The sequence below is a fragment of the Helicobacter canis genome (genome assembly GCF_900451095.1).
In the GTDB taxonomy this organism is placed as follows: domain Bacteria; phylum Campylobacterota; class Campylobacteria; order Campylobacterales; family Helicobacteraceae; genus Helicobacter_B; species Helicobacter_B zhangjianzhongii.
In genome coordinates this window covers 1,783,327-1,840,002 of record NZ_UGHV01000001.1, presented here as the reverse complement: position 1 = coordinate 1,840,002, position 56,676 = coordinate 1,783,327, and the positions used below count along the sequence as shown (strand labels likewise).

Below are 56,676 nucleotides of genomic sequence, written 5' to 3'. Positions count from 1 at the left end.
CTTTTTTAGCTCTTCTTGCACGATTGAGCCATAGTAGCCTTGGTATTCCAGCACGCTTTTTAGCACTTCTTTGGCACGCGCGATTTTTTGATCATCAAAAGTCTCGCCCTTTTTGATCCCCATTTGCGTGGTGAGTGTTTGCTTCTCTTGCTCGCTACCATAGCCCTTGATCTCAATGCTTGCCACACGCGGCTTTTCTACAAAGTGAAAGGTCAGCACACCCTTATCAAAGCTCGCATACACATCTTTGAAATACCCTTGATTGTAGAATGCTAGCACCGCAGAATCTATGACTTTGGATTCTAGCTCATCGCCTACTTTGACTTTGGCGATTTCAGTGGCAAGCATAGTGGAGAGCGATTGCAAGCCTTGGTATTGTATAGCTGTAATTTTGGCACTAAATGCACTTGTAATGATAAAAGCGCAGACAAAAACGCTCGCTAATAGTCGTTTCAATAAAAACCCTTAAAAAAATAAATAAACGCGTATTATAGCTAAATAAAAAAGGTAATTGTGTTTAAAATCCTTGCTAAAAGCCCAAGCTAGATGTAGCAAAATGGGGGCTTATTGGCTGGGATTTTGCGGTGGCAAAAGCTCAAAGAGTGTGATCTCACTATCACTTAGTGCGCGCATAGGCGGTCCCCAGAATCCTGTCCCTTGGCTTACATAGACATAGCCGCCGGTTTTTGTTTGGTGGAGTCCTTTGAGGTAGGGCTGCTGCAAAAGCACTGCTAGTGAGATGGGGAAAATCTGCCCGCCGTGTGTGTGCCCTGTAAGTAGCAAATCCGCCTTGGCAAGCAGGGATTCTGGCAGGATATTGATGACTTTGGGCTGGTGGGTTAGGAGGATTGTGGGGAGAGCAGGGTTGAGATTGGCGAAGGTTTTTTCAAAATCTGGGCGCAAAAATCCCAATCGATCGCCCATAAGATCCGCGCTTCCAGCGAGATTGATGAGTGGTGGTGTGCCGATAGGGAGATTTTCATTCAGCAAGACGCGGATACCAAGAGATGGCAAATACTCTAGCATATCTTGCACATCGTGAATATACTCGTGATTGCCCAAGACATAATACACACCATACTTCGCACGAAGTGCCTTTAGTAGCGCGAGACTAGATTCTGCATTGGCTAGGCTTGTATCGACTAGATCGCCTGTTATGGCGATGAGATCAGGCTCTGTTTGATTGACTAGAAACACGATTTTTGCCACGCGCTCTTCGTCCATAAGCCCACCGATATGCACATCACTTAGCTGCACGATCTTTAGCGGTGCAGAGAGCTTGTCTAGCTCCATAGAGAGCTTTTCTACTTTGGGATCTTCTAGTCCGTGATACACCGCATAGAGACTATACACACAGCAAAGTGCTAGAATGTAGCGTTTGATTCTCGGGGCTAGGTGGTGATGGCGGATAAGTATAAGTGCGCCATTGATCGCCCCTGCGATAAGGGCTGCTATCAAAAATGAAAACGCCACGCCCACCGAGATAGAAGCGAGCATAAAAAGCCATTTAGGCGTATCGGTATAGCGCATAAACATATATGCTATGCTCCAGCCAAGATTGATCCACAAAATCGCGCTATACAATCTGCGCACATAAGCGCGGCTAGAGATATGGCGCACGAGCAAAAAGTAGATGACAATATGGATCGCCACAAAGAGCAGCGAGCCAAGAAATGGAAACAAAAAGCCATTCATCTGCGCAAATTCTGGGGTATCTTCCATAATAATCCTTAAAAATATAAACTGCACTTACTTGCTATCAGTAAAGCACAGCATAAGTTTTCCTAGGTCCATGCACGCCAAAAACCGTTTGCAGCTCAATATCTGCTGTGCGGCTTGGTCCTGCGACAAAGATGATATTACTTGGCAGGACACTAGAGCCACTGCGATCTTTTTCATATTTTTTGATAGCTTCTATACCATTGAAAATATTACGCACGATAGCAGCCTTTGGCAAAAGATAAATGCAAATATTTGTAATAAGTGAAGAGAGTCTAGGGGCATTTTCATTAGAGCTTAGCCCCAAAATCCCAAGATCCGCCACCCCGCAACGCGCTTGCACGATAGAAACAGGGATATGAAAAAGCTCTGCACGCATACTATCGACACTTTGCGTGTAGGGGATAGGCGTGATATTTTGCAAGCTCTGTGCATCAAGTGCGATGTCTGGATTATAGAGAAGCTTTTCTCCTTGGGCGATCCCGCCTTGGGCTATTTCTTGCTGCAAGATGTCTTGCACTGCACTTATAAGCGTGTCTTGTGTGGCTTGCACGACAATGGCTTTGTTATTAGTATGATTGGTGATGAAATTTTCTACAAGATTGCTACTAGAATCCACTTTTTTGGATTCTGGGGTGCTTGGCTCTTCAAGCTTTAGCGCATTGCCAAAACGCACGCTAAAGGCTGGGATAGTGTGATTATGCGCGATAGATTCTCTCACACGCGCTAGAATCGCTTCTTTTGCACTACTCATAGATCACTCCTTGCAAGTTTGCGACTTTTTTATGGAAGTCTGCGTTGATTGTGGGGAAGCTGCGGTATTTGGTCCAATGCTTTAGCAAAGGCAAAAATCTCGCAAAAGGCGCGAGCAGTGGGGCAAACTTCGCCATAGCCATAGCCAATCGCCATTTACTAGGATTGGTAGCAAGGCTAGCAAATGTGCGCATTTGAGACTGCTCTACACTGCTTTGGGTGCTGCCATCATTGCCGATGATATTTTTACGCCCTTGCCCCACGCGCTCGCTACGCAAATCTCGTATAAGCTCGGCTAACGGGATTTTCACAGGGCACACTTCTGTGCAACGCCCACAAAGTGAGCATAGATCAAGCATAGGAGAGCAGGTGTTTAGCCCAAAGAGCTGAGGTGTGATGACTTCACCAATAGGTCCGGGATAGGTGCTTAGATACGCGTGTCCGCCGATTTTATCATACACTGGGCAGTGATTTAGGCAGCTGCCGCAGCGGATACAGCTCATCGCGCGGTAGTAGTGAGAGTCTTTTAGCATATTAGAGCGATTGTTATCAAGCAGGATAATATGCACTTCTTTTGGTCCATCTTTCTCGCCATTTTTGCGCGGAGAGGTGATGATGTTGTTGTAGCAAGTGATCACGCTTCCCACCGCAGAAGGAGCTAGCATAGTATCAAGGATCGCCGCTTCTTCAAAGCTTTTGACCACCTTTTCAATCCCGCAAATTGCGATATGTATATCTGGTGCGGTGGTGCTCATTCTACCATTGCCTTCATTTTCTATAAGCCAGATCGCGCCTTCTTCCGCGATAGCAAAATTCACCCCACTAAGCCCCATTGTAAAAGTCTCAAACTCATTGCGCATATAGCTTCTAGCAATGCCATTTAGCTTTTCCGGCTCGCTCTCTAGCGGGGCGTTTAGCTTTTTGTGAAATAGCTCGCCGATTTCATAGCGGTTTTTGTGGATAGCAGGGACTACGATATGCACAGGGCTCTCACCAAGCAGTTGCAAAATCACTTCGCCTAAATCCGTCTCAATCGCTTGCAAGCCTTTGGACTCTAGGAAGTGATTGAGATGTATCTCCTCGCTTGCCATAGACTTGCCTTTAAGGATCTTTTTCACACCCTTTTCTTGCATAAGATTATAGATGATCTCATTTGCCTCTTGCCCATCTCGCGCCCAATGCACTTTCATACCATTTTTTGTGGCATTGCTTTCAAACTCTTCTAGCACAGAGTCTAGCTGGGATAGGGCGTTTTGCTTTAGCTCCTTGCCTTTTTCTCTTAAACTTTCCCAATGGATAAAGCGTGTGGTAAGCAGCTTTTTGCGATTAGCTCGCAAGGTGTCCATAGCAGAGAGCAGGTTTGTGCGTAGCTGCTTATTCTCTAGTCCTTCATTGATGGCGGTGTGGAATTGTGCCTTAATGGTGTTGTTGTGGCTCATTTTCTCCCCTTTTTCACGCTATGCCGATACGGCGTGCTAAAAAATCATACAAATGCATATAGTCAATATTGACGCCTTGCTTTTGCATAGCCCCTGTGATATTAAGCGCACAGCCAGCATCGCCGGCGATGAGATAATCCACTTGGCGCGCTTGTATATCAGCGATCTTTTGGCTTACCATAGCTGCAGAGACTTCCGGCTCTTTTACACTAAATGTCCCGCCAAAGCCACAGCATTCTTCTTCTCTCTCTAGCTCCACTAGCTCGACATTTTTTAGGCTTTTTAGCAGGGATTTTGCCGCTGGGATACACTTAGCCGCACGCAAGGCGTGGCAGTTGCTATGCCAAGTGATACGCACAGGCGAGCCTTTGTCTTCATAGCGCACTTGCAGCACTTCGCTAAGATATTCACTAAGCTCATATACGCGCGCGCTAAATGCTTTGGCTTCTTCATAATGCTCTGTATCTTTAAAAAGCTCTTCATAATCAATGCGAAACATTCCCGTGCAAGAGCCACTGATTAGCACGATAGGATAGTCTTGACTAAAAAGCCGCATATTGTGTAGTGCCACCTGCCTTGTCTCATCATAGTAGCCAGAGTTGTAGCTAGGCTGTCCGCAGCAGGTTTGATCCTTTTTGACGATGACTTCTAGCCCTTCTTTTTGCAGAAGCTTAATGGCGTTGATACAAGTATCTGCGCACGCTGCTGCACCAATACAGGTAGAGAAAAAATAAACCTTTGATGGTGTGCTTTGCATAATTCTTCCTTTAACTTTAGAGTTTGCAGTCTTTAGAGTTTGTCCTTTGTGTTGCGGGTATATATTAACGCATTTCTTGCAGTTTGTAGGGAAAACTTCGTATATTTGCTTATGTGTTAGGAAAAATCTTAACACCCACAGCACGCAAGCTTAAAGCTATTTGCATATCTTGTAGGATACAGCCTAGCGCATTGTGTTTGCAAGATACTTATGCTACAATCCGCGCTTCTATACTACATAAATTACAAATTATGTCGCAGTCGTAAGTCGCATCTCTTAAGGATTTTAGTATGCCAAGGATTCTAGTATGCATAGTAGCACACAGCCTGTGATAGAGCTTTGCAATATCACCAAAACTTACCCCAATGGATTCCAAGCGATTTATCCGCTATCTTTATCAGTCAATCGCGGTGATATTATGGGGATCATCGGCTACTCTGGTGCTGGTAAATCCACGCTTATCCGTCTAATCAATCGCCTAGAAGAGCCCACAAGCGGAGAGGTGCGTATCAATGGCGAAAATATCTTAGAGCTAGCAGAATCCACCTTGCAAAAACGCCGACAAAAAATTGGAATGATCTTCCAGCATTTCAATCTTCTCTCTTCACGCGATGTTTTTGGCAATGTCTCCTTTGCCCTTGAGATCGCCGGCTGGAAAAAAGAGCAGATAAAAACGCGCGTATATGAGCTTTTATCCATTGTGGGCTTGCGTGAAAAAGCGCATTTCTACCCCAGCCAGCTAAGCGGCGGACAGAAGCAGCGCGTAGCGATCGCGCGCGCTCTAAGCAATCACCCAGATATTTTGCTCTGTGATGAAGCCACAAGCGCACTTGATACCAAAAGCACAAAATCTATCCTAGAGCTGCTTAGATCCATACAAGCCCAGCTTGGGCTAACTATCGTGCTTATCACACATCAAATCGAGGTCGTGCGTGAGATCTGCAATAAAATGTGCGTGATGAGCGGTGGGGAGATTGTAGAAATGGGGAGTGTGGAGACAATCTTTAGCACACCAAAGCACACTATCACTAAAGAGCTTTTATCCTATCTCCCAGCAGTAAGCGAGCAAGAAGTCCTAGCCCAGAGCAAAAATGCTTATAAAATCTCCTTTGTAGGGGAGCATATCAATGAGCCTTTAATCAGCGATGTCATCAAGCGATTTGGCGTAGAAGTCAATATCCTAGCCGGAAATATCGAGCCTCTTAGCACGATGAAAGTGGGGCATTTGTTTGTCGAATTTGGCGCAGATGAAGCCAAAAATCAGCAAGCTATCGCCTATCTCAAAGGCAAGCAGCTGCTTGTAGAGCATTTTGATGATTGGTCGTAGTGTAGGATAAGACAAGAATACAAAGGGGAGAGATGAGAACAATACAAGCTTTTTTAGCGCGTTTTGGCATAGTGCTTGCGTTTGTGTTGCTGGCATTGCTCTGTGTCGCACCGCTTTTGCGCGATCTTGCTACGATGTGCGTAGAAATCGCGCAGTGGCTAAAAGTGGATTCTAGTGCTATGGTAGATAGAATCTGGAGTGCCCTAGAATCTAGTGCTAAAGCCTTTGATGAGCTGTGTAGGCAAGGCTTGCAAGCAGGCATTATGGCTATATATGGGGCAGTGGTTGAGCTAGACTCTAGCACGGCTATGGCTTTAAGCGATCGTATCGCTTATAATTACGACCAAATCTCGCAAGCCACTTACGACACGCTCTATATGGTCGCTCTCTCTACGATTGTTGCCACGCTTTTTGGACTGCCTCTTGGCATAGCCCTTAGCGTTACAAGACAAGGCAGGATCTGCCCCCACCCCACGCTTAATGCGATTTTAGGCTCTATTGTCAATATCGTGCGCTCCTTTCCTTTTATCATTCTTATCATCTTGCTATTACCACTCTCACGCGCCCTTGTAGGCACGAGCATTGGCGCGACTGCTGCGGTGATCCCGCTAAGTATCGCGGCTATCCCATTTATCGCTAGGCTTTTTGAAGGTGCATTTGAAGAAATCGATAAAGGCTTGATAGAAGCGACACTCAGTATGGGGGCTAGCAAATGGCGCACAATGACAATGATGGTAGCAGAGGCAAAGCCCGGGCTTATCAATGCTACGACTATCACGATCATCGGGCTTATAGGGTATTCTGCTATGGGCGGGGCTGTGGGGGCTGGAGGGCTTGGCGATGTGGCGATACGGCTTGGCTTCCAAGCCTATCAAGAAGATATTTTGCTTGTTACCTCTCTTGTGATTATTGTGCTTGTGCAATTTGTGCAAGGGCTAGGCGATACTCTGGTCGCAAAAGCGCGAAAAATGCGCTAGAATACTCGCTCAATCTTACATATTTCAAGGAGTTTGTGATGAAAATCGCCCTATCAAAAATGCTAGTAGCTACAAGCATAGCCTTATCTCTTAGTGCCTTAGCGTATGCGGAAAAGCTCAAAGTCGGCGCGACCCCTGTGCCTCAAGCAGAGATGCTGCGCTTTATCGCCCCAGATTTGCAAAAGGCTGGGATCGAGCTTGAAGTGGTGGAATTTACCGATTATATTCTGCCCAACATCGCCCTTAATGAAAAAAGCATTGATGCTAACTTTATGCAGCATAAGCCATTTTTAGACAAGATTAGCGCGGATAGGAAGCTTGATCTAGTGAGCATAGCGCAAATCCACATCGAGCCTATCGGCGGATATTCTAAGCGTATAAAAGACATAAAAGAGCTCAAAAATGGCGCGACTATCCTTATCCCCAATGACCCCACAAATGGCGGACGCGCACTGATTTTGCTCCACAACAACGGACTCATCAAGCTAAAAGATCCAAGCAATCTAAGCGCGAAAGAAACAGACATTATCGACAATCCCAAAAAGCTTAAAATCAAAGCCCTTGAAGCAGCCTTGCTGCCAAAGACCTTGCAAGATGCAGACCTAGCTATTGTTAATGGCAACTACGCCTTGCAAGCAAATCTTAGTGCCAAAGATGCGTTGATTTTAGAAGATTCTCGCTCGCCCTATGCCAATATCCTTGTCGTGCGCACTGGCGATGAAAACAACAAAGCAATCTTAGAGCTAAAAAAGGCAATGCAAAGCGACAAAATGAAAGACTTCATAGAAAAAACCTACAAAGGTGAGATTGTCCCAGCATTTTAATCCACGCCTATTGATCTTGCTCTAGAATCTATTTTTCAAACTAGATTCTAGGCTTGCCCTTGGGATACGCTTTTCAAGAGGGATAGAGAGCTTAGCAGGCTCGCTTCTCTCTTTCTCTCTCCATTTCCCACCTTTGCTCCAAATTTCGCTTTTTAAGGTTGTGCGCTTGTTGCGCTACTTAGATGATTGTAGCTAGCGCAGAATTTGCAGCCTTAGTGTGGCTAGAATCTGCTTAAAGCAAAACCCAATCCCAGCTAAAGCAAATCCGCAAACACCACGCCATCAACGCCCTGCAAAGCGCACTCTTCTATCTGGCTAGCTTCAGTGATGATGTATAGGACTTTAGGATCTAGGAGATAGTCATCAGCTAGGGTTTGATAGAGCTTAGGTGTAGAATCCACTAGGAGATATTTGGGCAAGAAGTGCGCACCGCTAAGAAACTCTGCCACACTATGTGTGCGCAAGGCAAACTCTAGGGCATTATCCCTAGCATATAAGCAAAGGGCAAAGTCCCTATCATCGTGGAGGTCAAACCACGCGACAAGCTTTTGAGCAATGGGGTGGGGTGGTGTGGCGAAAGTGGATTCTAGGGGACTTGGCGCGTTTTGAGCAGTGGAGCATTCACTATGAAAGGCACGCAGAGAGTCTAGGTCGCTGATATGGACAAAGCGCGTGGGGTAGATGGCATTATGCAAGCCTATGATGATCATTGCTACTCCTTGTAGTCTTGCTACTCTGGCAAGCAGGATTTAGAGCAGTAATACTGCCCTTGGTATCTAATACCCTCTTCTATGGGCAAAAAGATTCTGCAATGTGCGCAGGCGACTAGATCGTGGCTGGCTTCTTGGCTGTCTTGTGCGGTGTGGATTCTAGGGTTTGGCTGGGATTTTTCTTGGGATTGTTGTTTTTCTTGGGGTGTGCTTGTGGAGCTTATAGAGCTAGAAAGGAGGCGTTTGATCTTGGCTAGGAGTGATAGGGCAAGCCAAATAATGGCAAGCAGTAGCAAAAGTGCGGCGATTAGTCTAAGCATTGCGCGAGTTCCTTATATACATAGATTCTGGCATTATAGCGGTAAAGGGTTATTTTTGGTGTTGGCTTTTTGCTAAAGAAATCTGCTTGCGTGCCCCCGCCTTGCACCGCTGTCGCTTGTTTTCTAAAGAAACATCGCCTAACGGCGAGCGGTATCCCTTGTTTTCTAAAGAAGCTTCGCTTTGCGGTGGGGCTGTGGGAGTTTTGCTGAAAAGTGGATTCTAGGGGTTGGACTGATTTTGTAAAGCCGCTTTGGGATTCTAGCCCAAAAGCCCAATCCCGATCGACTAAACCGATGTGATAGCTCCGCTCCCCCTTGTATAGCAAATACGCCCCATTTGGCTGCAAAAGTGGCTTTGTAGTAGCAAAGATTATGTCATTTGGCAGGCTTGCGCGAGAGGTGATAAGATCGGCTTGATATGACAGAGCTAAATGCTCTATGCGCGTGGCTTGCACTTGGAGATTTCTAAGCCCTAATTTATGCCCCACAATGCGCAAAAACGCCGCCCGCTTTTTTCTAGGCTCACATAAAATAAAGTGCGACTCAGGGCGCAAAATACCTAGCACAAGTGCCGGTAGCCCAGCCCCAGAGCCTATATCAAGGCAGCGAGAAAAGGGCTTTATCACGCGCAGTGGCAAAGCAGAATCCACAATCTGCCTAAACATATCTTCCATCGTGTGCGCGCCGCTAAGATTATGTGAGGTGTTCCACTCAAGCAGCGTTTTGGCATAAAGCTCTAGCTGCGCGGCTTTCGCGGTGGCATTGGGTGTGGCTAGGGTGGATTCTAGCCAATGGGCTAGGGCGCGTGTGTCAAAGCTCCTAGGATCCAGCGCATAGGGGGTAAGATCAATGGCGTTTTCCAGCATAGCGCACCTAAAGGATTAGCATAGCATCGCCATAGGAGTAGAAGCGATACTCTCTAGCAATAGCTTGCTCATAAATCTCGCGCCACTGCTCATAGCCCACCATAGAAGCTACAAGCATTGTGAGCGTGGATTTGGGGAGATGAAAATTAGTCAAGAGATATTCCACATAGCAAGGCTTATTGCCCGGGTGCAAGAAAATATCGCATTGGGCGTGTAGGTCTGTGTAGGGCTTGGGGTGGTGTGCGTAAAGTCTAGCGGCGTATTCTACGCTTCTTAGTGTGCTTGTGCCTACACATAGGCGCGATGGGGCATTTAGGAGCTTCTCAAGGCTCTTGGCTGTGATATGCAGGGCTTCTGTGTGCATTATATGCTCGCGAATGTCCTTAGCCTCCACGCTAGCAAATGTCCCAGCCCCGATATGCAAGGTCAAATAGGCAATGCGCTCTTGCAAGGACTCTAGCATAGAAGCCGATAGATGCAGTGAGGCTGTGGGAGCGGCGATCGCGCCTGCTTGCGTGGCAAAAAGGCTTTGATAGTCGCTTGTATCATCGCTGGTGGCTTGTCTTTTGATATAGGGTGGCAGGGGGATATGCCCGATTTCTTCAAGCATTGTGAGCGCGGCTGCTTGGTCTAGAGGGGCTAGGGTAGTGGGCGTTGGCTTTTGCTTGGAAGATTGGGCTAGAATTTTGGCGTTGCTAGAATCCACTTTTTCACTCATCGTGTTTTTGCTCTCATTGCGAGACTTTGACTTGTCAAAGCAATCCATAGGATCTACTTTTCTCCTAGAATCCGCTTTTGCAAAAGTGGATTCTAGGAGAAAAAAGCGCGTAATGCGATAGCCATTATCTAGCACGCCCACCACTTGCGCGTAGAATCTCCCGCAGGCAAAGATGTCGCCAAGCTTGACTCTACCGCGGATCTGGCAGAGTGCTAGCACACTAGGATCTAAGCAGCTAGAATCTAGGGAGATGGAGTGTGCTAGGGGGTCTTGTAGATGTGTGGAGATGGATTCTAGGGCTTGCTTATAGGTGGATTCTAGGAGGGGTGGCTCTAGGCTTTTGGCTTCATCTGCGCGGATAAAGCGGTGGAAAAAGATTTCGCGCGTGGTTTGTGTGCCAAGCTTTTTGCCATAGATTCTAGCTTTTAGCACGCGGGTGTTGTTTAGGGCGATTATGCAGTCTTTGGGGATAAACTCTAGCAAATGCGCGAAAGTGGTGTGCGTGATATGCCCCGTGGCACGCTCATAGACAAGCAGTTTGGCAGCTTCTCTGGGGTAGATAGGGGCATTGGCGATTAGGTGCTTTGGCAAGGCGTAGTCATAGCTTGATAGGGCAAACATCACGACTGCGTAAGATCCTGATCGCTCTTATCGCTGGATTCTAGGGGCTTTGGGGCTGGATTGATAACTCTAGCGATAAGGATTGAAAGCCCATAGAGAAGCACAAGTGGGATAGCCATAAGTAGCTGTGAGAAAGGATCAGGGGGCGTGATGATAGCTGCTACTACAAAGATAATCACCACCGCGTATTTGAAAAAGCCTTTCAAGCTCTCATCAGTGATCATCCCCACCTTAGCCAAGAAATACGCTAGCACAGGCAGCTCAAACGCTAGCCCAAAGCCCAGCACCACGCGGATAAAAAACCCCACATAGCTCTCCACAGAAATATTGGCTTCAAACATATCATTTCCAAAGAGCAAGATATATTTAAGCATAAAGGGAAACACAATATAGTAGGCAAAGAGCGCACCGATGATAAACATCAATGTGCCAAAGCCCACAAATGGCAAGATGATTTTCTTTTCATTTTTATATAAGCCCGGAGCGACAAAGAGCCACAATTGCCAAAAGATAATAGGCGTAGAGAGCATAAACGCCACTAAAAATGACAAGCTCATCGCGGAAAATATCCCCTCTAGCGGGGTTAGCTGCATTAGCGTGCCTTGCACATTGTTGGCAAATGCACTTTCAATGGGGAGCTTCACAATGGCAAAAATCTGCTTCCAAAAGGCAAAGCACGCGATAAATGCGGCAATCACGCTAGCAAGCGCGATGATAAGCCGCTTGCGCAAGTCTTGTATATGGGGCTTTAGCTCTTCAAACATTGATGGGGCTCACTTTTTGGCGTTGGCTTTTGTTTGGGTGTGGGCGTTGGGCTTTTTGCGATAAATCGTGGATTCTGCGGCGCGTGCTTGCTCATTATCGCCTAGTAAAATCCCTTCGCCCGCGCCTTGAAAACAAGGGACACCGCTTAGGCTGCGCCGATGTTTCTTTAGAAAGCCCCGATTTTTCATCAAAAATCCTGCCGACTGCGAGTCGCTATCAAGCACGATTTCAGCTTTTTTGTTTTGCGGCTTTTTTATACTTTGTGTAGTTTCTTTAGAATCCACTTTTTCACTAACGGCGTTGTTTTCTGTCATTGCAAGCACCGCTTGCACCGCGTGGCAATCCATAGTGTTTGTGGGAGTAAAAATATCGGTGTTATGAAAAATCCTAGAATCCACTTTTTGTGCTTTTTGATGAAAGGATGTTATGGATTCTGGGAGATTGGGGTGGCTTTTGGTAGGCTTGGTGGATTTTCTAGTAGAAGGCTTAGGCTTGGCGGATTTGGTGGCTTGAGATTTGATGGGCGTTTTTTGGGCTTTTTGCGTGGCTAGATTCTTGGCTTTGGGAGAATCAGCTCTTTTGGCTTGCTTTGTTTTGGCTAGATTCTGGGCTGGGCTTGGTAGGAGAGATGATGAGCTAGGCTCTAGGGCTTTTGGCTCACTTTGTTGGGATTGGCTTTGGGGGAGAGCTTTGTAATCTTGAAAAATATCGTTGATTTCTTGTAGCTGAATATCTTTGGTGATGTTATCGATTTGCGAGGTGAAATGCTGGTGGTAGCTTGATGCTTCTTGCTGCAAGGTGGAGAGATGTAGCTCGCTATCGATTGTTTGCTTGGCATCGTGGATAGTTTTTTTGACCACTTTGAAGAATTTCACCATATCGATGATGGCTTGCGGGAGCTTATCTGGACCTAGGAAGATTATCGCCACGATGGCAATCACCACTATCTCAAAAAATCCCATACCAAACATACGCAAACCTTAATGCCACTCTAAAATCTATATAGATTTTTTTAGCAGGATACTCAAAGACTTCGCCACAAGAGAAAAAAACACAAACACACAGCCCACAAGCAGCCCAGCTAGTGCGCTTAAAAACATCAAGCCTGTCAAAGCATACACGAGATAAAACACAAGCACCGCCCCGCCAATCCCCACGCCGACAAAAAGCCCGCTAAAAAAGTCAAGGATCGTAGGGAGCTTGGGCAATTTAGTGTCCTTCTTCTTCGACTAGCACCGCACCAGCAAGATACACATAAGTAAGGATCATAAAGACAAATGCTTGCAGCAACGCCATAAATGCCAAAATCGCAAAAGGCACAACAGGCACAAGCCAAGGCACAAGCATAAGCATAACGAGCAAGAACATATCATCGCCCTTGATATTTCCAAACAAACGGAAAGAAAGCGAGATAATGCGAGAGAGATGAGAGATGATCTCAATGGGGAACATAAGCGGAGCTAGCCACTTCACAGGACCCATAAAATGCGCGAAATAGTGGATCACGCCTTGTGTGCGGATACCCTCAAAATGGTAGTAGAAAAACACCACTAGTGCTAGCACAAGGGTAAAATCCCACGCAGCCGTAGGGGCTTCAAAGCCCGGAATCATACCGATGATGTTACAGAAAAACACATAGAATCCAATCGTCCCAGCAAGCGGGAAGTATTTGCGTGCTTTTTCTTCACCGATGACATCTTTTGCCATATAGAGCATACCGCTAATGGTCGCTTCATAGAGATTTTGCAAGCCACCAGGGATCACGCGCATATTGCGAGTGGCAAGCTTTGCCATAAATACGCACACAATCGCGCATAAAATCGTATAAAACGCTGTGATGAAGTGGTGGTCAGAATTGATCATCCCCGCAAATGTAAAGAGCCTATCTTCCATAGCAAAGTCCTTTTTTGTTTGTGTGAAGTTGGGCTAGATTGTGCCGAAATTTTTCTCAAGAGTTTATTAAAATTTATAATTTTCTAGTATATGCCCAAATATAGTATAGATATAGATTTATGGTAGTGGCTAGGTGTGGCTGCTACTTCTATGCGTGTTAGAGCGTGAAATACACTCTTAGGCATTGTTTTTCATCACGCAACAAGCTATATTGCAAAGTTTATATCTACAAGGAGTTTGTATGCAAACATTCATTAAGCACATCATAGTCCCTACACTACTACTATCATTGTCATTTTGCTTAAATTTTGCTAGCCCTGCCAAGCAGCAGCTCGCCCACACGCCCAAAGACACAAAAATCCAAATCACCACCCACGATAATCAAACCTACTGCTATACGCCAAGCTTTGGCAAGGCGGAGGGGTATATCTATCTAGATCATTGCTCAAGGGCAAAGCCTGCACGCTATGATGTTTTCCACCGAGTGGCGTGGAATGTCAATAATATCTGGCTTTGTATGACTGCGCCAGAGAGTGTGATTAAAAGCAAAAAAGGGAGTGGCAATCTCCTGCTTCGCCCTTGCGTGCTAAATGACAAAAATCAGCAATGGCTCATTAAAGATGGTGCTTTCTATACAATGGATTTGGCATTTAGGGTGCAAGATTATCAATGGTATGTCCATATCAATGCAAAGCAAAAAGCCTATAACCACACGCTAAAAGATATGCAACAATGGATTGATACGATCGCCGCGCCACCGACACTTAGTATAAAAACTTTTATCGGGTGGAGCTTCATCTCACCTACGCAATTTTTACTCTACTATTTACAAAACAATCAAAGCTTCCAAGATAGCCTAGTAGAGCTTATCTACAATCCAGAAAACGGACATATCGCGCAATATAACCCAAACACAGGTGGGCTTGCCTGTATGGCTTCAAGACAGGGTAAGCACCAAGATTGGAATTGGATAGTGTGGGCATCTTGCAATGACAAGGTGTTTGCAAAAAAGGAGAGTATTTACTGGGAGTTTTTCCGCCTATCTGGCTCGCAAGGTGCGCTGCGCGATAGAGATGGCAATTTCTTGCGCCTTACGCAGTATGGTCCAAATTGGGGTGTGCCTTACACGGCAAAGCCTAGCTTCATCGAGCGAGATCACACCAATGCGCCAAAATCGTTGTTTCTCTTCAATGCTGATATAGAGCGGTGGAGTCGCTATGTCGATAGCAATTTAGGCGATATGCTCTCCTTTTGCCCAGCTCCCGGGGCTAAACATCTTGCGCAAACACAGCATAAAAGAGCTACTCGATCTCTGCCGCCAAGCTTTAGGCTCAATGAAGAGTGGATAAAGAGATTTTACCAAATAGGAGCTACAAGCGATGGGCGTGTGGAGAGGATTGGAGTGTGTGGTGTCTGCTTGCTACAAAGCTTCCAAATCATCGCAGAGCTAGAGAGCTTTCACAGCACGCACGCTCTATCAAGCGGGGGATATTTCTTTGACACTGCGCCACACACAAGCCCCTTTACTTCATTTCGCGCGCGCTACCCAGCTCTTGCTGCGCGTTTAGGCGAGCTTGTGGTAACCCGACCTGCTTTAGAAGATAGAGAGAGCTACCACCTAAGCATAATGCGCAATTTTGAAGCAATGGCACAAACAATGCTACCGGGCTTTGTGTGGAGGGCTTCTACTCTTAATGAGGCGCCTGAAGCAAGGGAGCAAATGCTACAAACAATGCTTAATGCCCCCTTAGGCTCACTATGGATTGTAAGCACCTATACGCGCGATGCAGGCGGCAATCGCTATGGACACGCCTTGCCTGCGCTAAGGATGGAAGATGGATTGATGTTTATCCCCACAAATTTACCTAATATGACTTTCACCCAATATGTAAGCTATATCCGTCAAAACTCTATCGCACGCAATGTCCAAGAAGCCATTAGAGTGCTAACGCCAAGAGGTAGAGTGCTTGAAGCTGTGGCACATTTGCAGATCACCCAGCCTGACCCAAACCCGCTAAATATCTCTATCTCAAACAGCAACTGCACAGGAGAAGGGGATAATAGGCACGGCAGTGCTGCTGTGCCACTTAGCTCAAGTGTCAATCAATGCTCTAGTGGGCGATGCGTGCTACAATGAAGCTTTAATATTAAGTAGAAAGATTAACGATCTAGGATTGTGGAGATCACTCAAACAACAACCCATTGTCAAGCGGATTTGCAGTCTGCTTGTAATAACTAAAAGCGCGTATTATTAGAATCCACTTTTACTAGCCTAATGCTAGCTTGCACAATACCAAAGAGACAAGGCAAGCTGCGTGGGTGCTAGATTCTAGTAGAATCTAGGTTAAGGTAGTTGTGTTATAATCCCTAGTGCGAGCGATCGCTACACAACAACTATAACAAGGAGATACGATGTTTGAATTACGCAAATTACCTTATGAAAAAGATGCATTTGGAGACTTCCTAAGCCCACTAACTTTTGACTTCCACTATGGCAAGCATCATCAAACTTATGTCAATAACCTTAACAACCTAACCAAAGGCACAGAGTTTGAAAATGCCGAGCTTTATGACATTATCAAAAAGTCTAGTGGCGGTGTGTTTAACAACGCAGCCCAAGTGTATAACCACGACTTCTATTGGGACTGCATCGCGCCAAAGTCAAGCGAGATGAGCGCGGAGCTAAAAGCCGCGATAGAAAAGGAGTTTGGCAGTGTGGAAGGCTTTAAAGAAAAGTTTCTCCAATCTGCTACTACACTCTTTGGCTCTGGCTGGTGCTGGCTGGTGCTTGACCCAAAATCTAGCAAGCTAGAAATTGTCCAAACAAGCAATGCCGCCACGCCTATCACTGATGATAAAGTGCCTTTGCTTGTGAGCGATGTGTGGGAGCACGCCTACTATATCGATCACAAAAACGCGCGTCCTGCATATTTAGAGAAGTTTTTTAGCCATATCAATTGGGCGTTTGTCTCTAGTGCGTTTGAATGGGCACAGAAAGAAGCCACAGAATCTATCCGCTTTTATATCAATGGCTTGCATAAAAAATAGCCCCTAGGCATTGGGCTACGCCCAATGCGCTTGGTCTTGATTTTTTCGTGATTTTCGCTACAATCTCACTCTACTTTTTATTTATCTCCAAATAGATTTTAGAATTTGTGTCTCCGTGCTTATCTCGCGCCTACACACTCAATCTCTATGTTTAAGGACTTTTAATGGCAGAGCATTCCAATAAACGACAGCAGCATATCCCCGTAGAAGCCTACAAGCTAGAAGAGCTAAGTATCAAGCCAATAGCTGAGCTTATCGCCATCGCCCAAAGCCTCTCAATCGACAACCCCCAAGAATTTAAGCGACAGGATTTGATGTTTGAAATCCTAAAGACCCAAGTCTCCCAAGGTGGCTACATACTCTTTACTGGGATTTTAGAGATTACCCAAGATGGCTACGGCTTTTTACGCGCTATTGATGAGACATTTACTGATAGTAAAAACAACACCTATGTAAGCCAGACGCAAATCTATCGCTTTGCCTTGCGTAATGGCGATATTGTAACAGGGCAGGTGCGCTTGCCAAGAGAGCAGGAGCGTTACTACGCGCTGCTAAAGATTGAAGCGGTGAATTATATGTCTTTAGAAGAGATGAGAAACCGCCCTCTTTTTGATAATCTCACCCCACTTTTCCCCACCCAGCAGCTCCGTTTAGAATACCAGCCCACAAAGGTTACAGGCAGGATGCTTGATCTCTTTAGCCCCATTGGCAAGGGGCAGAGAGCCTTGATCGTAGCTCCTCCTCGCACGGGTAAAACAGAGCTTATGAAAGAGCTAGCGCACGGCATTAGTGCTAATCACCCAGAAGTAGAGCTTATGGTGCTGCTAGTTGATGAGCGACCAGAAGAGGTTACTGATATGCAGCGCAGCGTGAAAGGCAGCGTATATAGCTCGACTTTTGATTTGCCATCAAGCAGCCATATCCGTGTAGCAGAGCTTGTGCTAGAGCGGGCAAAAAGAGAGGTAGAAAATGGCAAAGATGTGGTGATTTTGCTTGATTCTATCACGCGGCTTGCTCGCGCGTATAATGCCGTAACGCCAGCTAGCGGCAAGGTGCTAAGTGGGGGTGTGGATGCAAACGCACTGCATAAGCCTAAGCGATTTTTCGGCGCAGCGAGAAATATCGAGCAAGGCGGCAGCCTTACTATCATCGCCACAGCACTCATTGACACAGGCTCGAGAATGGATGAGGTGATCTTTGAAGAGTTTAAAGGCACAGGAAATGCCGAGATAGTCTTAGCGCGCAATATCGCAGACCGCAGAATCTACCCAGCCTTTGATATTCTAAAATCTGGCACGCGCAAAGATGACTTGCTACTTGGCAGAGACAAGCTCACAAAAGTGTGGATGCTGCGCAATGTAATGCAGCAAATGGACGATATAGAAGCCCTATCTTTCATCTATGCCAAAATGCAGCAAACAAAAGATAATGAAGAGTTTTTAAACAAAATGAATGAAAAAGAGTAGGCACGCTGTGGGATCGCTTAAACGAGTGGGGATATTTGATAGTGGGGTGGGGGGGCTTAGTGTCGCAAAGAGTGTCCTAGAATCCACTTTGTTTGAGAGTGCGGTGTATTTTGGCGATACGGCGCGCGTGCCTTATGGTGTCAAAGATGAGAAGACCATTGTAACCTTTGCCCTAGAGTGCTTGGAGTTTTTCCGTGCGCAAAAGGTAGATATGCTGCTTGTGGCGTGCAATACCGTGAGTGCCTATGCCTTGGAGGCTATGCGATCTTGCGCGAGCTTTCCCATTATCGGTGTGATAGAGCCAGGCGTGCAAGCTAGGATTAACGCCAATCCAGCCCTAGATTCTAGCACGCTAATCCTAGGCACACAAGCGACCATCACTTCTGCACGCTATCAAACGCTACTGCAAAAAGCCGGATTCTCGCGTCTTTGCGCGGTAGCCACGGGGCTGTTTGTCCCAATCGTAGAGGAGGGCAGCTACCGCACGCCAAGTGGTGCGGCTATCTTGCAAGCCTGCTTAGATCATTACTTGCGCCCATTTTTACAAGCAAGCGAGCTAGGTGGCAAAGCCCCTGATACGATTATCCTAGGCTGCACGCATTTCCCCCTTATCGCTAAGGAAATCAGCGCGTATTTTCATCATCAAAGCACGCTTATCCACTCTGGCGATGCGATCGTGGAGTATTTGGTGGAGCATTTTTCGCTTACACCAAATGCGTATGAAAAAACGGCAATAGAGTTTTTCGCTTCAAGCGATGTGGGCGGGCTAAAGCAGCGCGCACAAAAGTGGCTATATCATAAGGAGTAGTATGAGCAATCATAAAGTCGTGCGATTTTCTATCTCTTTAGAGCCAAGCTTGCTAGAGGCTATGGATACGCGATTTATCAAGCAGGGCTATACCTCGCGATCTGAGCTTGTGCGTGATCTTGTGCGCCAGAAGCTCGCCCAAGAGCAATGGCAAGATGACACAAGCACCCAAACCGCAGTGCTAGTCATCGTCTATGACCACCACCAAAGAGAGCTAAACCAAAAAATCATTGATTTAGGACATAATGCCAGCCACAATGGGCTAGAGATCCTTTGCACCACGCATATTCATATCGATACACATAACTGCCTTGAGACGATTATCTTGCGTGGAATGGGCAGGCAGATACAGCAATTTTCTCTTGATATGGCGGGGCTTAGGGGGGTGAAGTTTAGTAAGCTCACGCGCGCTAGCACTTTTGATACAGAGCAGTAGAGTGGATTCTAGGGTGAGGGATTCGGTCTTGGGTGGTAGGGATTCGGCTTTGCGCGATAAATCGGGGATTTCTTCGCCGCGCTTCGTCGATAGACACTCGAGTCTTATCTCCTTGCGCGGCTCGAAAACAAGCGAAGCGGTGCAAGGCGAAGCCGAAGCAGGTTTCTTTAGTAAAACCCCCGATTTCTCATCGCAAAACAAGCGAAGCGCAGTTTCTTTAGAAATCCTAGAATCCCAAAGTGGCTTTGTAGGGGATTCGGTCTTGGGTAGGCAATTTGACAAGATTGAAAATTTTACTAAAGAAACATCGCCTACGGCGAGCGGTGTCCCTTGTTTTGTGAAAGGCACGGACAGAAAGTCCGCTAACCTTCCCCAAAGTTTGCAAAGCTCCCACAGCCCCACCGCAATTCCTAGAATCCTTGAAGATAATCGGGGCGGTTTTGAAAAATCGGCTTCATTGTCATTGCGAGCCGACTTGTCGGCGTGGCAATCCACACAAGCAAAGACACAACCCCTAGAATCCACTTTTGATAAAAACGCCGAAATTCTAAAAGTGGATTCTAGGAATAACGCCAAAAATGTAAAAACACCGCAAAACAAACAGGCTGAAAGTGTGTTTGATAATCGCGCCGCAGAATCTACAATGTATCGCAAAAAGCCAACGCCTAAAAGAGAAAAAGCCGCCAGCCAAAAAACACACCCTATGGTGGTGCTTTTTGGCGGCAGCTTCGACCCGCCACATTTGGGGCATTTAGAGATTATTAAAAAACTAGATTCTAGCTATAAGCGCGTGATTATAATCCCTGCTTTTTGCAATCCTTTCAAGCATAAGCCAACAGCACCGATACATACGCGCATAGCGTGGCTAAGAGAGCTTTGCGCAGGGTTGAAACGCGTGGAGATAAGCGACTTTGAGGCGCGAGCTAATCGCGTGGTATATGCCATTGAGTATGTGCGGCATTATGCTGGTAAATATGGGGGGATTGGGCTGGCATTAGGCAGCGATGCGCTAGAGTCTTTGCCTAGCTGGAGAGAGGCTAGTGAGATCGTGCGGCTTGCTAGGATTGTGCCGATTGTGCGGGATTTGGCTTGTAGGCTAGAATCCCAAAGCGGTTTTACAGAACAAGCTGAAACTAAAAAAGTGGATTCTAGTGATGAAGCTTTTTTATCGTCATTGCGAGCCGACTTGTCGGCGCGGCAATCCACACAAACAAGGACACACGCCCTAGAATCCACTTTTGACAACAACGCACAAAAAATACAAACATTACAAAAAGTGGATTCTAGTGATGCTCCCATTTTTGCTACCGCAAACACTATGGATCGCCACGCCGCTGCTACCACAGCGACTTACAATGACAGAAAAAACAGCCCTTGTAAAAAAGTGGATTCTAGTGATAAAAATACCGATACGCCAAAAGTGGATTCTAGCCTTTGGCGATTTGATACTCCCTTGTGCTTGAAGGGCTTCCCCATCTCTTCCACGCAAATCCGCGCCGCCCTAGCGTGCGGAGATTTCACGCAAGTAGCGCACTGGATCCCGCCAAGCATCGCCTCTAGCGTGCAGAAAATATACTACAATACCCACTAAATTTGCTAAAAGGAGCAAGATGAATCAAGCATTAGCTAAACGCACGCAAGCCATAGCGGCAGCCCTTGATGAGAAAAAAGCCCAAGATATTGAGATCTTTGATGTAGAAGAGAGTGAGTATATCACCGATAGTGTGGTGATTGCTACGGCACTAGCTGGCAAGCATTCTTATGCTTTGCTTGATCACTTAAAAACTGCGTGTAAAGATGAGAAGTTTTACCACACAGATGAGGAGAGTGAAGACTGGATTATCGCGGATTTGGGGGAGATTATGGTGCATATTTTCACAGACAATACGCGCAAACGATTTAATCTTGAAGAGTTCTTGCGCGATCACTTTGTGCGTGGGTAGGCTATGCGCGTAGATTTGCATAATCACACGCCGCGCTGCAAGCACGCAAGCGGCAGCCCGAGTGAGTTTATCAAGCGAGCAAAGGAGCTTGGGGTTGGCGTGTATGGATTCTCCTGCCACGCGCCGATGAAGTTTGATGAAGCCTATCGTATGGGGGCAAATGAGCTAGAATCCTATTTTGCAGAGATTGGGGAGATAGCCCAAGCGGAGCAAGGCGCGATTGAAGTGCTATGCGGGCTTGAAGTGGATTTTATCAAAGGGAGGGAATATCTGCTAGAAAAAAGCGTGCTAGAAGCGAGAGTGGATTATCTCATAGGCTCGGTGCATTTTTTAGATACTTGGGGCTTTGATAATCCAGCCTTTATAGCAGAGTATGCCAAGCGCGATATGGTGCAATGCTGGCAAGAGTATTTGAAGGCGATAAAGGCTATGGCTGATAGCGGGCTGTTTCACATCGTGGGGCATTTGGACTTGCTAAAGGTCTTTGGATACACAATGCCAGAGTGCGTGAGTGATGAGCTAGAATCTGCCCTAGAATCTATCGCTAAAGCACAAATGAGTATAGAGATAAATAGCGCAGGACTGCGCAAGACAATCGCCCAAGCTTATCCTAGTAGGGAGATTTTATCGCGTGCTTTTGCGTATGGGATACCTATCACCTTTTCTTCTGATGCCCATAGCTTGGAGCAGGTAGGGGCTGGCTATGAGCAGTGCTTAGAGCTGGCTAGATCGGTGGGCTATACAGAGTGTATGATCTATCGCAAAAGGCGTGCCATAGCGTGTGCGCTGTGAAGTTGGTGCGAGGATCGCGCGTGGGAATGGTGTGGGATAAGGTGGATTCTAGCTTGTGCTAGGAGCAGGGCTAGCAAGCACGGAGCTTTTTATATAATATTACCAATGCAAGGGGCTATTAGCGCAAGATTCTAGGCAGTGTGATGTCTCTTTGCCCTTGATATTTGCCATTTTTGTCTTTGTAGCTTACTTCGCAAGGCTCATCGCCTTGGAGAAATAGCACTTGAGCTATGCCCTCATTGGCATAAATTTTGGCAGGTAGGGGCGTGGTGTTGCTGATCTCAATGGTAATATGCCCTTCAAACTCTGGCTCAAATGGCGTTACATTGACGATAATCCCACATCTTGCATAAGTGCTTTTGCCTAGGCAGATCGCCAGCACATCGCGGGGCATTTTGAAATACTCAATCGTATGTGCTAGGGCAAAAGAGTTAGGCGGGACTATGCAGAAGCCGTCTTTAGCGGTTTTGGTGATGACATTGTTTTCATCAAAATTTTTGGGATCTACGACCATAGAATCCACATTGCTAAAAATCATAAACTTATCGCTCACGCGAATATCATACCCATAGCTTGAAAGCCCATAAGATATGACATTTTTGCCGATTTGCTTCTCGCAAAATGGATCGATCATTTTATGCTCTAGGCTCATTTGCCGTATCCACGCATCTGATTTGAGTCCCATATTTCTTCCTTGCCTTAAATTTTAGTTGTGAGAATGTCTTGCAGTGCCATCAATATAAAACGCAATTTTTAAGCAATTTTGGGCTTAAAAGTGTGCTATTATACAAAATTTACTTCATTTTTAAAGGATTTTTGATGAATTTGGCTGAAATCAAGAAGCTTATTGAAATTTTCAATAGTAGCTCGCAAATTGCAAGGCTTAGTCTAAAGCAAGAAAATTTTGAACTAAAGCTTGATAAAAATGCAGTGTCAGCTCCTGTTGCTCTAGAGACGCAAGCAATTATGCCTGCCCCACAAGCTAGCGTGCCTAAAGTAGTAGAATCCACTTCTGCCCCTATGCCAGCAGAATCTAGCGCGAGTGCTAGCAAGGGTGGGGATTTTATCACTTCTCCTATGGTTGGGACATTTTATCATCGCCCAAGCCCTGATGCAGACCCCTATGTCAAAGTCGGCGATGTCATCAAAAAGGGGCAGACAATAGGGATCATTGAAGCGATGAAAATTATGAATGAAATTGAAGCGGAATTTGACTGCAAGATTCTAGCGATAGAAACAGGCGATGGGCAGCCGGTTGAGTTTGGTAGCCATCTTATCAAAGTGGAAAAAGTATAGATGAAAAAGGTAGCTACAAAAAAGCTTGAGCGCATTTTGATCGCAAACCGCGGTGAAATCGCGCTTCGAGCTATACGGACGATACAGGAGATGGGCAAGCAGGCAATCGCTATTTATTCAGTGGCGGATAAAGATACGCATTATCTTGATGTAGCCGATGCGAAAATTTGCGTAGGTGGGGCAAAAAGTGCGGAGAGCTATCTCAATATCCCAGCGATTATGAGCACTGCGGCTCTTGTAGATGCTGATGCGATATTCCCGGGGTATGGCTTTTTGAGTGAGAATCAGCACTTTGTCGAGATCTGCACGCATCACGGGATAGAGTTTATTGGACCAAGTAGTGATGTAATGGTAATGATGAGCGATAAATCTAAGGCAAAAGATGTGATGAAAGATGCAGGCGTGCCGGTGATTGAAGGTAGCGATGGTGCGCTAAAAGATGCCAATCACGCCCAAGAAGTCGCCAAGCAAATCGGCTATCCTGTGATCTTAAAAGCTGCGGCAGGTGGGGGCGGCAGGGGTATGCGGATCGTAGAGAGTGAATCACTGCTAAAAAATCTCTACCTAGCCGCAGAGTCTGAAGCTCTAAGTGCGTTTGGCGATGGCACAATCTATATGGAAAAATTCATCAACAAGCCAAAACATATCGAAGTGCAGATTTTAGCTGACAAACACGGCAATGTCGTGCATATCGGTGAGCGCGATTGCTCTGCCCAACGCCGCCAGCAAAAGCTCATCGAAGAAACGCCAGCTGTAGTGCTAAGTGATGATGTGCGCCAAAGGCTGCTTGAGACGGCGGTAAAAGCCGCTAAACACATCGGCTATGTGGGGGCGGGGACATTTGAGTTTCTGCTAGATTCTAACAACAAAGACTTTTTCTTTATGGAGATGAATACGCGCTTGCAGGTAGAACACACGGTGAGTGAAATGGTGAGCGGGCTTGATTTGGTGGAGTGGATGATCCGCATAGCAGAGGGTGAGCAGCTTCCAAAGCAAGAAGAGATCCAATGCAAAGGGCATAGCATAGAGTGTAGGATCACGGCTGAAGATCCTGTGAAGTTCTACCCAAGTGCTGGGAAGATCACGCAGTGGATAGCACCCGGTGGGGCAAATGTGCGGCTTGATAGCCACGCATATAGCGGCTATGTCGTGCCGATGTTTTATGACTCAATGATTGGCAAGCTGATTGTCTGGGGTGAGGATCGCAACAAGGCGATTGCTAGAATGCGCCGCGCGCTCAAAGAATTTAGTATTGAAGGGATTAAAACTACCATACCTTTCCATTTAAAAATGATGAGTAATGCCGATTTCTTAAAATCTGCTATCCACACAAAATATCTCGAGCAAGATATGGAGTAGTAGCAGACTTTGCAATAGAAGAAAAGTGCGCATAGGAGAGAAGTGTGAAAGTAGCAAACACAAATGCAGTAGCCACAAGTCTCATAAAAGATAGCGACACCCAAAGAAGCAAGCAGGCAAAGGCTAGCACAAAGCAGGGCGAGCAGTCTGGGACACTAGAATCCACAAAAGAGATCCCTAATAGCTCTAAGCTCGGCAAGGAGTCTGCAAAAAATCTAGCCACAACGATCAAGAATGCCAACACCACCATAGGCTCACTTGAAGTAATGATACGATCTATCCACTCCTTACAAACGCAAAACAAAGCCTACCAAAAGCTTGCCCTAAAGATCCAAGACCTGCAAGGTAGCACTGAAACACAAAGCAAAGCTGTGCAAGATCTCACAAACAAAGCAGATGGGCTAAAAGAGCAAATGCAAAAGACTTTTGATACAGCGATGTTTGGCGATGAAAATGTCTTTACAAAAAGTTATGCTGACATACCAGAGAGCAATCTCAATGCCAAAAAGCTCTCGCCAAATACGCTAGATGTCAAGCAGCTAGAGAATCTTAAGCGATATGCTAAGGATTTAAGCGAGCAAAGATCCTATGCCAAGCAGGCAAAAAGGCTTGTCCAAAGTGCGCTTGATGAGCGATTAGACTCTGTGCAAAAGACAGATTCTAGCTATGCAAAACTAGATTCTAGCAAGCTTAATGCCCAAGAATTTAAAGCCGCCCAAGGCAGCAGTGGTGTAACGCTTGATAGGGTTTTGCACCTACTACGATAATGCAAACTATCCCTTATAGCACACAACTCATCGATGATGATGATATTGCCCGCGTGGCACAGGCTTTGCGCTCACCTTTGCTCACGCAAGGGCAAGCAGTAGAGGCATTTGAGCAGGCTCTTGCAGATTTCCTAGGCGTGCGCTATGTGGTGAGTTTTAACTCCGCTACTTCTGCGCTCTATGCGGCTTATCGCGCCTGCTTTAGTCAAAACGCCCTTGTCATCACCACGCCCATAAGCTTTGTAGCTACGGCAAATATGCTGCTTGCTTGTGGCTGTGAGCCGATATTTGCTGATATTGGGGCAGATGGCAATATCACGCCAGAATCCATTATGTGCACTATTGAAAAAGTGGATTCTAGCGATAGAGATAGGCTGCAAGGGATTGTGAGCGTGGATTTTGCTGGCAATAGTGTTAAAGTCGATAGCCTGCAAGCTATCGCCAAAGAGCATAATCTCCGCTTCATAGCCGATAGCTCGCACGCCTTTGGCGGTAGTGTCAATGGACGCAAGATTGGGGGCTTTGCTGATGTGAGTATCTTTAGCTTCCACGCCATTAAGCCTATCACCACTGCTGAAGGCGGCGCGATTAGCACCAATGACAAAACAATCTATGAGCAAGCAAAGCTGACACGATCACACGGCTTGGTGAAAAAGCGGCTTTGGGATACAGAAGTGGCGCAAGTAGGCTTTAACTTCCGCCTAAACGAGCTGCAAGCCACTCTTGGGCTATCGCAGCTGGGCAAGATTGAGCAGTTTTTGGCGCGTAGAGAAGAGATAGCTAGAATCTATGATAAGGCATTCGCGGATAATCCCTACTTCACGCCCACACACCCAATAATCCCTAGCAATCACACAAGCACAAATCATCTCTATCCCATCTTGCTTGATAAAGATCTTTACTGCGCTAAAGAAGAGATTTTTGCTCAAGCCTTAGCACGCGGGCTAGGCGTGCAGGTGCATTATAAGCCGATATTTCTCTATGAGCTCTATGCTAATGCAAAAGGGCTGCACAAAGATAGCAGCGGGCGTGATAGCAGGACAAACGCGCTTGATTGGTATTATGCGGAGCTGTCTTTGCCTTGTCATCAAGCAATGAGCGATGAGCAAGTGCAATACTGCATAGACACAATACTTGATCTATGCGCCAAAGCACGCAAGAGCTGCTAATTGCCACTAGGGCTAATTTTCACCCCAATGTTTCTCAAAACTTCGCCGAATGTGATGCACACGCAGGATAATAACACTGCCTAGACATAGTAGCACGCCTATGATATAGCCTAGGATATGAAAGGCTTCTAGGTCAATTAAGATCACCACAGCAAGCCCAGCAATGATATAAGATAGCAAGCGATAGAGACCAAATGATAGCTGAACCCCTAGCATAAATTTTGACACAGGCGCATTTGTGCTTGATGGCTTATCGCTTTGGTTTTGATCGGGTGTAGGGCTTGTGGATTGCACCAGAGTAGAATCTGGAGTAGAATCCGGATTTGTATATGCTCGCAGCTCTCTTGCTAGTCGCTTTTGTAGAGCATAATAAGAGCTTATGATGATAAGTAAAGTGGAGAAATACGCCACTTCAAAGCTTATGCCTGCTCGCATATTGAGCAATGCAGACAACCCCAACGCCATACAAATATTTATCACTATTGCTACCACATATCCAAGCATTTTGGTCCTTTTCAAGCTTTTTTTACACACTTCATTATACAATAACAAACCTCCACACAAAGGATAATAATGCTCCGCAAGATAGCCTTAGTCGCGATATTGTGTAATACACTTAGCGCACTAGAATCCAATATTATAGAGATTATGCAGTATTTACAGAGAGACTCTGATCTTATCCAAAAGGGATTTTTCTTAAACAAATTTGACATAGTCAAAGAGGGGATTAGCAAGCATAAAGAGGATTTTAGCGCGTTGCAGAAATTCAATATCGAAGTGTTTTTAGATGAAAAAACGCTCAATTACTCACCCATTATTACATCATTTTTAAATAACATCATCGAAAATCGCGTGGCACTAGAAAAATTCTTGCGCGATAATGACAAAGTGCGTGCTTATGAAGCATTCCAAGAGCTAAATCACAATTGTATGAAATGCCACGCATTGCTTAGGGGCTGGTAGGCTTGATAAGCACAAGCGCATAAAGAATCAAATATCTTTAAAGCCTAGAGACACGCCTTAGCTCTTGCTATGGCTTGCTGCATATCTTTGATAGCTTGATAGAGTCCTACCATAACAGCACGCGCGATAATGCTATGCCCGATATTTAGCTCGCTAATATATGGGAGAGCAAGCACAGGTGCGATATTTTCATAATTTAGCCCGTGTCCAGCAAACACTTCTAGCCCCAAAGAGTGCGCGAGTGTGGCGGCGGACTCTAAGGCTTGCAGGGTTTGGGCTATTTGCAAAGCTAGCTGGCGTGTTTGTGGGCTTTGCGTGGTGTTATGGCTATGTGGCAAGCAGGAGTGCAAAAGATCATAGCAGTGGGCATACGCGCCTGTGTGTAGCTCTATGCCTTCAACTTCTAGCTCCTTGGCTAGGTGGATTGCTTCTCTATCTGGCTCGATGAAGACTGCCACAGGGATATTGTGGTGCTTAAAGCGTGCTATTGTCTCAGCAAGCGTGCTAGAGCGCATATTTAGTCCGCCTTCGGTGGTGATTTCTTCGCGCTTCTCTGGGACAAGGGTGATTTTATGCGGGCGCAAAGCACACAGGATCTCCACGACTCCGCCCTTGCCTAAATCGCTCGCACACTCGACATTCACAGGCAGCGGAGAGCTTGTGATGATACGCGCGACATCATCTTCGTGGATATGGCGGCGATCTTCACGCAAATGCAAGGTGATCTGCTGCACACCGGCATTTTTGGCGATGAAAACCGCTTCAAGTGGGTCTGGCTGGTGGATACGCCTAGCCTGTCTAAGTGTGGCGATATGATCGATGTTTAATCCTAAATCCGGTAGCTTCATAATGCTCCTTTGCTAGCACGAGATTGCGTAAGATGAGATGCGATCCATTGCTGCTTGGATTCTTGAGTTTGCAGGGTGCTTGGGAGTGTAGGTAGAAGTGTGAATAATAATGCTAGGTCATTTACTCCAAGCACACCGATATGTGTAAATACCACTGAATGCGCCGTGTCAAAAAACACCATCGTAGGTGTGGCATAAATATGCAAAACCTTGCGCAGCGATTTTATATCAATAGGCGTGTTAAAGGGCGCGGTGATGGGGGATTTCGCATAGAGATCGATAGGATAGATCGCATAGGAGCTAGCTAGATTCTCTAGGCTTTTGTGTGAGAGATTGTCTTGCAGGATTTTACACGGCTGGCAAGTAGCGGAGTAAAAGAGCAGGGCTATGGGCTTAGAGTCTTTTGTGTCAAAATCTAAGCGTGTAGATTCTAGCGCACTAAGGCTAGTTAAGCTAGTAGAATCCACTTTTTCACCTTTGTGATCATCGCAGCTAGCTAAGAAGCATAGCACAAGCACAATCCCAAGCCAGCGCATTTTATGCCTTAATGATTAGCAAAAAAGCTTAGCAAATCATCTTTGAGCGTGGCAAGGTTGCTTACTTCTTGTGTCAAGAAGCCTTGCTTGTCAAAGAGATAGAGTGAAGAGCTATGAGCGATACTATATCCAAGCTTAGAATCTTTAAGGGGGATTATCTCATATTTGACTCCATAGCGTTTGGTAACTTCTTGCAAAGTTTGCTCATCAAAGCGCAAGCCATAGGCATTGGGGTAAAAATGCTTGACATAAGAATCTAGGGCTTTTAGACTATCGCGCTTAGGATCAAGCGTGATAAAGAGCACCACCACATCGCTAAGGTCTGTTTCATCTTGTAGATCTTGCAAGCTTTCTTGCAGAAGCCCCAAAGTCGCTGGGCAGACATCTGGGCAAGACATATAGCCAAAATACACGATTTTGTATTTGCCCAAGAATGTATCCATAGAGACTTCGCCATTTGTGGTTTGGGCTTTGAAGTGATAGGAGTGGTATTTCTGCACACTCCACACGCCAAGCCCCACGACAAATACCACCACAGCAACGATACCAATGGCTCTTGACATAGCTTTACCTTTTGTGTGTTTGTGGCTATTCTTTGCGCTTGGCATCAAAATCCACCGCTTCTGTTGCGCCATCTTGGGTGCTTAGATACATACGATATTGCATTACTTCCTGTGTGCAGCTAGCCATAATCGCACGCCCTTCATACAATAGATCATCGACTTTATTAAAGCGCACGATAGTTTCACCCATATCCATATTTAGCCCGATGATTTTACCGGTAAGATTTGATAGCTCTGCGCCTTCTACGCGAAATACGACAGATTCTAGGGAGATAATATTGCGCGGTATGGCTTCTATGGAGACCTTGATATGCTCTTGCTGCTCGCCAGAATCTTGCATAAATATCACTTGACATTTGCCATCATTAAGCATACATAGACGCGACTCTTTATCTTGCTCTTTGGGTGTGTTGTCTTCTTGCTTGTCTTGAGTGGATTCTTTGTTTATCGTGGCTTTAGGCTCAGGGCTAGATTGCAAGAGATATAAAGAGCCTTTACCCCAGATGAGATAAATGACAAGTGCGCATAGGCATAGCACGATGATTGTGATAATGCCCTTTTTGGTTAGGTGCTTATCTCTATAAGCCATTGGCTAATGCCCGCCTTTGTGTGCTTGACGCGCTTGGATTGGGACTTGTAGATCTAGTGTCGTGCCATCATCAAAGGTAAGCTTTAAAGCGATTGTTTTGCCTGCTTCAAGGGGTTTTGGAAGATTGATTAGCATAATGTGCAGCCCACCTGGGGCAAGCTCTACGCTCTGCTTGGCAGGGATTGTAATAGAATCTACCGGGAGCATTTTTACCACACCTTTTTCTTTGATACTTTGGTGTAGCTCTGCTGTGGCTTTGCTGTTGATGATTGTAGCTTTTTGCAGTGCTATGGGCTGCTCGCTTGTGTTGCTTAATGTGCCAAAGGCTGCGCTAATATTTGAGCCATCAATTGTGGCAAATGCGTAGAAATCCTTGGCTTCAATGGCATTATTTTGAGCGTTGTCTTGCTTAGCTGCGCCACTGCAGTGCAAAGCCCCGAGCCATAGCGTTAGGGCGAGAAAAATTGGTGAGAGTTTTGCCTGTCTTTTCATACACACTCCTAAATATGAATAGCTGGCTATGGTATAACAAAGCCTATTAAAAATCAAGCAAGCCACTTTAGTCAAAATCCTTGCCATTTAAGCAAATCTTCAAAAAAAAAAAAACGACAATATTGCAATTCAAGTCCCTTAAAGAAATAGGCTTGAAAAGAAAATGAAAGGATAGAAATGAAGACAAAAGTTGCATTACAAGGTGCTTTAGGCGTTGGTCTTAGTGTGTGTGCGGCACTGCTGCTAAGTGCGTGCGGAGGTAAGGTCAATATGGCGGAGTTTAATGAAGCGTTTTACCAAGGAGATAAGGAAAATGCGCTCAAAATCGCCAAAGGTGGCAAGGGTGTGCTATGGGACTATCAAAGTGGCGTGAATGCCTTTTGGCTAGGGGAGAGCAAGGAAGCAGCAAAGCTGCTAAAAAGTGCTGATGAAGGCATAGAAAAAGCGCAAGAAAAGCTCATAAACACAGGCTATAGCCCTTATGTGTATGAGAGCGTGCTGCTAGATTTATACACAGCGTATAACTACGGCAGCCAAGATGACTTTCAAAAGGCACGCCCAGCACTAAACCGCGCACACGATAAGCAAAATCAAGCAAAAGAGACATTTGCCAAAAAGATAGAAAAGCAGCAAAAGCAGGTGGTGGGAAAGAGGTTTCCGTTCTCGATCCTAAAGAAAGGGGTCTTGTGAGTGCTGGGCTAGATAGCAAAGATCTTGAAGTGAGTGCCAAAAAGCTTGTGGATAACTTCCTAGAAACTTATGGCGCAAATGCCGATGGCAGCGAGTTTTTAGAAGTGGGCGATATTATCAATGACACTATGCAAGAATTTGATGTCGAGCGATTGGCGGCTCTTATCACGCGAGATTTGCGAAATGCGAAAAAGTATAAAATTTCACGGACAAGTGCTGGAAGCGGAGGGCGTGTAAATACTCGAATCAATACGCATAAACAACGAGATAATGAAGAGATAAACCAGCTTGATGTCGCTGAAAAGGGCAGCCAACGCCTAGCCAAAATCAGCCTAGGTGGCAAAATCATCGAAAAGGTAACTCGAGTCAATAAAAAAGAGCAGAGAGATTACTTTTTGATCTTTAATCTAACAGACAGGCACACTGGCGAAGAGCTATGGGACGCTGAAGAAAAAATCGTCAAACTACAATAAGGAGCAAAAATGAAAATTAAAAGTATTGTATTAGCAAGTGTTGTAGCGGTTGCTGGATTAGGCATTGTAGGCTGTGCTAGCGGTGGCATTGGCAAAGTCGCGCAAGAGAAGCACGGGCTAAAGGGTGCGCCTGCGTGGGTGCTAGGCAAATCCGGCAGTGTAGGAGACTTTGAAGCAGTAGGGAGCGCGCCTATTGTAGGTGGGGATTTGGACTTCGCTAGGCAAGAAGCTATGGCAGCTGCTAGGCAGAGTATGATTCTAAAGATCTATGCCTATGTCGATAGCAAATATGAGAAAACTATCCAATCCAGCAGTCAGCTAGCAGATAATGCCAAAATGAATCACCAAAGAGTTACAAACTCTCTCAATCAGCTCAAACAAGGCGCGGCAAACAAACTGCCCGGCACTTCACAGAAAGAAGCCTTTGTGAGTGAGAAAGATGAATATTGGGTGCTGCTACAAATGGATAAAAATGCAGAGGAAAAATATCGCAAATATATCGATAGTGCGACAGACTCTATGCTGCAGTCTATCCTAACTGCACCAGCCAACTAGGAATGCATATGAAGTGGCTGCTTATATGCGCGGCGTTTGTGGGGCTTGCATATAGTGCCATAAACCCACTAGGGCAGGATCTACTCATCGGCAAGGGCGTCGGGCTGACAGAAGCAGAAGCCAAGCGCAATGCCCTGCAAGATGTCTCACAGCAGGTGCTAATAAGTGTCAGCTCAAGCTATGAGTCAAGCAAAATACGAAGCGATAGCACGATCACAACAAGTGCCAAGCTAAACACTAATGCCATATCTAAGGATATAGAGCTAGATGTGGAGAAGTTTTTTGAAACAAGGCAAGAGGGCAACGCGTGGAGTGCAGAAGTGAGAATCCGCAAAAGTGATCTCATCAAAAGCTACACACAAAAGCAACGCCAAGCCCTAGAATCTATCTCATATGATGCTACTTGCAGTCTTGATCCAAAGCACCAAAGAGAGCTGCAAAGCGCACTTGATATGGCGATACACTACCGCGATGTGCTAAATGCCTCTGGTGGCAGCAATATAGGCGATGTCAAAATCGCCGAGCTAAATAGGCTGCTCCTAGAGAAGCCAACAGCAGTGATCGAGTATGGTGAGAGCTTTAGTGAAGCAAAAATTTTGCAAAGCAAGCTTAGTAAGGAGTTTAGCAAGTTTTTTAAGGTATTGCCTGCAAATGATGATCGCGCTTCTGTTGTGAAAGCTGATTTGCTCATTGATGGCGATTATGACAATACTCAAGTAGCACTTCAAATAGAGCTGCTAGACTGCCGGGGCAATAGTATCTATACCGGTAGCTTTGATGATAGATATGCTAAAGATCGTGCCGCTGCTATAAGTGAGTTTAGCAAAAGGGCTGATACTAGAGCCTACAAGCTCCTAAGCGCGTGGATCAATGGTAAATGATATAGAGCACGCTAGCCGTGGGATTCAGCTTTTAGCTAAATGCTGGAGCCTGCGGCTTTCTCGCTCGATAGACCACAAGTCTTGTCTCGCTCGCTTGCCACCGCGCCCCACTTTTCATCTAAAGAATCCAAACTTAGCTTTGTCTTATGCCTTATCCCTAAGTTTTTGACTTGGATAATAAAACTTCTGCTAGAATCCGCTTCAGTTTCGCCATAAGGAGTTTGTATGATTCTAAATGCCATTATCCAAAAAGATGAGAATGGTTATTTTGCTTTTGTGCCTGAGCTTAGTGGCTGTGTAACTCAAGCGGATAGCTATGAAGAAGCCATTAGCAATATCAAAGAAGCGGCAGCATTGTATATGGAGAGTTTGCAGCTAGATGAGATTAGACATATACAGGCTAAAGATACAGCCATTATTCCCATAGAACTAGCCAATGCCTGAGCTACCAAAACTTACAGCAAAAGAGGCTGAAAAACTTTTGCTTCAAGAAGGCTTTATTATCGCAAGACAAAAGGGTAGCCACAGAATCTACATAAAAAATTCCCACAGGATAGTCCTACCCCACCACACAGGCAAGACTTTACACCCAAAAATCATTAAAGAGCTTTTTGCCATTATAGAATCTGCTAGAGGGTAGAGTCTGCCACCCCCTTTTTTTTGGCTAAAGCGCAGCGAAGTGCCTACACCACGCCAGCTCTGTCATTGCGAGCGGATTGAAAATCCGCGTGGCAATCCAATCCCAAACATAAATCTATTGTTTTTTTTTTTTTTTTTTTTTTGATTTTGGCTACAATGTGGCTTTTTAAACTTTCACTTAATCTTTTTAAGGAGACATAATGAAAACATCTACTCATAACACTGCCTCATATAAACGGGGGGGGGGGGGGTAAATAATCTCTCTCTCAATGCTGTAAATCCTACAGATTCTCAAAAACTAGCTAAGTCCAAGGCTACACGATTAAGTTTAATATGCTTTCTCGCTCTTAGCGGTGTGATGTCGGCATCCACCATACCTGCAAATGATCCAAATAATTTGAACATTACCGATCCGAGTGGGAATGTATTTCGGGTTATGTGGAAAGCAGGAGAAAAAGGGCAGGTAGTTACAGATCAAGAAGGGTGGCCAAGGCGGGGGCAATGGAACACTCTTGATTCAAGCAAATATCCAAATACTCTTGATTATATGAGCATTGCCTATAAATATAGAAGTTTGCCCAAAGTCAATTTATTGATTCGTAATGGTATGACAATTAACCACCTTGCGGTGAATTATAAAAAAGAAGGTGATAGTGGCACTCCTTGGCAAGATATGAATCCACAAAATATAGTAGGGGGAGCGAGTGGCAACTCAAATATTACTATCGGCACTTTTGATCTTAAAGGCGATGTGAAGTTTGAAATCAAACTAGGTGGCACAAGTAATATCACTACCTTAAACAATGAAGCCGAGCGTTTAAACATAAAAGTTAATAATGAAAATAATGATAAACTAAATATCACTACATTTAATCAAACCACTGCAAACGGCGACTCCCAAATTTTCAAAAATGTCAGCATAGAGAATTTCAATCTCTATGCTGGTAAATCCTATCAACGCGGTGGAAATATTACTAACCTAAACATTACAGGCGGTAGCTTTTATCAAGGCTATACAGATAATCTTACAGCAGGCGAGCACGATGGCACAATAGAAACAATCACTCTCCAAGATGGCATATTTCAGCAGGGCAAAGGCAGTGTAACTACACTCAATCAAAGTGGTGGTGGTGCTATCCAGCAAGGTGGCACAATTACCAATCTCAATCTCTCCGGCGGCACATTCACCCACAATGGCGGCACACTTAGCAATGTAGTGCTAAAAGCTGGTGGCAGTGGCTCTACATTTGTCAATGGCACAGATTCTGCCTTTGATAACATCACTCAAGAGGGTGGCAATCACACTATCATCGGTAAGGTTGCTAAATTTACTCTAGCGAGTGGTTCCTTTACCAACAACGGCTCTATCACCACACTCACTACCAACACCACCACAAAACAAGCTAGAAGTGGCACAAACTTCTACGCTGCCCAAGCCGCTGCTACCAACCACATCACTAACAACGGCACCATTGATAAACTAGAGCTCACCAAAGACGCTGATAGCGTAACCAATAATGCTGTGTATAACACAGGCGGTGGCTTAGCAAGTGGTATCATCAAAGAGCTAAGCGTAACAAAAGGCAGTGCCACCATCAACACCCTAAATGGTGTAGGACAAGGGACAGCAGGTAATGTAGAGCCTCATACACTCTCTAATATCAACATCACTAAAGACGCTAAACTCACCGTTGATACCCTAAGCGTAGGACTCAAAGGCAACCAAGCTATAGAGAGAGTAACGATAAATAACGATACAAGCACTCAAGGAACCAACAAAGAATTTGCCGTCAATAAAATCCAAGTAACCTACCTTGATGGCAACTTTGACCCTGCAAAAAGCATTAGCAAGAATCTTACAGACTATGTAACATCTGGTAGCCATAGCTATGTAGATGGAGCTAGCAAGCCCACCTTTGAATCAAGCCCAGAGCTCCAAGGTATAGGGGTGAAGTTTAATCCCGATGGCACCCCTATCTTTGAGGTAGAAGCTTCTGTGGCTGCAAGTATGACAAGCGTAGTCGTGCGCCAATCTATGCGACGAAAAATGCTTATAGACACCTATCTCGCAGAACAAAACAGAAGAAGCTTGAAAAACAAAGAGCGCAGAACCAAGCAGCGCATAGAAGCAGCCACCCTAGGAGATGCAAGAGCCCAGTATCAAAAAGACCTAGCCAAATACAAGCTAGACTTAGCCAAATGGGATAAACTCGCTAGCACCAAAGAAAACAAAGCTTTGATCGCTAAATACGAGCAAGAAGACAAAGCCTACCAAAAAGCCCTAGAGCAATACAACAAAGACAAAAAAGCCTATGAAGATAATCGCAAAAACCTAGAAACCATCGCTAAAGCCAAAAAGCTAAAAGCCCCCATAGAGCCAAAAGCCCCTGTGCGCCCAAATCTAAAGCCAAGCGATAAGCACTACAAAAAGGCTATGGCAGATTTCACCAAAGCACAAAAAGCATATGAAAAAGCTATGAGCAACTATGAGCAAGAGCTTAGAATCTATAATGAGGAAAATAGCAAGCTAGAGACCATAGCTAGAGCAAACAACCTTAAAGCCCCCATAGCTCCTAAAGCTCCTATAAGACCAAATCTAAAGCCAAATCATAAAGACTATAAGCGAGTAATGGCAGCCTATGAGTCAAACCAAAGAGCCTACCAAACAGCCCTAAAACGCTATGAGCTAGAGAAAAAGAGCTATGAAGAAAAGAGAAAAAACCTAGAAGTGCTTGCTAAAACTAATAAGTTTAATGCCAACCTCAAAGCTCCCACAGAGCCTAAAGCTCCTGTGCGCCCAAATCTCAAGCCAAACCACAAAGACTATAAAAAAGCTATGAGCAAATACGAGCAAGAGCGCAAAGACTATCTAAAAGCCTTTAAGCAATACGAGCAAGATAAAAAAAGCTATGAGAGAGAGTATCAAAAGCTTATAGCCCTAGCTGATGCCCAGAGCAATAAGCTAAAAGCCCCTATACAGCCTAAAGCTCCTACTAAGCCTAAAATCCTAGCCAGCAAGCCAGAAATGCCACAAGAGCCAAAGCTTGGAGAGATAAGTGCAGAGCTACTAGCTAAGCATAAAGTCCAAGGGGATTTCTTTATCCGTGCCTATGGTGGGACAGGCTCACATAAAGCAACCAATGGCGCACAAACAAGCTCTTGGAGTGTGGGCACACTCTTTGGCTCGACTTGGGATCTAGCTCTTGGACAAACAAGTGGGAATATCGGCTTCTATGGTGGGTATGAGTATATCTACAATGGCTATAAGCAAGCCCATATCGATGCCCAAGGACACACAGGCTTCCTAGGGCTTAGATTCTCCCATATCTTTGCTAAGACTAAGCTAGCAGGATTCTACTATATGGCTGATGTCAATGGTGGCTATACAGATATATCTGTAGGACAAGATATGAATGGTATGCGATTTGGCGCAAATGTGGGGAATATCAACTTTGGCTCTTCTATCCGCCTAGGCTCATCTATCTATATGGCTGGGGCTAAATCTATGCTTTTCCCATCAATTGGAGTAGGAGTAGAGGGCGGCTATCTAGGAGACTTTGAGATGAGGACACAACGCTCTGGTGAGCTACGCTATGGAGGACTAAGCCAAGGCTATGCAGTTACCTATGCCCAAGCAAACTTAAACTACTACCAAGAGTATGGCAAAAGGATTTCTACCACACTAGGCGGGGGCTTTAGGTATCTAATGAATGCAGATATAGGCATTACCCCTACGCTGAATGGCAAGGCTTATACCATAGAGGAGACCACAGGCAGGGCAGCAGCAGTGCATTTAGCTCCATTTTTCTACCAAGGCACATTTGTGATAAATTACCACACAGACAAAGCAGGAAACTTCTCTGCTGGGTATGTGGCAGTAGGTGGGGAGTTAGGGATAACGCATAATGCTTCTGTAAGGTGGCATTATTTCTTTTAAAAGGCGTTGGCTTTGAGCGATAAATCGCGGATTCTGCGGCGCGGGCTTGCTCATTACCGCTTAGGTAAATCCCTGCGCCCGCGCCTTGAAAACCACGATTTCTCATCTCAAATCCTGCCGCCGCGACTCTCTTAGTTTTTCAGGTTTTTTAATTTTCAAGCTTTTTTATCGTCATTGCGAGCGGTGCTTGCACCGCGCGGCAATCCATTAAAAACAAAACCAAAATCCTAGAATCCTTTGCTAGCTTTTTACAATGTCTTACTTAATCCTAGAATCCACTTTTTGTAATCCTACCGCCGTGACTCTCTTAGTTTTTCAGGTTTTTTAATTTTCAAGCTTTTTTATCGTCATTGCGAGCGGACTTGCACCGCGCGGCAAAGCGTAGCTTCTTTAGAGTTCTTAGAATCGTGTTGCTCTCAAACTAACTTTAATCCTAGAATCCTTTGCTAGCTTTTTTAGAATTTAGACTTTTTTATCATTTAAACTTTTTTCTAACCTTCCCCAAAAATCGCAAAGCTCCCACAGCCCCACCGCAAAGCGTAGCTTCTTTAGAGTTCTTAGAATCGTGTTGCTCTCAAACTAACTTTACTCCTAGAATCCACTTTTTACACCTTTGGCATTTAACCCTAGAATCCACTTTTCAAAAAGTGGATTCTAGTAAAGGTTATTTTGCTAGCGCAAAATTATGGATCGCCGGCTCGTTTCACTCGCTCGCGATGACAATAAAACGCGATATGTAAAAAAGTGGATTCTAGGCTTAACGCTTATTTTCCGTCATTGCGAGCGGACTTGTCCGCGAGGCAAAGCGTAGCTTCTTTAGTAATCCATAAAAAATAAAGCGCAACTCTTTAGCAATCCACAAAAAACAAAAACACAAAGCTTAGAATCCTTGTTTGCTAGGGGAAGTAGCCGCTGGATAAGCGTGCGCTTGTGGATAGGATCCACTACTCTAGAATCTGGTCTGCTAGAATCTAGAAAATCTATGTGTTTATATATAAATAAACTTGATAGTAAATGACTAAATTTATATAATGCCTAGTGTATAAAACTTAGCGATATTACATTGCTTTGGATTATATAAGTGCTATTTCAAGGAGTAAGAAATGTTTGAGAAATTAACCAATCAAAGCAGAGAAGCCCTAGATTCTGCGGCATCTTTGGCATTACACGCCAATAATCAAGAAATCACTTCAGCCCACTTGCTTTGGGCAATGCTTACTGATACCCAAAGTATCTTAAACCAAGCCCTAACGATGATGAATGTCGATAAAGCCGCTATCACCCTAGAGGCAAAAAGTGTGGTAGAAAATCTCCCTAAAACTTCCCACATAAACAAAGAGAGCTTGCGATTATCCCAAGAGCTTGCTACCGCCCTGCACAACGCACAAGGACACGCCACGCAAAATGGCGATAGCTATATCGCTCTTGATAGCATTATCATCGCAAATAGCAAAAGCGAGATGTTTGTAAAGATTCTAGGTAAATACATTGATATGCGCGAGCTGGCAAAGAGCCTAGAATCTATGCGTAAAGGTGCGAAAATCAGCAATCAAAATGATGATAGCACCTTGCAGTCTTTGGCGAAATTTGGGATTGATCTAACGGCAAAGGCGTTGGAAAACAGCCTTGATCCAGTCATCGGCAGAGATGAAGAAATTATGCGAATGATGCAAATCCTTATCCGCAAGAGCAAAAATAATCCTATCTTGATAGGCGAGCCGGGTGTGGGCAAAACAGCCGTGGTAGAGGGGCTAGCCCAAAGGATCGTGCGTAAAGAAGTCCCCCTAAGCTTGCAGCACAAACGCGTCATCGCGCTTGATATGAGCGCGCTTGTGGCGGGGGCGAAGTATCGCGGGGAGTTTGAGGAGCGGCTAAAGGCGGTGGTCGATGAAGTCAAAAAGGCTGGGAATGTGATTTTGTTTATCGATGAGATCCACACGATCGTGGGGGCTGGGGCAGCTGAAGGCAGTATGGATGCGGCAAATATCTTAAAGCCAGCCCTAGCGCGAGGTGAGCTACATACCATTGGCGCAACTACGCTTAAGGAATATCGCAAATATTTTGAAAAAGACGCCGCGCTTACAAGGAGATTCCAGCCTATCGCGCTTGATGAGCCAAGCGTGAGTGAGTCGCTGCATATTTTGCGCGGGATAAAAGAGCGGCTTGAAGCTCACCATAAAGTGAGCATTACAGACTCTGCGCTAGTGGCAGCGGCGAAGCTTTCAGCTCGCTATATCACAGATCGATTTTTGCCTGATAAGGCGATTGATCTAATAGATGAAGCCGCAGCGGAGCTAAAAATGCAGATAGAATCCCAGCCAAACGCGCTTGCTTCTATCAAGCGGATAATTGAGAATCTCACCATCGAGCAAGAAGCGATCAAAATGGAGGCAAATAGCGCGGAAAAGGGTGCCAAAAAGGGCGCGAATGCCGATAGGCTTGCAGAGATAGAGCAAGAGCTAGGCAATGCCAAAGAGGAGCAACGCCGGCTTGAAGCGCGCTTTGAGAATGAAAAGCAAGTCTTCCAAGAAATCGCCCAAAGCAAGGATAAAATCGATGCGTTGCGAAGCGAGGGTGAGATCGCCAAGCGAGAGGGGAACTTGCAAAGGGCAGCAGAGGTCGAATACGGGCTTTTGCCAGCGGAGAAAGAAGCCTTGCAGGCATTAGAGCAAAAATGGGCGAGTATGCAAGAAGGCGGGACATTGCTAAAAAATGCTGTAACACAAGAGAGTATCGCAGAGATCGTAAGCCGCTGGACACAAATCCCTGTGCGCAAAATGCTTCAAAGTGAGAAAGATAGGATTCTAGGCATAGAGCAAGAGCTAGCCCAAAGTGTAGTAGGGCAAGATGAAGCGTTAAAAGCCATAGCGCGCGCGATAAAGCGCAATAAAGCGGGGCTAAGTGATAGCAATCGCCCCATTGGCAGCTTTTTGTTCCTAGGACCCACGGGCGTGGGCAAGACAGAATCCGCTAAAGCGTTGGCGCGCTTTTTGTTTGATAGTGAGAAAAACCTTATCCGCTTTGATATGAGCGAGTATATGCAAAAGCACGAGGTGAGTCGGCTAGTGGGCGCGGCTCCGGGCTATGTGGGCTATGAAGAGGGCGGGCAGCTCACAGAAGCTCTACGCAGGAAGCCTTATAGCGTGGTGCTGTTTGATGAGATTGAGAAAGCGCACCCAGATGTGTTTAATCTGCTTTTACAAGTGCTTGATGATGGGCGGATCACGGATAATAAGGGCGTAACGATTGACTGCAAAAATACCATTATCATTTTGACAAGCAATATTGGCAGCCAAAAGATTATGGATATAGCTGATACAAAAGAGCGCGAAGCAGCGGTGCGCGATGAGCTGAAGGCTTACTTCAAGCCGGAGTTTATCAATCGGCTTGATGATATTGTGATCTTTAACCCCCTAAGCCTTGCAAATATCACAAAGATCGTTGAGAATCTACTTGCTAATATCGCTACAAAGCTTGGTGATAGAGGGATTGGTATTGAGCTGACACAAGCTGCCAAAGCCTTTATCGCGGAAGTGGGCTTTGACCCTGTCTTTGGCGCACGACCGCTAAAAAGGGCGATGTATGAAGAGGTAGAAGACAGGCTAGCGGAGCTGATTTTAGAAGCAAAGGTGCAAGAGGGCGATAGGGTGGTGTTTGATGTAAAGGATTCTGCGCTGTCTGTGGAAGTCGTGCATAATAAAGGGTAAAAGCTTTAAGAATCTATCCCGCTAATAAAGCTTACTAAAAGCAAAAATCCGCTAGAATCGCGACATTTTTCATAAAGGCGATAGAATGTTGAAAGTTTTGGATGATACAGAGGATAATGGCGAATTTGCAAGAATGCTTGCGGAGCGAGAGCGACAAGAAGAGCTAGGACAGGTGAAGACAGGCAAGGTGATCGCTATCCAAGATAACGGCTTGCTTGTTGATGTGGGTGAGAAGCTAGAAGGGTTTTTGGGGCTGGCAGAAGTTGCGGATAAAGATGGCAAGATCCCCTTTAATGTGGGCGATGAGATTGTGGTGTTTGTCTCTGCTGGGAGAGGTGAGCGACCTAGTGTTTCACATAAAAAGGCTATCAAGCTTGCCAATGTGGAGCAAAAGATCAAAGAGCTTGGCAGTGATTTTAAAGACAAGGTTGTTGAGGGAAAAATTATCCGCAAGAACAAGGGCGGCTATGTGCTAGAAGCTGATGGTGTGGATTACTTTATGCCTCGTGCAGCGGCTGCACTCAAGGATTCTGCGAAGAATATTGGACAAAGGGTGAAAGCGTGCATTATCGATGTGCGTCCAGATGAGCGATCGATCATCGTTTCTCGCAAGAGATTTTTTGAGATTGATGATGTGAGACAGGCAGAGGGAGTTAAAAAACTCTTAGAAGAAGATGGCAAGGTGTTTGAAGGGGTTGTAAAGAGTATCACAAGCTTTGGAATGTTTGTGGAAGTTGATGGTATCAAGGGGCTTGTGCATTACACAGAGATTAGCCATAAGGGTCCTGTGAATACCGCTAAACTCTACAAAGAGGGTGATGTCGTATCACTTAAAGTTGTGGGCTATGATGAAGAGAAAAAGCGATTGTCATTCTCTATCAAGGCTGTTACGCAAGATCCTTGGCAGGAGGTGCAAAAAGAGCTGCAAAAGGGCTATACGATCAAGGTGGTTGTAAGCAATATTGAGGCGTATGGGGCTTTTGTGGATATTGGCAATGATGTAGAGGGCTTCTTGCATATTTCTGAAATTTCTTGGGATAAGGATATTAAACACCCAAGCGATGTGTTGAAAGTAGGTGATGAGATTGATGTGGAAGTGATAGAAATTGATCCAACTAGTCGCAGACTACGCGTATCGTTGAAAAATCTTTTAGAAAAGCCTTTTGATGGCTTTATGAAAGCATATAAACTTAATGATGTAGTGAAAGGCAAGGTTGCTACTTTGACAGATTTTGGGGCGTTTATCAATTTGGGGCAAGTAGATGGACTACTGCACAATGAAGATGCGTTTTGGGAGAAGGGCAATAAATGTAAAGATGCGTTCAAGGTTGGAGAAGAAGTTGAAGTAAGGATTGTCAAGATAGATGGCACAAACCAAAGAATCTCCCTTAGCAGAAAGGCTTTGAAAGAGTCCCCAGCAGAAGTGTTTAGCAAGACATATAAAGTCGATGATATTGTCAAAGGCAAGGTGATAGACATCAAGGATTTTGGCGTGTTTGTAGAAATTGATGGTATGGATGCTCTTATACGCAATGAAGACTTGTATCCACTAGAAAAAGAAGCGATAGAAGTTGGGAGTGAGATTGAGGGTGTGGTCGCTTCCATTGATAAGCAAAATAACCGCGTGCGCGTATCTGTAAAGCGACTAGAGCGACAAAAGCAAAAAGAAGAAATTCGCGCTATCAACAATACCGATAAAATGACGCTTGGAGATAAGCTAAAAAATAAAATTCAGCACTCATAAATTGGGGCTATATGAAAACAAAGGCTATCATACTTGTCTTGTTTGCTTGTGTGCTTATAGGGGGGAGTATTGGATGGCTTTTCTACTATGAATCAAAAGTAAAAGCTACACATATTGGGTTTGAGTTTGCCACAGAAGCCCCCGTTGCTACAATGCCAAATCCCACAAAAGACAATTGGCTTGATAACCTTAAACATTTCAACAAAGCCTATTCATATCCAGCGCAGGAGTTTGAGATTTTCGTGGATTTTGTGGATCCAGAGATTAAAGCTATACCGCAAAAGATTTTTATTTCTGCTGTGGATCAGTATTTGTTTTTTTGTTTAAATGAGTTGTTTAAGCAAAGGAATATAGAGTTTGCTTATAGCAAAAATACGAACTCTATAGATTTGGTTGTATATATTCCAAAGGAATATATCAAGGCGCAGCAGCTTATAAAGGAGCTGCAGTATTATGAAGTTCCATACACCTATCAGTAAGGAGATGCAATGTATAAAATAGCCGTATGTGATCATATCCACCAAAAAGGTTTAGATATGCTTGCTTCCCAAAGCGACATAACTTTACTCAATCTAGCTAGCTTGCCTAAAGATGAATTACTGCAGTCATTGCAAGAGGTTGATGTGGCAATCACTCGTAGCTCCACGGCGGTTGGGGATAAGTTTCTTGCCAATGTCCCCGCTCTTAAGGCGATCGTGCGTGCCGGCGTGGGTGTGGATAATGTCGATATTGATGCTTGTTCTAAGCAAGGGATTGTGGTGATGAATGTCCCAACAGCAAACACCATTGCTGCAGTAGAGCTTACGATGACGCATATTTTGAGTGCGATACGGAATTTTCCGGGGGCTAATGCCCAGCTCAAAGATGAGCGCAAATGGAAAAGAGAGGACTGGTATGGCACAGAGCTTAAAGGCAAGAGAGTAGGAGTGATTGGCTTTGGAAATATCGGCTCTAGGGTTGGGATCCGCTGCAAAGCTTTTGAAGCAGAAGTTTTGACATACGATCCATATATCTTGCCATCTAAGGCAATCAATGCTGGCGTGTCGTATGTAAAGGATTTTGATGAGATTTTATCGTGCGATATTATCACGATCCACACTCCTAAAAATACTGAAACAAAAAATATGATCACCGCCAAAGAAATTGCTAAGATGAAAGATGGTGTGATTTTGATCAACTGCGCTCGTGGTGGGCTATATAATGAAGAGGATTTATACCAAAGCCTGCAAAGTGGCAAGGTGCGCTGGGCTGGGATTGATGTTTTTGACAAAGAGCCAGGGACTAGCTGCAAGCTTTTGGATTTGCCAAATGTCTATGTTACTCCGCATATTGGTGCAAACACACTAGAATCCCAAGAAGAAATCGCCAAGCAAGCAGCACAAGTCGCGATGGAGGCAGCTCGTGGTATCGCCTATCCAAATGCACTCAATCTTCCATCAAACGCCACGCAGCTCCCTGATTTTGTGGGGCATTACACCGAGCTTGCGCAAAAGCTAGGCTTCCTTTGCTCGCAGCTTGATAAAAGCGTGCTAACTTCACTTGAGATTGCAACTCAAGGCGAGATTAGTCAATATATTGATTCTCTTGAAATTTATGCGATAGTCGGCGCATTGAAGCCTTCTCTTGGCGATAAGATCAATTATGTCAATGCGCCATTTCTTGCCAAAGAGCGTGGTATAGAGATTAAGAAAAAAGCAAGCGAGAGTTCTACTTCTTATAAAAATCTCATTACTTTAACTGCCTATACAAACAATGGTAGCCTAAGTGTATCTGGAACAGTGTTTGATGACAACATTATCCGCTTAAGTGCGATCAATGAGTTTGAAGCATTGATTGAGCCAAAGGGGCGAATGATTTTGTTTAAAAATACTGATGTCCCGGGTGTTATAGGGAGTGTTGGTCAAATCCTAGGCAAGCACCAAATCAATATCGCGGATTTTAGGCTTGCGCGCAATGCCAAAAATGAAGCACTTGCGGTGATTTTGGTGGATAATGCAGTCTCTAACGCAGTGCTACAAGAGCTATCGCAAATAGATGCTTGCATTTCCTTGCATATGGTAGTTATCTAGGGGCGCAATGGGGTTAGGCTCATATAATATTAAACTTTTGTGGTGTATAATCGATCTTATTTTGATTGGCGTAAAGGTGTGTGATGACGCAAGAAGAGCTAGATGCATTGATGAATGAAGGGGATTCTGGCTTGCAGGGTATTGATGGGGTAGAATCCACTCAAGAGCAGGCTACAAGTGAAGATGTTGTCGCAAATGAAGGCTTTGATCCTAATAACTTCCGTGTCCATGCCTCAAAGCATTGGCCCCCTCCCCCGCCAGACAAAGATCACAAGGTTGTCCATCAGCTTGATGATGTTACGCGTGATACAGAGGTAAAAGCCGGGGAGGTATTTGACCAGCTTGATATTATTAGCTCAAATGCGGAAGAAATTATCAAATCCTCTAAGAAGATTAAGTCCTATCTCACAGCCCAAGAAGAGCTCTTTAGTAAGCTTGTGGAGCATTTTCCTAATGTGGAGAGTTTTAAGAGTGCGTTAGAATCCACTCGATCTATACTTGATGAAGTAGCTTTAGTCAGTGAAAGTGCAAACAACTGCTCTGATGCGATTTTGCAGGCTATGGATATTATGCAGTTTCAAGACATCAACCGCCAGCGCATTGAGCGTGTGATCAATGTGATGCGTGCTTTAGCGCAGTATATGAACTCACTCTTTGAGAGCAAGATTGATGATACTAAAAGAGTCGCTTCAGCAGTGTATATCACAGGCGATGATAATCCCAATATCGCCGATGCGCAAGATATTGAGAATCTAATCGCATCATTTGGGCAAAAGAAATAGACCTACAAGCCTTAGCGATGACTGACACAACAATGTATCCACCAAGTCCAGCAAATCACGCGCTAGATTCTAGTGTCTCTAAGCCCATAGAATCTAAAGTAGAATCTAAAAAGGTGCAGCTTCTCTCTCCTGCGGGGAATTTGCATAAGCTAAAAATCGCCCTTGCATATGGTGCAGACGCGGTGTATGGAGGGGTGAGCCACTTCTCCCTACGCACAAGAGCAGGCAAGGAATTTAGCTATGAAGATTTTGCTAAAGGCGTGGAATACGCCCATAGACTAGGCAAAAAGGTGTTTGTTGCCATCAATGGCTTTCCTTTTAACTCCCAACTCAAGCTCCTAGAATCTCACATCGCCAAAATGGCTGATTTATCCCCTGATGCGTTTATTATGGCAGCTCCGGGAGTTGTGCGTTTGAGTAAAAGGATTGCCCCACAAATCCCTATCCACCTATCCACTCAAGCCAATGTCTTAAATGTGCTTGATGCGGAAGTTTTTTATGAAATGGGCGTTAAACGCATTGTCGCTGCAAGAGAGATTAGCCTGAAAGATGCAATGGAGATTAAAAAGCATTTGCCGGATTTGGAGATTGAAATTTTTGTGCATGGGAGTATGTGCTTTGCATTTTCTGGGCGATGTCTTATCTCTGCGTTGCAAAGTGGGCGCGTGCCAAACCGCGGAAGCTGTGCGAATGACTGCCGATTTGATTATGAATATTTTGTGCGAAATGTGGAGAATGACGAGCTTGTGAAGTTTAATGGCAAAGAATTGTATGTCAAAAATCCCGATAATGGCGTGATGATGAGGCTAGAAGAGGAAGAGGGCTTAGGGACGCATATTTTTAACTCTAAGGATTTGAATCTTAGCGGGCATATTAAGGAGATTTTGGATTCTGGGGCGATTGATGCGCTAAAGATTGAAGGCAGGACAAAGTCAAATTACTATGCTGGGATTACTGCTAGGGCGTATCGTGCGGGTATTGATGGGTATTATAGTAGCGATGTAAAAGTGGATTCTAGCTTTGCTGCAAATGAGCTGCAAACGCTGAAAAATCGCGGCTTTACTGATGGCTATATTATCCATCGCCCTTATGAAAAGACAAATACCCAAAATCACCAAACCGCCATAAGTGAAGGTAGCTACCAAGTCAATGCTGAAGTTGATGAAAGTGGGCAATGGGCGGTGTGTAAGCATACCATAAGGGTGGGTGAGGCAAAGGAGATTGTCGCACCTTTTGGGTGTAAAGTGGCGTGTGGCAAAAGTGAGCTAGGAGAGATTTTTACAGAAAATGGCGTATGGTATATGCGTTTTGATAAAATCTGCTTGCAGGATAATAAAGAGCTAGATTCTATCCATAGTGGCAATACCAATGCCTTTAAGCTCCCTTTGCCTTTGCCGCCATTTAGCTTCTTGCGCGAGAGGGTCGCAGGGGTTGCTATCGATTAGTGATTCAGCTTTGGGCGATTCCGCTAGCGATGCAGTCTTGGGCGAGCGATGCGGCAGTGTTGCGAAGTTTCTTTAGAAAACGAGCAAAGCGATGTTTCTTTAGAAAACAAGCGAAGCGGTGCAAGGCGAAGCCGAAGCAGGTTTCTTTAGAAAATCCGCAAAGCTACCACAGCCCCACCGCAATCCTTAGAATCGTTTTACTCTAAAACTAACTTCAATTCTAGAATCCACTTTTTCACATAACGCTGCCAACACACAAAAACTGCAAAAAGTGGATTCTAGTCCCAAGAGACTTAGAAGAGTGCCTAGAAATGATACTCCACATAGCCGCGGAAGATCATATAGCTCCCAAGATTTTGCCCAAATTTTGATGGAGCTTGCGTGGGGTTGCTTACGCCAAGTGCGCTAATCCCCATACGCACATTTTGGATAGGGGTTATATCCATTCTTGCCTCCCAGTTTAAGACACTTTGGGCATTTATGATACTTGTCCTAAATGCTCCATATACACTCACATACTTCCATAAATCCGAAGAGACAAATACATAAGGAGTCGTGGCATTGTAGTAGAATATCCCATCGGCTCGCTCAAAGGGCGTGTTTTGCCCAAAGCCATCGATGTAGATTGCCCCACCTTTTGGGGTGTTGATGATACCAGCACCTATGCGTATCCACGACATATCAACCCCGCCTTCTGCCCAGATGATCCCACCACCACCACTATTTAGGACTTTGCGCTGGTCGTTTAGCTCCACATAAGAGGTCAAATGCACCATACCTTTAAAAAGAACCTTTTGCGCGATAGGGAGATCAAGCTCTCCTTTAAGCCCCGGTGCTACAAAGAAGTCTGGCACAAGATAGATATAGGGTGTGAGTTTGATTGGAGCTTGAGGGATAGAGAGTGTCGCGCGTAGATAAAATGCCCCTCCTGTCCATTTCCCGACTTTACCGCTTTGATACTCGCCAAATACCTTGTAGTTTTGTGAGAAGTGTGGAGTGATGTAGGCGTTTCTCAAAGACCACATAAATGCTAGAGAGAGATTGGGGATTTGATCGTAGCTTAAAGCTAAGCCTTCGTTAAAATGCGTGATCCACTCTTCATTAGCGCGGAATCTCCCTATCGTCCCACCAAATCGCTCGTATTGATTATAGTAGTCTGCATAGATTTGCGACATTTCAAAGTAGGTTTGGCTTTTTCTAAAGTCATTAGGAGATCCTTCGTAAAGCTTAGGGATTAGCCATAGTTCCGCGCCAAATTTATAGCCCATAAATCGCCTAGATTCATAGCCAAGGCTTAGATTGATGTCGCCATAAGTTGGGGCTTTGTCAATGGATTGCTGAAAAAGCAATCCCGCGTGCCCATAAATCAGCCCGCGTTCAAAGGCATCTTGAAAGGAGTTTGCCGGAGCATCGTTTAGCTTAATATCCGCGCCTTGCAGAAGCCCAACACTCAAGCAAACAAACACTAGCTTCCTTAGCTTCATCGCCATTCCTTGTAGTGGTTGAAAAGTCTTATGCAACTACTAGCAAAAATAATGCCAAGTTTTAGATTCTAGTGTGTGGTGGTATAAATTCGCAGAGTCTTTGGTGCTCTAGCTTAATGCAGCTATTTTCTTCATAAGCAATCCCGGCGCGTGTGAGCATATCTTTTGCTTGCGCATTGTGTAGCCCTAGCTGCACCCATACACATTGTGGCTTGATCCCTAGATCGATGATGTCTTGTGCGATTTGGGGTAGGGCTTGGCTTTTGCGAAAGATGTTGATAATGTCTATATGTATGCCTTGCGCATATAGGGCGCGGATACACTCTTGCAGCGTGCTAAAGGCTTTTTGCCCTAGGATCTCACCACCCTTTGGATAGATGGGGATAATTGTGTAGCCTTGTGCTTGCAAATATGCTGCAACTTTGTGGCTAGGCTTTGTGGGATCAGGTGAAAGCCCAATGATGATGATTGTCTTGCTCTGGGCTAGAATCTGGACTTTTTGTGTGTCATTGAGTGGTGGCATAGCTACTATTCTCGACCTATTTCTTCAATAGTGTGTCCATTGAGCAATTCGGCATCTTCTTTTGAAGGTGTGGTGATTTTACACTTTTCTAGCGATATGATGATATTGCTTGTTGGCGTGTCTCTCTTGCCTATGAGTGTGTAGGTCTGGCTAATGAGATTAAAGTCGTTTTTATGCACCAAAAACCCTTCGCAATCAAGCGTTTCTCCGGAGCCAAACGCTTCTTCCAAAAGCGTGGTGATACTTGTGCGCTTTGATTGTATATAGTTGTATCCACCAAGTGATATGAGTAGCACTAGTAGCACAGAGCCTAGCAGAAGTTTTCTAGATATAGCAAGGCTTGATTGATAGAGTAGCACAGCAGCAAGCGCACCAAGTAGGCAAAAAATCCCAATCACAGAGAGCGGTCCCATCACTTTGCACCTCGCAATTGATAAGTAATATCCCCTGCGCCAAAGCCTATGGCGATACCTTGCGCGAGTGTGGCAAGCAAAGTGTCATTATGATATATTTCTAGAGTGTTGGCATTGCGCTGGGTTCGCGTGGCAAGCAGGGGGTTGCAATGTGCAAAAAGCTGCCCTAAATCTAGCTCTCTTTTCTCTTCTCCAGCACGCCACACGGGCAAAATCACAAGTTTTCCGCCCATTGATAGAAGATCATCAAAGCATTCTTGAAATGCGCTTAGGTTGTCAAAAAGCCGTGAATACTTATGCGGCTGCCATATTGCTGTAATGCTTGTAATACCTCGTAGCTTGGCATAGATGCGCAAGGCTTGGATAGTGGCTTTGATTTCTGTGGGGTGGTGGGCGTAGTCATCGATGATTGTAAGAGGAGAAGTGCAGAGAATATCAAAACGCTTTTTGATCCCGGCAAAATGCTTGAGATTCTCGCGCACTTGCTGGATATGACTAGCAGAGTAGCAAATATCATCTAGTGTCTTTGTCTCTTGCATAGCTCTAGAATCCGCTTTTTTAAACTCTAGGGCAGCAAGTATTGCTAGGGCTGCATTTTGAGCTGTATGCTCGCCTAGCCCCCATACAGCAAACTCCCCTACATTTCTCAAGAAAAATCGCGTATAAGGCATAGAATCTTCTAAAAAGTAGTCAATATCTGTGATGTCTTTGGCTGGGTTTAGGTGCAGACTGGGCACCGAAGTGCTGCGCAAAAACTCATCGCTATCGTTGATACAGCGCAGAGAGGCTTTGCTTAAAAATTGTGTATATGCGGTGTGGAGCTCTTGTATATTGTGGTTGTAGGTCTCCATATGCTCTGGCTCGGCGTTTGGGATTATGGCTAGGTAGGGGTTGGAGTTTAAAAAGCTTTTGTCTGATTCATCAGCTTCAAAGATAATGCACTCGCTTTGGGCTTCGCGGACATTAGAGTGAAACTCCTTGCTCTCTGCCCCAATAATCGCGCCAAAATCCGGCAGTATGCTGCTGAGCATAGCACTAATGCTTGATTTGCCGTGCGCCCCACACACGCTAAAGACACGCTTAGAATCTAAAATGAGCTTCAAGGCTTGCTCGCGCGATAGGACGGGGATATTGCTAGCTTTTGCTTGAATAATCTCTGGATTATCGTGCTTGATTATGGCGGAGTGGATTACTAGATCTTGATCTTGTATCGCGTCTTTGTCGTGAGGGATATGGATTTGCACGCCAAGAGAGCGGAGGTAGTGGGTTGTAGGAGAGTGGGCGATGTCGCTGCCGCTAATGATCGCACCTTGCGCACGGAGGTATTTGGCAAGCCCAGAGATCCCAATACCCCCAATGCCGATAAAGTGGATTCTAGTTTTTGGCGTTGGCTTTTTGCGAAAAAGCGAGAAGTTTGCCTTTTGCTTGTGCGATAGACCATCAGTCTTATCTCCGCGCAAAAGGCTGCACAACCCCGCTTTTTCATCAAAAATCCTGCCGCCTGCGGCTTGGCTATCAAACACGCTTTCTGTCGGTGTTTTTAGCGTTGGCTGCTCGTTGGTGGATTTTAGCCCACAAGCCGAATCCCTAGATGACGCATAATAAAACTTCGCTAAATCTTCTAGGATTTCTTGCATTTGCTCTGCTGGATACACCAGAGCTATGCGCACGAAGCCTTGCCCAGCATTGTCTCGACCTAGGAATCGCCCCGGTAGCACTGCAATGCCTGTGTGCTTGTAGAGCTCTTGTGTGAAAGCTAGGTCATCGCCCACGGGTAGCCAGATATAAAAGCTATATGGCTCTATGGGGATATGTGGGAATAATTGTCGTGCGAGCTTTAGATTTTGGCTGTAGATTTTGCGTATTTCTAGTGCGCTTTCCTCATCGCTCCACGCTACCGCACTAGCACGCGCTAGTGGCATAGGCTGGGCTAGCCCGGCATAAGTGCGATAAGTCATATAGCCTTGGAGGATCTCTCTATCTCCAGCGACAAAGCCACTTCGCAAGCCCGGTGCGCTACTGCGCTTAGAGATGGAGTTGAGTGCTAAGATGTTTTTAAAGTTTGCATTACCAGCTGCAAGGCTTGCTTGCAAAATCCCCGCTGGAGCATTGCTATGTAAAAAAGTGGATTCTAAGCTATCTGGCAGCTCATAAATCTCGCTATAACACTCATCGCACACAAGTAAAAAGTCGTATTTAAGGGCTTTTTGCACCCATTCTACCAGCTCTTCTAGGCTTAGGGTAGAGCCTGTGGGATTATTGGGGGAGTTTAGGATCACAAGATTGACACGCTTGCATTGCTCATCGCTTAAGTGCGGTTTAAAGCTATTGTCTTGTGTGAGTGGCATATAGATTGTTGTAGCCGAGCTCGCAATCGCCGCACCCTCATAGATTTGATAGAAAGGATTTGGGTGGGCGATAACAGGACTTTTGATATGTGCTAGATAGAATTGTGGGAGATTAAATAGCACTTCTCTTGTGCCAAAGGTGGGGATAATTTGATCGTGACTAAGTGTAATGCCATAGCGAGATTTGATAAAGCCTAACATAGCATCTTTGAGATAGGGCATCCCAGCTGATGGGGGATAGTAGCGTAGCTCCTTGGCATAATCTTGCAGAGCAGTGGTGATAGATAGTGGTGTGGGTAGCTGCGGCTCGCCTATGGTGAGTTTGCGGATAGGGGCATTTGGGGTGATGTCAGCTAGGAGTGTTTGTAATCGTTCAAATGGGTAAGGTTCAAAATGCATAAAATTCCTTTGAGAGTCTAGCTGTGTAGGTGCTAGTATATGGCGTATTGTAGGCAAAAAATACTAAAAAATAGTTTTATATCTTGATTTTTTTCTCAAGCATTGCTAGAATTACGGCTTTACAACGCGGGAATAGCTCAGTGGTAGAGCACAACCTTGCCAAGGTTGGGGTCGCGGGTTCGATCCCCGTTTCCCGCTCCACTTTTATATATCCATATTCTTAAAGTTTTTTGCATTTGATATATCGCCCGGGTGGTGGAATGGTAGACACAAGGGACTTAAAATCCCTCGGACATTGCGTCCGTGCCGGTTCAAGTCCGGCTCCGGGCACCACCTGGGATAAGGGCGACATAGCCAAGTGGTAAGGCAGGAGCCTGCAAAGCTCTGATTCCCCAGTTCGAATCTGGGTGTCGCCTCCAAATTTCATAAGTCTTTCATATGTATATCGGGAGATGGCTGAGTGGTTGAAAGCGGCGGTCTTGAAAACCGTTGAGGGTAACACCTCCGGGGGTTCGAATCCCTCTCTCCCGGCCACTTGTTTTATTTCCACAAAAATTTACATCGATGATTATTGAAGTGATATTTTAGATTCTAGTTGCTAATTGTTCATTGTTGCACAACTTCCTTATTGCTTTATTTGCTGCCAAGTAGCCACAGACTTTGTGAAATTCTTGTAGAGATCACTCAAGACTTATATTTTCTAGTAATTCAATATTATCACCCCAAATCAGTAGCGCATCGACACAATATTGGCAATTTTGCGGATCAATATGCAGGGCTTGGAGGGTGCGTATAATTGCATAAGTATCGTGCTTGCATTTAGGGATAGTGGATTCTGTGGCTAGCCAGAGATCACGACAAGTAAAAAGCAGCACATCAATGCTGGCATAGATTTTTTCTAGCTTTTTAGTCGTGATAGCATAGCGCGGAGAGAGTGAATCTGCTGCAAAAGTCTTTACTTCAATAAAGTGCAAAAGATTATCACGCAAGGCGATGATGTCGATCTCGCCAAATTGTGTGCAATAATTACGCGCTAGAATCTTAAAGCCTTTAGATTCTAGCCATTTGCACGCTTTCTCTTCTCCCGCCACTCCCTTAGATCGACTTTGGTTGCGTGGGGTGTGTGTGGGCATTGGCTTTGGGGGTGCTATTCTTCTATGCGTATGATGATGGGTTTTTCGCGCACGACTTCTAAGGATTGCAAGCCTACAATGGCATTTTGTATGGCAAATTCAGAGGTTGTGTGTGTGGCAAGCAGGATTTTGGCATAAGTTTGCGCACTACTAGAATCCTGCGCGCTTGGCTTTTGCAAAAATGTGCTAATGGAGATTTGATTGTGGCTAAGGATTGCGGCGATTTTTTCTAAAACGCCGTGTTTGTCATCGGCTAGGATTCGTAGATAGTATTTGCTTGTGATGTCTTGCTTGGGGATTATTGTGTGTTTTTGCTCATTTATAAAGCCTAGCATTGGTTCGGTATGGGCTTGCTTCCCTAGGCTTCGCGCGATCGTGATAAGATCGCTTATGACAGAGCTAGCAGTGGCATATCCTCCAGCCCCAGCTCCATAATACACACTCTCCCCAGCGCAATCCCCCACGACACTCACAGCATTCATCACGCCATCAACCTTTGCTAGGAGCTTTTCTTCATCGATCATTGTGGGATGCACGCGTAGCTCTATGGCATTATCGTGCTTTTTGGCAATGCCAAGGAGCTTTATGCAGTAGCCAAACTCCTTGGCAAACTCAATATCCTCGCACGCTATATGCTCTATCCCCTCTATGAGAACATCTTCTGGACGCACATCAATCCCATAGGCAATGCTAGCAAGGATTGAGAGTTTATGGGCTGCATCAAGTCCATTTATATCAAGGCTTGGATCTGCTTCAGCATAGCCTAGCTCTTGCGCTTTTTTCAATGCTTGGGCAAAGTCCCAGCCATCTTGTGCCATTTTGGTTAAGATATAGTTGCTCGTGCCATTTAAGATCCCCCTTATTGCTAAAATCTCATTAGCACTTAAGCCCACTTTTAGCGCATTGATAATGGGGATACCCCCGCATACGCTCGCTTCAAATCCTATCGGTGTGCGTGCAAGACTCGCTAGCTCATAGCGGTGGTAAGCAAGCATAGCTTTATTAGCAGTGATAAAAGCTTTGCCTTGTGATATGGCGGTTTTGGCGATGTAGTAAGGTAGGTCTTTGCCCCCCATAAGTTCTATTATCACATCAATTTCATCATCATACAGCACTTCATCAATATTGGTTGTAAGGGCAATAGAGCAGTTTCTAGCTTTGTGCATATCGCGCACCACGCCTTTTGTAACGACAATTTCTACACCTGTGCGTGCAGTGATGATATGCTTGTTTTGTTCTAGGATAGATACGACACTGCTGCCCACCACACCAATGCCTATAATCCCCACTTTGAGCTGTTTTGTCATCTGTGGATTTTGCATCTTATGCCTTTGTCTCTAGGATAAAAAATTCCAACACTGCCATACGCACTGCCACGCCATTTCGCACTTGTTGCAAAACCTTGCAGCGAGGATCTTTTAATAGCTCATCTTCGATGTCGATATTGTGATGCACAGGACCCGGATGCATAATGACAATATCTCTATCGCCTATGAGTTGCTTTGTTAGGCAGAATTGATTGGCATAGTCGCGTAAAGAGCCGTAGTTTTGCTTGCTGTGCCTTTCAGTTTGTGTGCGTAGAGAAATAATAGCATCAAGGGAGTCAATGACTTCTGCAATATTATGCACACAAGGCAGCTTACTATGTAGTGGGAGAAAGTGGGGTGGGGCTATGAGCGTGAGATCTACACCATAGCGACAGAGTAGCTCGATATTACTATTGGCTACGCGCGAAGTTTTAATATCACCGATAATACCTACCTTTTTGCCCGCGAGATTTTGTCCTAGGCATTGCTTTAGCGTGAGTAAATCAAGCAAGGCTTGCGTAGGGTGAGCGTGCGCACCATCGCCGCCATTGATGATGGGGCAGGAGACAGATTTGGTAAGATGCACAGGTGCGCCTGAGCTTTGATGGCGGATAATGATGGCGTGTGGGCTCATAGCGTTGAGATTTGCGGCGGTATCGCTGATTGTCTCGCCCTTTGAGGTTGAAGAGCGCGAGACATCAAGCCTAGTGATAGAGCCGCCTAAATTTTTCACCGCGCACTCAAAGCTACTTAGCGTGCGGGTGGAGTTTTCAAAAAATATGGTAATGATATTGGTGTGGGCTAGGCTTTGCAAGGGGCGATGAGTAGAATCTAAAGTTGTGGATTCTAGCATAGGGAGAAATTGCGTGGCTTTGTGTAAGATGTGTTCAATCTCATCGGTAGATAGGTCGCTTGTCTCTATAAGGTGGCGCATAGGCTTCCTTGTGTTTGGGGGTGCGTTTGGTAAAAATGGATATAATCATAGCGTTTTTTTCACAAGAAAAATCTAAAGGATTATTTTGGGGATTTGGAGAATATGCCTAGTGATGATAGCTGCTTTGGTGCTTGTGTCTTGCACAAATTATTTTGAAAAAGGCTACCACCCGCAAATGCTAGAAGAAAAAAAAATCCAAGCCACAAGAAAACTCCAAACCATACGCAATGATAAAATCGATCTTGTTATATTCGCAACTTATTTGAATGACATCGAGCGGACATATTATAAGAATTTGGAGTATTTTTTCATAGAGATTTATGCCCCAAGCCAAGAGCCTATTATTTTGCAGCGGTTGCATATACAAATCGCCACTCGTGATGGCAAAACTTGGCTAGATCCACAATATATGCGCCTGCTTGGCAAAGATGAGTATGATGCAGTGTTGC

60 protein-coding genes, 4 tRNA genes and 2 pseudogenes (2 of these 66 cut by a window edge) are annotated in these 56,676 nt (G+C 45.1%); 37 read left to right on the top strand and 29 right to left on the bottom strand.

From position 1 onward, the window contains the following. The 5 genes from bamA to DX060_RS08660 all read right to left on the bottom strand — a co-directional run. Window positions 1-417 carry the beginning of an outer membrane protein assembly factor BamA gene (gene bamA, locus DX060_RS08680; RefSeq protein WP_309473201.1) on the bottom strand. It extends 2,001 nt beyond the left edge of the window, so 417 of the gene's 2,418 nt are visible here — the first part of the coding sequence; the start codon lies at window positions 415-417; its stop codon lies off the left edge, out of view. 147 nt (window positions 418-564) lie between these two features. Beyond that, window positions 565-1,722, bottom strand: a complete 1,158-nt coding sequence (locus DX060_RS08675) for a metallophosphoesterase (RefSeq protein ID WP_115012077.1) — start codon at window positions 1,720-1,722, stop codon at window positions 565-567. Between the two features lie 37 nt (window positions 1,723-1,759). After that, window positions 1,760-2,473 carry a LutC/YkgG family protein gene (locus tag DX060_RS08670; RefSeq protein WP_115012076.1) on the bottom strand — a complete coding sequence of 238 codons (714 nt, stop codon included), beginning with the start codon at window positions 2,471-2,473 and terminating at the stop codon, window positions 1,760-1,762. Then, window positions 2,466-3,911 (bottom strand): LutB/LldF family L-lactate oxidation iron-sulfur protein, encoded by a 1,446-nt coding sequence (locus DX060_RS08665; protein WP_115012075.1) that lies wholly within the window; start codon window positions 3,909-3,911, stop codon window positions 2,466-2,468. Before DX060_RS08665 ends, DX060_RS08670 begins: the two co-directional genes overlap by 8 nt. Before the next feature lie 13 nt (window positions 3,912-3,924). Continuing rightward, on the bottom strand, window positions 3,925-4,668 hold the full coding sequence (locus tag DX060_RS08660; RefSeq protein WP_115012074.1) for a (Fe-S)-binding protein: 744 nt from the start codon (window positions 4,666-4,668) through the stop codon (window positions 3,925-3,927). Between the two features lie 307 nt (window positions 4,669-4,975). On the opposite strand from DX060_RS08660, the gene DX060_RS08655 reads away from it, so the two are divergent. The 3 genes from DX060_RS08655 to DX060_RS08645 all read left to right on the top strand — a co-directional run bounded on the left by DX060_RS08655 (window position 4,976) and on the right by DX060_RS08645 (window position 7,796). Continuing rightward, complete coding sequence (locus tag DX060_RS08655; protein ID WP_181814260.1) at window positions 4,976-5,995, top strand: methionine ABC transporter ATP-binding protein; 1,020 nt, start codon at window positions 4,976-4,978, stop codon at window positions 5,993-5,995. A 308-nt stretch (window positions 5,996-6,303) separates the two neighbouring features. Then, on the top strand, window positions 6,304-6,972 hold the full coding sequence (locus tag DX060_RS08650) for a methionine ABC transporter permease (protein WP_115012355.1): 669 nt from the start codon (window positions 6,304-6,306) through the stop codon (window positions 6,970-6,972). Between the two features lie 38 nt (window positions 6,973-7,010). Continuing rightward, window positions 7,011-7,796, top strand: coding sequence for a MetQ/NlpA family ABC transporter substrate-binding protein (locus tag DX060_RS08645; RefSeq protein WP_115012073.1), 786 nt, complete (start codon window positions 7,011-7,013; stop codon window positions 7,794-7,796). Between the two features lie 254 nt (window positions 7,797-8,050). Here DX060_RS08645 and DX060_RS08640 read toward each other — a convergent pair whose 3' ends face one another. The 8 genes and pseudogenes from DX060_RS08640 to DX060_RS08605 form a co-directional block, all read right to left on the bottom strand. Beyond that, entirely contained in the window at window positions 8,051-8,506 is a 456-nt protein-coding gene (locus DX060_RS08640; protein WP_115012072.1) for a hypothetical protein, read from the bottom strand. Between the two features lie 20 nt (window positions 8,507-8,526). Next, window positions 8,527-8,826: a PP0621 family protein gene (locus tag DX060_RS08635; protein ID WP_115012071.1), complete on the bottom strand. Its 300-nt coding sequence runs from the start codon at window positions 8,824-8,826 to the stop codon at window positions 8,527-8,529. Then, window positions 8,814-9,692, bottom strand: coding sequence for a 16S rRNA (guanine(527)-N(7))-methyltransferase RsmG (gene rsmG, locus DX060_RS08630; protein ID WP_115012070.1), 879 nt, complete (start codon window positions 9,690-9,692; stop codon window positions 8,814-8,816). Before rsmG ends, DX060_RS08635 begins: the two co-directional genes overlap by 13 nt. Window positions 9,693-9,699: 7 nt before the next feature. After that, window positions 9,700-11,031 carry an S-adenosylmethionine:tRNA ribosyltransferase-isomerase gene (locus DX060_RS08625; RefSeq protein WP_115012069.1) on the bottom strand — a complete coding sequence of 444 codons (1,332 nt, stop codon included), beginning with the start codon at window positions 11,029-11,031 and terminating at the stop codon, window positions 9,700-9,702. Beyond that, window positions 11,031-11,795: a twin-arginine translocase subunit TatC gene (gene tatC / locus DX060_RS08620; protein WP_115012068.1), complete on the bottom strand. Its 765-nt coding sequence runs from the start codon at window positions 11,793-11,795 to the stop codon at window positions 11,031-11,033. Before tatC ends, DX060_RS08625 begins: the two co-directional genes overlap by 1 nt. Before the next feature lie 812 nt (window positions 11,796-12,607). Further along, window positions 12,608-12,767: pseudogene (tatB, locus tag DX060_RS12415) on the bottom strand (Sec-independent protein translocase protein TatB); the annotation flags it as partial. 27 nt (window positions 12,768-12,794) lie between these two features. Continuing rightward, window positions 12,795-13,004: a hypothetical protein gene (locus DX060_RS08610; RefSeq protein WP_115012066.1), complete on the bottom strand. Its 210-nt coding sequence runs from the start codon at window positions 13,002-13,004 to the stop codon at window positions 12,795-12,797. 1 nt (window position 13,005) lies between these two features. Then, complete coding sequence (locus tag DX060_RS08605) at window positions 13,006-13,689, bottom strand: F0F1 ATP synthase subunit A (RefSeq protein WP_115012065.1); 684 nt, start codon at window positions 13,687-13,689, stop codon at window positions 13,006-13,008. Between the two features lie 241 nt (window positions 13,690-13,930). Between DX060_RS08605 and DX060_RS08600 the strand changes: the two genes are divergently transcribed. From DX060_RS08600 to DX060_RS08565, 8 genes are all read left to right on the top strand, one after another. Further along, window positions 13,931-15,826: a DUF1561 family protein gene (locus tag DX060_RS08600; RefSeq protein ID WP_115012064.1), complete on the top strand. Its 1,896-nt coding sequence runs from the start codon at window positions 13,931-13,933 to the stop codon at window positions 15,824-15,826. Window positions 15,827-16,101: 275 nt separating this feature from the next. Further along, complete coding sequence (locus DX060_RS08595) at window positions 16,102-16,737, top strand: superoxide dismutase (protein ID WP_115012063.1); 636 nt, start codon at window positions 16,102-16,104, stop codon at window positions 16,735-16,737. A 164-nt stretch (window positions 16,738-16,901) separates the two neighbouring features. Beyond that, the gene (gene rho, locus DX060_RS08590) at window positions 16,902-18,203 is read left to right on the top strand and encodes a transcription termination factor Rho (RefSeq protein ID WP_115012062.1); all 1,302 of its coding nucleotides are present in this window, start codon (window positions 16,902-16,904) and stop codon (window positions 18,201-18,203) included. Beyond that, window positions 18,190-19,011, top strand: a complete 822-nt coding sequence (gene murI / locus DX060_RS08585; protein ID WP_115012061.1) for a glutamate racemase — start codon at window positions 18,190-18,192, stop codon at window positions 19,009-19,011. Before rho ends, murI begins: the two co-directional genes overlap by 14 nt. After that, window positions 19,001-19,447 (top strand): nickel-responsive transcriptional regulator NikR, encoded by a 447-nt coding sequence (nikR, locus tag DX060_RS08580; protein ID WP_408938846.1) that lies wholly within the window; start codon window positions 19,001-19,003, stop codon window positions 19,445-19,447. The genes murI and nikR overlap by 11 nt, the downstream gene beginning before the upstream one ends. A gap of 1 nt (window position 19,448) precedes the next feature. Further along, window positions 19,449-21,038 (top strand): nicotinate-nicotinamide nucleotide adenylyltransferase, encoded by a 1,590-nt coding sequence (locus tag DX060_RS08575; RefSeq protein WP_147278816.1) that lies wholly within the window; start codon window positions 19,449-19,451, stop codon window positions 21,036-21,038. Between the two features lie 19 nt (window positions 21,039-21,057). Then, entirely contained in the window at window positions 21,058-21,390 is a 333-nt protein-coding gene (rsfS, locus tag DX060_RS08570; RefSeq protein WP_115012058.1) for a ribosome silencing factor, read from the top strand. A gap of 3 nt (window positions 21,391-21,393) precedes the next feature. Further along, window positions 21,394-22,182: a histidinol-phosphatase gene (locus DX060_RS08565; RefSeq protein WP_115012057.1), complete on the top strand. Its 789-nt coding sequence runs from the start codon at window positions 21,394-21,396 to the stop codon at window positions 22,180-22,182. Between the two features lie 118 nt (window positions 22,183-22,300). Here DX060_RS08565 and dcd read toward each other — a convergent pair whose 3' ends face one another. Then, on the bottom strand, window positions 22,301-22,867 hold the full coding sequence (gene dcd / locus DX060_RS08560; RefSeq protein WP_115012056.1) for a dCTP deaminase: 567 nt from the start codon (window positions 22,865-22,867) through the stop codon (window positions 22,301-22,303). A 134-nt stretch (window positions 22,868-23,001) separates the two neighbouring features. Here dcd and accB point away from each other — a divergent pair, with 134 nt between their 5' ends. From accB to pseC, 4 genes are read left to right on the top strand one after another with little or no spacing between them, the layout of a single operon-like run. After that, on the top strand, window positions 23,002-23,478 hold the full coding sequence (gene accB, locus DX060_RS08555; protein WP_115012055.1) for an acetyl-CoA carboxylase biotin carboxyl carrier protein: 477 nt from the start codon (window positions 23,002-23,004) through the stop codon (window positions 23,476-23,478). Then, on the top strand, window positions 23,479-24,837 hold the full coding sequence (locus tag DX060_RS08550) for an acetyl-CoA carboxylase biotin carboxylase subunit (RefSeq protein ID WP_115012054.1): 1,359 nt from the start codon (window positions 23,479-23,481) through the stop codon (window positions 24,835-24,837). Window positions 24,838-24,881: 44 nt separating this feature from the next. Further along, a complete protein-coding gene (locus DX060_RS08545; protein WP_115012053.1) occupies window positions 24,882-25,604 on the top strand; it encodes a hypothetical protein in 723 nt (240 codons plus the stop codon). Continuing rightward, window positions 25,604-26,773 carry a UDP-4-amino-4,6-dideoxy-N-acetyl-beta-L-altrosamine transaminase gene (pseC, locus tag DX060_RS08540; RefSeq protein ID WP_115012052.1) on the top strand — a complete coding sequence of 390 codons (1,170 nt, stop codon included), beginning with the start codon at window positions 25,604-25,606 and terminating at the stop codon, window positions 26,771-26,773. The genes DX060_RS08545 and pseC overlap by 1 nt, the downstream gene beginning before the upstream one ends. Window positions 26,774-26,785: 12 nt before the next feature. Here the strand turns inward: pseC and DX060_RS08535 are convergent, their stop codons facing one another. After that, window positions 26,786-27,277 (bottom strand): hypothetical protein, encoded by a 492-nt coding sequence (locus DX060_RS08535; protein ID WP_115012051.1) that lies wholly within the window; start codon window positions 27,275-27,277, stop codon window positions 26,786-26,788. Window positions 27,278-27,346: 69 nt separating this feature from the next. On the opposite strand from DX060_RS08535, the gene DX060_RS08530 reads away from it, so the two are divergent. Continuing rightward, window positions 27,347-27,736, top strand: coding sequence for a hypothetical protein (locus tag DX060_RS08530; protein WP_115012050.1), 390 nt, complete (start codon window positions 27,347-27,349; stop codon window positions 27,734-27,736). Window positions 27,737-27,780: 44 nt separating this feature from the next. On the opposite strand, the gene DX060_RS08525 is transcribed toward DX060_RS08530, so the two are convergent. The 5 genes from DX060_RS08525 to DX060_RS08505 are packed head-to-tail and all read right to left on the bottom strand — an operon-like array spanning window position 27,781 to window position 30,764. After that, the gene (locus tag DX060_RS08525) at window positions 27,781-28,584 is read right to left on the bottom strand and encodes a pyridoxine 5'-phosphate synthase (RefSeq protein WP_115012049.1); all 804 of its coding nucleotides are present in this window, start codon (window positions 28,582-28,584) and stop codon (window positions 27,781-27,783) included. Further along, window positions 28,581-29,120, bottom strand: coding sequence for a thioredoxin domain-containing protein (locus DX060_RS08520; RefSeq protein WP_115012048.1), 540 nt, complete (start codon window positions 29,118-29,120; stop codon window positions 28,581-28,583). Before DX060_RS08520 ends, DX060_RS08525 begins: the two co-directional genes overlap by 4 nt. A gap of 8 nt (window positions 29,121-29,128) precedes the next feature. Next, window positions 29,129-29,683, bottom strand: a complete 555-nt coding sequence (locus DX060_RS08515; RefSeq protein WP_181814259.1) for an SCO family protein — start codon at window positions 29,681-29,683, stop codon at window positions 29,129-29,131. 25 nt (window positions 29,684-29,708) lie between these two features. Next, window positions 29,709-30,272: a hypothetical protein gene (locus tag DX060_RS08510; RefSeq protein ID WP_115012046.1), complete on the bottom strand. Its 564-nt coding sequence runs from the start codon at window positions 30,270-30,272 to the stop codon at window positions 29,709-29,711. Window positions 30,273-30,275: 3 nt separating this feature from the next. Continuing rightward, complete coding sequence (locus DX060_RS08505; RefSeq protein WP_115012045.1) at window positions 30,276-30,764, bottom strand: copper chaperone PCu(A)C; 489 nt, start codon at window positions 30,762-30,764, stop codon at window positions 30,276-30,278. A gap of 177 nt (window positions 30,765-30,941) precedes the next feature. Here DX060_RS08505 and DX060_RS08500 point away from each other — a divergent pair, with 177 nt between their 5' ends. Genes DX060_RS08500 through DX060_RS08485 form a run of 4 tightly spaced genes read left to right on the top strand, consistent with a single transcriptional unit; the run spans window position 30,942 to window position 33,363 of the window. Continuing rightward, window positions 30,942-31,454, top strand: coding sequence for a hypothetical protein (locus DX060_RS08500; protein WP_115012044.1), 513 nt, complete (start codon window positions 30,942-30,944; stop codon window positions 31,452-31,454). Continuing rightward, window positions 31,451-31,927, top strand: a complete 477-nt coding sequence (locus DX060_RS08495) for a penicillin-binding protein activator LpoB (RefSeq protein WP_181814258.1) — start codon at window positions 31,451-31,453, stop codon at window positions 31,925-31,927. The genes DX060_RS08500 and DX060_RS08495 overlap by 4 nt, the downstream gene beginning before the upstream one ends. A gap of 9 nt (window positions 31,928-31,936) precedes the next feature. Then, window positions 31,937-32,482, top strand: a complete 546-nt coding sequence (locus DX060_RS08490; RefSeq protein ID WP_115012042.1) for an LPP20 family lipoprotein — start codon at window positions 31,937-31,939, stop codon at window positions 32,480-32,482. Window positions 32,483-32,490: 8 nt separating this feature from the next. Beyond that, window positions 32,491-33,363, top strand: a complete 873-nt coding sequence (locus DX060_RS08485; RefSeq protein WP_115012041.1) for a hypothetical protein — start codon at window positions 32,491-32,493, stop codon at window positions 33,361-33,363. A 35-nt stretch (window positions 33,364-33,398) separates the two neighbouring features. Here DX060_RS08485 and DX060_RS08480 read toward each other — a convergent pair whose 3' ends face one another. Next, complete coding sequence (locus DX060_RS08480; protein ID WP_115012040.1) at window positions 33,399-33,605, bottom strand: hypothetical protein; 207 nt, start codon at window positions 33,603-33,605, stop codon at window positions 33,399-33,401. Here DX060_RS08480 and DX060_RS08475 point away from each other — a divergent pair. The 12 genes from DX060_RS08475 (at window position 33,589) to DX060_RS11490 (ending at window position 47,892) form a co-directional block, all read left to right on the top strand. Continuing rightward, a complete protein-coding gene (locus DX060_RS08475; protein WP_115011687.1) occupies window positions 33,589-33,807 on the top strand; it encodes a type II toxin-antitoxin system HicB family antitoxin in 219 nt (72 codons plus the stop codon). The genes DX060_RS08480 and DX060_RS08475 overlap by 17 nt on opposite strands. After that, window positions 33,800-34,003 (top strand): type II toxin-antitoxin system HicA family toxin, encoded by a 204-nt coding sequence (locus DX060_RS08470; RefSeq protein ID WP_115012039.1) that lies wholly within the window; start codon window positions 33,800-33,802, stop codon window positions 34,001-34,003. Before DX060_RS08475 ends, DX060_RS08470 begins: the two co-directional genes overlap by 8 nt. A gap of 606 nt (window positions 34,004-34,609) precedes the next feature. Beyond that, window positions 34,610-37,939: an autotransporter outer membrane beta-barrel domain-containing protein gene (locus DX060_RS08465; RefSeq protein ID WP_147278815.1), complete on the top strand. Its 3,330-nt coding sequence runs from the start codon at window positions 34,610-34,612 to the stop codon at window positions 37,937-37,939. Window positions 37,940-37,951: 12 nt separating this feature from the next. Beyond that, window positions 37,952-38,074 carry a hypothetical protein gene (locus DX060_RS12135; RefSeq protein ID WP_258552264.1) on the top strand — a complete coding sequence of 41 codons (123 nt, stop codon included), beginning with the start codon at window positions 37,952-37,954 and terminating at the stop codon, window positions 38,072-38,074. A gap of 308 nt (window positions 38,075-38,382) precedes the next feature. Beyond that, complete coding sequence (locus DX060_RS08460; RefSeq protein WP_115012037.1) at window positions 38,383-38,679, top strand: hypothetical protein; 297 nt, start codon at window positions 38,383-38,385, stop codon at window positions 38,677-38,679. A 363-nt stretch (window positions 38,680-39,042) separates the two neighbouring features. Further along, window positions 39,043-41,646: an ATP-dependent Clp protease ATP-binding subunit gene (locus DX060_RS08455; RefSeq protein WP_115012036.1), complete on the top strand. Its 2,604-nt coding sequence runs from the start codon at window positions 39,043-39,045 to the stop codon at window positions 41,644-41,646. Window positions 41,647-41,731: 85 nt separating this feature from the next. After that, a complete protein-coding gene (locus DX060_RS08450) occupies window positions 41,732-43,390 on the top strand; it encodes a 30S ribosomal protein S1 (protein ID WP_115012035.1) in 1,659 nt (552 codons plus the stop codon). 11 nt (window positions 43,391-43,401) lie between these two features. Next, window positions 43,402-43,869 (top strand): hypothetical protein, encoded by a 468-nt coding sequence (locus DX060_RS08445; RefSeq protein WP_115012034.1) that lies wholly within the window; start codon window positions 43,402-43,404, stop codon window positions 43,867-43,869. Window positions 43,870-43,878: 9 nt separating this feature from the next. After that, window positions 43,879-45,459 (top strand): phosphoglycerate dehydrogenase, encoded by a 1,581-nt coding sequence (serA, locus tag DX060_RS08440; protein ID WP_115012033.1) that lies wholly within the window; start codon window positions 43,879-43,881, stop codon window positions 45,457-45,459. Window positions 45,460-45,542: 83 nt separating this feature from the next. Then, window positions 45,543-46,241 carry a chemotaxis protein gene (locus DX060_RS08435; RefSeq protein WP_115012032.1) on the top strand — a complete coding sequence of 233 codons (699 nt, stop codon included), beginning with the start codon at window positions 45,543-45,545 and terminating at the stop codon, window positions 46,239-46,241. Window positions 46,242-46,258: 17 nt separating this feature from the next. Next, complete coding sequence (locus DX060_RS08430; protein WP_408938838.1) at window positions 46,259-47,686, top strand: peptidase U32 family protein; 1,428 nt, start codon at window positions 46,259-46,261, stop codon at window positions 47,684-47,686. Window positions 47,687-47,715: 29 nt separating this feature from the next. Then, window positions 47,716-47,892: a hypothetical protein gene (locus DX060_RS11490; protein ID WP_181814257.1), complete on the top strand. Its 177-nt coding sequence runs from the start codon at window positions 47,716-47,718 to the stop codon at window positions 47,890-47,892. A gap of 99 nt (window positions 47,893-47,991) precedes the next feature. Here the strand turns inward: DX060_RS11490 and DX060_RS08425 are convergent, their stop codons facing one another. The 5 genes and pseudogenes from DX060_RS08425 to DX060_RS12130 form a co-directional block, all read right to left on the bottom strand. Next, window positions 47,992-49,170: an outer membrane family protein gene (locus DX060_RS08425; RefSeq protein ID WP_181814256.1), complete on the bottom strand. Its 1,179-nt coding sequence runs from the start codon at window positions 49,168-49,170 to the stop codon at window positions 47,992-47,994. 61 nt (window positions 49,171-49,231) lie between these two features. After that, window positions 49,232-49,693, bottom strand: a complete 462-nt coding sequence (locus DX060_RS08420) for a CoA-binding protein (RefSeq protein ID WP_115012030.1) — start codon at window positions 49,691-49,693, stop codon at window positions 49,232-49,234. 5 nt (window positions 49,694-49,698) lie between these two features. Then, window positions 49,699-50,109, bottom strand: a complete 411-nt coding sequence (locus DX060_RS08415) for a hypothetical protein (protein ID WP_147278813.1) — start codon at window positions 50,107-50,109, stop codon at window positions 49,699-49,701. After that, entirely contained in the window at window positions 50,106-51,479 is a 1,374-nt protein-coding gene (gene murC / locus DX060_RS08410; RefSeq protein WP_258552325.1) for a UDP-N-acetylmuramate--L-alanine ligase, read from the bottom strand. The genes DX060_RS08415 and murC overlap by 4 nt, the downstream gene beginning before the upstream one ends. 243 nt (window positions 51,480-51,722) lie before the next feature. Beyond that, a pseudogene (locus tag DX060_RS12130) lies at window positions 51,723-52,853 on the bottom strand (succinyldiaminopimelate transaminase); the annotation flags it as partial. 126 nt (window positions 52,854-52,979) lie between these two features. Between DX060_RS12130 and DX060_RS08405 the strand changes: the two are divergent. The 4 genes from DX060_RS08405 (at window position 52,980) to DX060_RS08390 (ending at window position 53,387) form a co-directional block, all read left to right on the top strand. Continuing rightward, a tRNA-Gly gene (locus DX060_RS08405) sits at window positions 52,980-53,054 on the top strand. Between the two features lie 45 nt (window positions 53,055-53,099). Continuing rightward, window positions 53,100-53,186: transfer RNA gene (locus DX060_RS08400), tRNA-Leu, on the top strand. A gap of 11 nt (window positions 53,187-53,197) precedes the next feature. Next, a tRNA-Cys gene (locus tag DX060_RS08395) sits at window positions 53,198-53,272 on the top strand. 27 nt (window positions 53,273-53,299) lie between these two features. Next, a tRNA-Ser gene (locus DX060_RS08390) sits at window positions 53,300-53,387 on the top strand. Between the two features lie 146 nt (window positions 53,388-53,533). Here DX060_RS08390 and DX060_RS08385 read toward each other — a convergent pair. From DX060_RS08385 to DX060_RS08375, 3 genes are read right to left on the bottom strand one after another with little or no spacing between them, the layout of a single operon-like run. Then, window positions 53,534-53,944, bottom strand: coding sequence for a YraN family protein (locus DX060_RS08385; RefSeq protein WP_181814255.1), 411 nt, complete (start codon window positions 53,942-53,944; stop codon window positions 53,534-53,536). Between the two features lie 56 nt (window positions 53,945-54,000). Further along, window positions 54,001-55,293, bottom strand: coding sequence for a homoserine dehydrogenase (locus tag DX060_RS08380; RefSeq protein ID WP_115012352.1), 1,293 nt, complete (start codon window positions 55,291-55,293; stop codon window positions 54,001-54,003). Window positions 55,294-55,309: 16 nt separating this feature from the next. Beyond that, on the bottom strand, window positions 55,310-56,227 hold the full coding sequence (locus tag DX060_RS08375; protein WP_115012027.1) for an aspartate carbamoyltransferase catalytic subunit: 918 nt from the start codon (window positions 56,225-56,227) through the stop codon (window positions 55,310-55,312). 85 nt (window positions 56,228-56,312) lie between these two features. Here DX060_RS08375 and DX060_RS08370 point away from each other — a divergent pair, with 85 nt between their 5' ends. After that, window positions 56,313-56,676 carry the 5' portion of a hypothetical protein gene (locus DX060_RS08370; RefSeq protein ID WP_147278812.1) on the top strand. 152 nt of this gene lie beyond the right edge of the window, so the window shows 364 of its 516 coding nt (coding positions 1-364); the start codon lies at window positions 56,313-56,315; the stop codon falls past the right edge of the window.

Coding starts and splice junctions, on each gene's coding strand:
- DX060_RS08515 (WP_181814259.1), bottom strand. CDS start 29,683: ATGTCAAGAGCCATTGGTATCGTTGCTGTGGTGGTATTTGTCGTGGGG.
- DX060_RS08625 (WP_115012069.1), bottom strand. CDS start 11,031: ATGTTTGCCCTATCAAGCTATGACTACGCCTTGCCAAAGCACCTAATC.
- DX060_RS08550 (WP_115012054.1), top strand. CDS start 23,479: ATGAAAAAGGTAGCTACAAAAAAGCTTGAGCGCATTTTGATCGCAAAC.
- DX060_RS08465 (WP_147278815.1), top strand. CDS start 34,610: ATGACAATTAACCACCTTGCGGTGAATTATAAAAAAGAAGGTGATAGT.
- DX060_RS08490 (WP_115012042.1), top strand. CDS start 31,937: ATGAAAATTAAAAGTATTGTATTAGCAAGTGTTGTAGCGGTTGCTGGA.
- DX060_RS08445 (WP_115012034.1), top strand. CDS start 43,402: ATGAAAACAAAGGCTATCATACTTGTCTTGTTTGCTTGTGTGCTTATA.
- DX060_RS08420 (WP_115012030.1), bottom strand. CDS start 49,693: ATGCCACCACTCAATGACACACAAAAAGTCCAGATTCTAGCCCAGAGC.
- DX060_RS08535 (WP_115012051.1), bottom strand. CDS start 27,277: ATGCTTGGATATGTGGTAGCAATAGTGATAAATATTTGTATGGCGTTG.
- DX060_RS11490 (WP_181814257.1), top strand. CDS start 47,716: ATGCAGTCTTGGGCGAGCGATGCGGCAGTGTTGCGAAGTTTCTTTAGA.
- tatC (WP_115012068.1), bottom strand. CDS start 11,795: ATGTTTGAAGAGCTAAAGCCCCATATACAAGACTTGCGCAAGCGGCTT.
- DX060_RS08500 (WP_115012044.1), top strand. CDS start 30,942: ATGAAGACAAAAGTTGCATTACAAGGTGCTTTAGGCGTTGGTCTTAGT.
- DX060_RS08470 (WP_115012039.1), top strand. CDS start 33,800: ATGCCTGAGCTACCAAAACTTACAGCAAAAGAGGCTGAAAAACTTTTG.
- DX060_RS08530 (WP_115012050.1), top strand. CDS start 27,347: ATGCTCCGCAAGATAGCCTTAGTCGCGATATTGTGTAATACACTTAGC.
- rsmG (WP_115012070.1), bottom strand. CDS start 9,692: ATGCTGGAAAACGCCATTGATCTTACCCCCTATGCGCTGGATCCTAGG.
- DX060_RS08510 (WP_115012046.1), bottom strand. CDS start 30,272: ATGGCTTATAGAGATAAGCACCTAACCAAAAAGGGCATTATCACAATC.
- DX060_RS08425 (WP_181814256.1), bottom strand. CDS start 49,170: ATGAAGCTAAGGAAGCTAGTGTTTGTTTGCTTGAGTGTTGGGCTTCTG.
- DX060_RS08655 (WP_181814260.1), top strand. CDS start 4,976: ATGCATAGTAGCACACAGCCTGTGATAGAGCTTTGCAATATCACCAAA.
- DX060_RS08430 (WP_408938838.1), top strand. CDS start 46,259: ATGACTGACACAACAATGTATCCACCAAGTCCAGCAAATCACGCGCTA.
- serA (WP_115012033.1), top strand. CDS start 43,879: ATGTATAAAATAGCCGTATGTGATCATATCCACCAAAAAGGTTTAGAT.
- DX060_RS08455 (WP_115012036.1), top strand. CDS start 39,043: ATGTTTGAGAAATTAACCAATCAAAGCAGAGAAGCCCTAGATTCTGCG.
- DX060_RS08505 (WP_115012045.1), bottom strand. CDS start 30,764: ATGAAAAGACAGGCAAAACTCTCACCAATTTTTCTCGCCCTAACGCTA.
- DX060_RS08640 (WP_115012072.1), bottom strand. CDS start 8,506: ATGATCATCATAGGCTTGCATAATGCCATCTACCCCACGCGCTTTGTC.
- DX060_RS08520 (WP_115012048.1), bottom strand. CDS start 29,120: ATGCGCTGGCTTGGGATTGTGCTTGTGCTATGCTTCTTAGCTAGCTGC.
- accB (WP_115012055.1), top strand. CDS start 23,002: ATGAATTTGGCTGAAATCAAGAAGCTTATTGAAATTTTCAATAGTAGC.
- DX060_RS08595 (WP_115012063.1), top strand. CDS start 16,102: ATGTTTGAATTACGCAAATTACCTTATGAAAAAGATGCATTTGGAGAC.
- pseC (WP_115012052.1), top strand. CDS start 25,604: ATGCAAACTATCCCTTATAGCACACAACTCATCGATGATGATGATATT.
- DX060_RS08645 (WP_115012073.1), top strand. CDS start 7,011: ATGAAAATCGCCCTATCAAAAATGCTAGTAGCTACAAGCATAGCCTTA.
- DX060_RS08650 (WP_115012355.1), top strand. CDS start 6,304: ATGGCTTTAAGCGATCGTATCGCTTATAATTACGACCAAATCTCGCAA.
- DX060_RS08525 (WP_115012049.1), bottom strand. CDS start 28,584: ATGAAGCTACCGGATTTAGGATTAAACATCGATCATATCGCCACACTT.
- DX060_RS08435 (WP_115012032.1), top strand. CDS start 45,543: ATGACGCAAGAAGAGCTAGATGCATTGATGAATGAAGGGGATTCTGGC.
- DX060_RS08475 (WP_115011687.1), top strand. CDS start 33,589: ATGATTCTAAATGCCATTATCCAAAAAGATGAGAATGGTTATTTTGCT.
- DX060_RS08670 (WP_115012076.1), bottom strand. CDS start 2,473: ATGAGTAGTGCAAAAGAAGCGATTCTAGCGCGTGTGAGAGAATCTATC.
- dcd (WP_115012056.1), bottom strand. CDS start 22,867: ATGGGACTCAAATCAGATGCGTGGATACGGCAAATGAGCCTAGAGCAT.
- DX060_RS08380 (WP_115012352.1), bottom strand. CDS start 55,293: ATGACAAAACAGCTCAAAGTGGGGATTATAGGCATTGGTGTGGTGGGC.
- rsfS (WP_115012058.1), top strand. CDS start 21,058: ATGAATCAAGCATTAGCTAAACGCACGCAAGCCATAGCGGCAGCCCTT.
- DX060_RS08480 (WP_115012040.1), bottom strand. CDS start 33,605: ATGGCATTTAGAATCATACAAACTCCTTATGGCGAAACTGAAGCGGAT.
- DX060_RS08635 (WP_115012071.1), bottom strand. CDS start 8,826: ATGCTTAGACTAATCGCCGCACTTTTGCTACTGCTTGCCATTATTTGG.
- DX060_RS08605 (WP_115012065.1), bottom strand. CDS start 13,689: ATGGAAGATAGGCTCTTTACATTTGCGGGGATGATCAATTCTGACCAC.
- DX060_RS08450 (WP_115012035.1), top strand. CDS start 41,732: ATGTTGAAAGTTTTGGATGATACAGAGGATAATGGCGAATTTGCAAGA.
- DX060_RS08485 (WP_115012041.1), top strand. CDS start 32,491: ATGAAGTGGCTGCTTATATGCGCGGCGTTTGTGGGGCTTGCATATAGT.
- DX060_RS08660 (WP_115012074.1), bottom strand. CDS start 4,668: ATGCAAAGCACACCATCAAAGGTTTATTTTTTCTCTACCTGTATTGGT.
- murI (WP_115012061.1), top strand. CDS start 18,190: ATGAAAAAGAGTAGGCACGCTGTGGGATCGCTTAAACGAGTGGGGATA.
- DX060_RS08675 (WP_115012077.1), bottom strand. CDS start 1,722: ATGGAAGATACCCCAGAATTTGCGCAGATGAATGGCTTTTTGTTTCCA.
- DX060_RS08565 (WP_115012057.1), top strand. CDS start 21,394: ATGCGCGTAGATTTGCATAATCACACGCCGCGCTGCAAGCACGCAAGC.
- DX060_RS08665 (WP_115012075.1), bottom strand. CDS start 3,911: ATGAGCCACAACAACACCATTAAGGCACAATTCCACACCGCCATCAAT.
- rho (WP_115012062.1), top strand. CDS start 16,902: ATGGCAGAGCATTCCAATAAACGACAGCAGCATATCCCCGTAGAAGCC.
- DX060_RS08600 (WP_115012064.1), top strand. CDS start 13,931: ATGCAAACATTCATTAAGCACATCATAGTCCCTACACTACTACTATCA.
- DX060_RS08375 (WP_115012027.1), bottom strand. CDS start 56,227: ATGCGCCACCTTATAGAGACAAGCGACCTATCTACCGATGAGATTGAA.